The following is a 57,671-nucleotide window of genomic DNA, read 5'->3' as shown; positions in this document are numbered from 1 at the left end:
CGCAAAGAACTACCAAGATATCCAATCGCTAGTCAGTATTGCCGTAAAATTCATTCTGGGCTTTCAACTTTTGATCGCAGCCATTACGTTTGCCGTCGCAAACCCACTTGCACTACTGATGACCAGTGATGTTCAAGTAGAGCAAGTATTAGAAATGCATTTGCTGATTGTTCCTATCAGCTTAGGTTCACTAGGTGTATGTATGTTGATGGTTTCTCTTTGCAATGCATTAGGTAAGTCTTACACCGCGCTCACCATTTCAGCGCTACGCTTGTTTGTCTTTTTCCTTCCTTGCTTATGGGTTGGCGCTCAAATGGGGGGAATCCGAGGTCTACTTTTAGGCGCTTGTATGGGCAACATTCTGGCGGGCATTTCCGCTTACCTAACCTATCGACAAACCATACGTAAACTCGCTGGCGCTCAAGCAAACGCATAACAATACATGGTTAAAATAAAGCCCCTTTGATTGGGGCTTTATCGTCTTGAAATGTTATCGATTTAGGCGAGTTTTAATTCATTGAAGAGCTCAAATAGCTGATTCGATTTATAAGGCTTAGGTAAATAAGCATCCATACCTGCAGCAAAACAGTTGTGAATGTCTTCTTCCAAAACACTCGCGGTGAGCGCAATAATGGTCGTTTTCTCACGCCCGGCTTTCTTTTCCCAACGACGAATTTCTTTCGTCGCGGTCAGTCCATCCATCACCGGCATCATACAATCCATTAAAATTGCATCGAATTCTTCTCCCTTTGTGATGGCTTCCAACGCTTCTTGTCCATTGCTTGTTATCAAATAGTCATATCCTGCTTTATCCAGAAAGAAACTCGCTATTTTCTGATTCATCAAGTTATCCTCCGCGATTAAGATCCTCCTGTGAGAGCGCGACGTTCGATATTCAGACTTTGGAATACCATTAGTGACAGCGTCACTTGAAATGGTTTTTTCTACCTTCGCTAAATCGTCAATGACATGCTTAAATCGATTGCCAAGAAAAGGCAATGTGAGCACAGCATGTACTCTTTCTGCATTGTCGTAGGGAGTGGATAGATGATGCTGACAAATAATCACACGACGAAGATCATACTTGAGTGACAACTCATCTAAGGCTTCATCCGTATTGGAGTCGTCACTATGGCACAGAAATATGACATCAAAGTCATCGTTTATTGCTTTTACTTCATTAACATTATTCGCACCAAAGAGATTGATTTTCGCTAATCGACACTCTTTCAAAAGTTGATCAGCGTAATCGTAATTTGTGCAGATCAAGAGCCCTTTATTTATCACGTCCGAGCGCCAGCCAAACATCGGAATAACGTCAACCTCAATAGAGAATTCAAAGCATGTGCCCACTCCTTTTGTGGATGTCGCTATAAGCTGCCCTCCCATCATGGATACCAGTTGACGACAAATTGCCAATCCCAGCCCCGTTCCACCGAACTGCCTCGACACCCCTTCATCTTCCTGAGTAAAGGGTTCAAAAATCGTCGTTAACTTATCTTGTTCAATGCCTATCCCGGTATCTTCGACTTTAAACATCAGCGTTCCGCGCTCGTTCTCAGGTAACTCGTCATAACTGACATCAACACGTATATGACCGCTTTCGGTAAACTTGACCGCATTCGATACCAGATTCGTGATGACCTGCTTGATGCGATGATCATCAACCATCACTCGAGTTGGAATGTTTTCAGCTAAGTTAATCCCCAGCTCTAGCTGTTTAGATGTGGCTTTGGATTGAAATAAAACCATCGACTGGTACACCACCTCTCGGATATCGGCCTCGACTAGCGACAACTCCAGTCGACCAGATTCGATTTTAGAAAGATCCAAAATATCGTTAAGCAAGGTAAGCAATGTTTGAGATGAAGAGTCAATGTCATCAACGACTTCTTGTTGATGGGAAGATAACTCGCTTTGAGAGAGTATCTCCGTCATGCCCATAATACCGTTTAGGGGGGTACGTATTTCATGCGACATGTTGGCAAGAAATACTGATTTAGCGCGATTAGCAGACACTGCTGACTCTTTAGCATGGAGTATTTCGTCTGTTTGTCTCTGCTTTTCTTCAACCACTCGATTCACTTGCTGAGCGAAAATCGTCAGTTCATCACTGCCATCGACTTTGACTTTCGTCTGTTTCTCTTCATCGTTGATCAGCGCCGTTAAGGTATGAATAATCGCATCTAGTTTGCTATTAACCCGAAACCAAGTGCCAAAGCCAAGCCAGCAAAGCATGACGATAACCAAAATAACGCCAGAGGTAATCATCGCAATATTGGTCTTTTGTTCATGAACTTGTGTTAGGAGCGATTGCTCTGTTTGTTTCGTGAACCCATCAATGAGTACTTGCAAGCGTTGCACACGGAAATCGAGTTCTCTCAAATACGCTTCATAGTCACTACGTGACATGTCCCCTGACATTAATCGCCCACGAGATGCCAAATTTCTCTGATATCTGGGCGACGTAAACAAGCCTAGCAGTTTATCAACTTGATCGTATGACCCTCCTAAATTTAAAAACGCATCCAAATTTTGCTGCTGTCGATCAATAGCCTGAAAAAACAGACTCTGACTCAACCGACTCTTAGGATCTTGAACTAGGCGATGCGTCAACCAGGCTTCTTTCTGTGTCCAAAAAGACAGCTGAGCAAGGTAAGCAATAAAATTCTGCATTCGAATACCGTCCTCACTGCCATACCACTGATGATTTTGTAGCAAAGAGCGCGACATATTTTGAAGCAGTTGAAATGCCCAATCGCCAAGGTCATCCATCTCGTCCAACCTACCGGATAATACCCCTAGCATGGCCTCTTTCAGCTCATCAGCATATTCCGCGGTATTGGGGTTACTGACGAATTTTTGATGCATGGAAGAAATAACACCGTCTTGTTCTTCTATATTAAGTGCGGCTGATGCTTGAAGCGTAGGCTGGCGGCGTGCTTTCTCTATGGAGTATATAAAGTGAGAGGCTTGGGATATCAACTGGAAACCTTGGATATTGATTACCGTTTGATTGAGACGGCTTACGCGCAACGCATTGTCAGAAAACTGCTGAACTGCAAAAACCACTATCACCACCGTGGGTAATAGTGCGAGGAGTGCTAAGCGTGTTTTTATTGATAATCTCAACATCCATCAGCCCAATGGTTGATCTCATCCGATTATTTAATACTAGACTAGTTTCTAGCATTGAAAGGCATATACGACATGGTTACTTTAAAACAACATTCACCTACCAAAACCATGGTCATTCCGCTTATTTCGCCATCGGTCAATGAAATGGTAATTGTGACTCGAATCATACTTTTTGATCTTCAAGCTGAGTACAAACAGTGAAGTTTCACTCATACCTAAGATGCACATCACTTTTCATAAAATTCCAAACCATATGTTCACCTATTTCGTTGCCTTATCGAGACAAATCACACAAAAATGCAAACGAATTAACAGTGACAACAAAACTAATTTGAAAACACACATTATCATCGCGAAAAAAGTGGATGACTTTTTAAATGTCAATACGTGAAAACCACCGCTTTAGTCACATTAATTCACCACTAACACGACCTTAACTAGTGTTTTACACTGGATTTAATTTTCCTAGCAGAATAAGGGCTCCGACCTTAGAATCCGCACACATAACTATTACAACCCGATTACATAACCCACCACACTCTTGCACGCTGCCGAAGAGGCAACAGCAGAGAGTATGGTTAGCCCCCAAAACGTGAAAGGTCTAATACAACAATGAGTCCAGAGAAATATCTCCAAGACTGGCAAACTAGCCAAACGATTGCTGAATCTATTTCCCCTCTAATTGGTAAGCTATATCGTCAAAAAGGAATCGAAGTGGTTCTGTTTGGTAAAACGCTTATCAATGCTACTACTATAGACATTCTCAAAACTCATCGCGTTGCAAGACGTTATACAGGCAGCCCACTCTCACTTGAGCACACGATGCCTATCATTCAAGCGCTATGTGAAATGAGCATTTCTTCGTGTCGTGTCGATGTTGGCCAATTGGCAACTAAGTACTGGAATGAGCATGACGATACTGCATCTCTAAATGATTTCCTTATCACTGCACTCGATGGCGCACGCGATGCAGACTCTTCATTGAAAGCGCGTGATGTAGTTCTTTATGGTTTTGGTCGCATTGGTCGACTACTAACTCGCCTTCTGATCGAGAAAAGTGGCCCAGGTTACCCACTACGACTACGAGCGATTGTGGTTCGTGGCGGTAAAAAAGGCGATTTAGAGAAGCGTGCTAGCTTACTGCGTCGTGACTCAGTCCACGGTCAGTTCAACGGTAGCATCGTGATCGATGAGGAACGTAAAGCTCTGATCGTTAACGGTAACTACATCCAAATCATCTACGCAAACAATCCAAGCGAAGTGGACTACTCTGCTTACGGTATTAACAACGCGCTTGTTGTTGATAACACAGGTGTTTGGCGTGATTCTGAAGGTCTAAGCCAACACTTAGCGTGTCAAGGTGCAGAGAAAGTGCTGCTAACGGCACCAGGTAAAGGTGACATCAAAAACGTTGTATTCGGTGTAAATGAATCAGTTATTCAAGAAGATGACACCATCATCTCTGCAGCGAGCTGTACCACAAACGCAATCACGCCGGTTCTTAAAGCGCTGAATGATAAATATGGTGTCCTTTCTGGTCACATCGAAACCGTGCACTCATACACAAACGACCAAAACTTGATCGACAATTTCCACTCTGGTGACCGCCGTGGACGTAGTGCTTCTCTGAACATGGTTCTAACTTCAACTGGCGCAGCTAAAGCAGTAGCAAAAGCACTGCCAGAGCTAGCTGGTAAGCTAACAGGTAACGCAATTCGCGTACCGACACCAAACGTTTCGATGGCAGTCGCTAACCTAAACTTAGGTGAAGACGTAGACCGTGATTCACTGAACGATTACTTGCGTGAAATGGCGTTGAACTCTGAGCTTTCGGCACAGATTGACTACACCGATTCAACAGAAATTGTATCAACTGACTTAGTTGGTTCTCGCCATGCAGGCGTCGTGGATGGTCAAGCGACTATCGCACAAGACAAACGTTGCGTACTTTACATCTGGTACGACAACGAATTCGGTTACAGCTGCCAAGTTGTGCACTGTATGGAACAAATGATGGGTGTTCGTTACCAAACATTCCCTCGATAGGTGAACTTTGCTCCACAACGTTAACCACATAGCGTAACGGACAATATCTCATATTTGTTCTAAATAATAAGCGCGAAGCGCATTACTAATATTTTTCCCCGTTTATACGCCTGATCACCCTCAGGCGTTTTTTCATTTCGCTCATTTGACACTCTCCGGACAAAGTAAAGACTATGATTCATGTTTTGTTCATGTTCACAGCATTAATCTGAACACATGAATTACAGAGAGGTCATGATTATGAATCGGATTATTGTTACCGCACTAGCACTGATTACGGGCTTTTTTACATTAGTATTTAGCTTGATCATTGCGATTCCGTTGACCATCGCAGCGTTAATTACAGGCAAGCGTATTGAGAAGCGCGTGAAGAAAATGCAGAAAGAAATGCATGAAGAGTATGAATTCAATACTGGTAAAGCCGATGCTATTGAAGGTGAGTTCGAAGAGGTTCGCCGATAAGTAAATAGAATTTATATAAGTTTCTCTCCCCCGACTGCTCCTGAGAAACTTCTTGCTTTCACCCTGTCTTTTACAATGGCAGGGTGCTTTTTTACAAAAAAGGCAGCCATCCGGGCTGCCTTTAATATTTTGTTGTCTTGGCAAATTTATACGGTTACGACCACTCGAAATGCCAATAGCATGAGAACAATCCCTGACAAACGATCAATTAACACTGCTTTAGAACGAATTCTGTCCACCACTTTAGAGCTTGATAACACTAGGGTGATAAAGGTATACCAAAGCCCGTCCACAACAAATGGTGTAGCCACAATGATCATTTGATTGCTCAAATCATTACCTAGCGCTACAAACTGACTAAATAGTGCGATAAAAAACAAGGCAATTTTGGGGCTTAAAATCGAGATAAAAAAACCTTCTCGAGCAGACTGGCTTACCGTTGTTTCTTCGCCTGACTCCAACTTCGCCGCCACACCGCCTTTCGAACGCAGCGCATTGAACCCTAAATATGCAAGATATGCCGCGCCTGCAAGGCTGATCGTCTTGAACAACATCGGGCTTTGCTGCAAAACAACAGCGAGGCCAATCAGCGTAATAAACGCATAAATGCCAATTCCAAAAGCGTGTGCCCAAGCCGTTGCCAAACCATTGATGCGTCCACCAGCCAAGGCATGTTTTGCCACAATCGCTAGGCTAGGCCCAGGTGACATAGCACCGAGTAAACACACGGTAAAAAGTGATAACCAAACTGTTAGTGTCATAAATAACCTCTCTCCATTTGAACTCAATCTATCAATTGAAGAGCTATAATTTGAAATCAAAGTTTCGCATAAAAGTCATGATTTAAAATCATAACCTAATGAATGGAGTATTCCGATATTTTCATCACCGCGTGGATTTGCTCTCGCACCCACTGATGAGCTGGATCATTGTCGTATTTAGGATGCCACATCAGCCAATATTCATGGGTAGGTGTCTCAAAAGGAAGCGCTTTATGAACCAAAGGCCAGTGCTTGGCCAAATTATTTGCAATGTGCTCCGGAACTACCATTAAGTGCTCACTTGAGATCAAACGATTTACCGCCGCAGAGAAAAAAGGCACTTTAAAGGTAACATGACGCATCAGCCCCCTGTCTTTTAGTGCCATATCGGTACTTGAGTCTTTGTCTCCCCCACCCGTCACTTGAATATGCGAATGACTAATGAGGTCCTCTACAGAAATCGAAGCCTTACCAGCTAAAGGGTGAGACGCCTTCATCAAACAAACTGACTTATCAGAACCAATATTGATGCTAGATACACCTTCAGGCTGAGTGGGATACATAGAAGAAGCAAGGTGGATTCCTAACTCGTGAAGCTTATCGATAAAATCTAGCTGCCACAGTCGATACGCCAAATCCAATTGTGGTGCTTGTTCACCCAAGTGAGATGCAATATCGGGCAAAACGTATTGTGCCACGTAATCGCTTGAGGCTATAACCAGCTCGCCTTGCCACAGTTGCGGCTCAAAAGGTTTGTCATCGAGTAAATGGTCAAACTCAGCCAGTAACGCATCAAGCTTTGATTTTAATGCTATTGCTCGCGGGGTTGGTATCAGCTGATTACCTTGACGAATAAGCAGTGGGTCACCACACAGATCGCGCAATTGTGCAAGCTGTCGGCTAACCGCAGACTGAGTAATGTGCAAACGTTCTGCAGTTCGGCTGACATGACACTCTTCTAAAAGTACATGCAAGGACCTAAGTAGATTCAAATTGATGTTGTTTAACATACCGGCTCAAGAAGGTTTAATAAATAATGGCACCCATGATGCTTATTTCACAAACTGGTTGCCAGTCGTATTAAAGAACTCAGCTAAAACGGTATGAGTCATGAGGTGCCTTAGCTCTGGGTAACGTTGAATTTGATCTCTGATTTCGTTCAAACGAGTCATCGTAGGTACTTCGACAAAAACCATCATATCCGTTTCACCACTGATTGCATGGCACCATTTTACGCCATCGATTTTGTATAGTTCGTCGGCATATGATTCGCAATAATACGTGGATGTAGATTTATCGAACTTTAGAGCAAAATAAGCACAAATCGAGTCCCCGCCTGAAGAGGCAATTTCAGCGTGATACCCGAGAATCACTTTGTCATGTTCTAGCTTACGAATACGAGCAGTCACCGCAGAACGAGAAAGGTTCACTTTATCCGCAATTTCAGTCACCGACAGCCGAGCGTTGTGTCGGAGAAGATCCACAATCTTGTGATCAAACTTGTCCATATACTTACCAAGCTTTCCTTATTTTTCTCATTCTATACCGATTCTAACTGCATAAGAAACCAACATTTTGTTGGAAATATTTAAAACAACCGTCATATTGACGGTTCAGTAAATCATTTTGTTATTAAGATTTTGGATATGCTATTTGGTAAGCATGAGATGAGCACCGTTATCCATTCAAATAAAAGAGCGATAACGCATTGAAATCAAATACGCTTCTTATGCACTCAGCGCACTAGCGGGCTCATTAAACTCCAATAAATGAGATAATTAGAAGCCACAAGCGTTTTCGTCATAAGCTCTACAACATTGGATGAATCAATTAGCATGGAACAGCTCAAAAAAGACATTTCACTCACATCCGGTATCGCCCAACTATCCACAACATTAATGGGAACGGGGCTTTTTATGATACCAGCCATTGCAGCAGGCATAGCGGGTCATTTTTCACTATGGGCCTGGATTTTATTATTCATCGCCATTTGTCCTATTGCGCTGACTTTTGCCCAGCTAGGCAAGCGATATCCCAACGCGGGCGGAACCGCATTTTTTGTGCGTAAAGCATTTAACGCCAAGCTGGAAAGTAGTGTAGCTTGGCTATTTGTTAGTGTCATTCCGGTAGGGGTTCCGGCCGCGATTGCACTCGCCGCAGGCTTTCTACAGCAAATATTGCCAGAGCCTATTAGCAATAATCTGTTTGCACAAATTCTAACGGTATTACTTCTTGTGTTCGTCAACTTGATGGGCACTAAGTCATCAGGTCATTTACAAACTCTTATTGCTTTGAGTGTCTTTGCGCTCGTTGGCACATTTTTATGGAAAGGTGACGTTAACAGCGCCGATCTCGTGATGCCAGCTATCACACAAGAGTCAATTTGGCCTATTACCGCAGCGCTTGGCGTGATGTTCTGGTGTTTTGTTGGCATAGAGGCTTTTGCTCATATGGGGGAAGAATTCAAAAACCCTCAAAGAGATTTCCCTATTGCCATTATTGTCGGTTGTTTTGTAGCGGGAGCTACGTACTGGGCTTGCTCTGTTGTTATTTTAAAGTTTGGTGCATATGGTAATGCTCAATTCGATAATGCATCGATTCCATGGTTGAGTGCTCAACTACTTGGCGATGGGGCCAAATGGATAATCAGTTTGATCGGATTCTCCGCTTGTTTCGCGAGCGTTAACTTATACACACAGAGCCTAGCGCGAATGGTCTGGGCTCAAGCTCGGGAACATCGTCCTTACAGCCCACTAGCCAAGATTTCGCGTCGTGGTGTCCCTTTCTCAGCCACCTTATTAGTTGGCGGCGTACTGCTAATATCTTGCGTGATAGGAACGCTATCGCAGCTCGATCTGGAGTTTTTCCTAAAACTAGCAAATAGTGTATTCGTTTTGGTTTACATGTTGGCGATGTTAGCCGCTTATAAATTGCTTCGTGGGTTTGGTAAAGCGCTTGCGGGACTTTCTCTACTGCTTTGTACCGGTGTTTTTATATGTTTAGGCTGGTCAATGTTTTATGCACTTGGCATTTTCACTCTACTTTTACTGCCTTGGAAACAGTGGCGACATAAACGACAAACACGCGCAGTTGAATAGTCACCGCTTCCCATGTCGAAAAATTTGGGCTAAACGTTGGATACCAGCGTCTATGTTCTCTAACGCGATATTACCGTAACCAAGCACGGCACCATGCCAGTGACGTGCTCGGAAACCTGGATGTTCATAATAGCTCAAAGGTCGCAAGATGATCCCTTCATGTTCTGCCAGTTTTGTAAAACGCAGCTCATCCATACCGTTTTGCCATTTCAACGTAATATGAAGCCCCGCCGCTTGGCTAACGACGCAAACACTGTCGCCAAAATGCTGTTGAATGGATAAATGCATCTGTTCATGCTTAGTTTTGTACAGTCGACGCATTTTTCGAATATGACGTAATAACCCACCTTCAGTAATAAAATCTGCCAACGCTTCTTGAGTGTGCGTCGGTGAATCACCACTTAACGCATCTTTAACCACCAAACATTGCTCTACTAAACGTTCAGGAACCACAAGGTAGCCAAGCCGCAATCCGTTAAACATTACTTTACTGAAGGAACCCACATACAACACACGATCATCTCGACCCATTTGAGCGGCTAGCCCCTGTAAGCTGGTGTAGGGACGATGAGCAAACTGAAATTCGCTGTCATAATCATCCTCGATTATCCAACTTGATTGTTCGACCGCCCAGTTGATGATCTTTCCTCTTTGCTCGGTATTGAGTGTGGTACCCATCGGATATTGATTACTTGGTGTGATATACAGCGCATCGGCATCGCTTGAGGTCACAGCTTCCACATCAAAACCTAATTTCTCTCTTACGAACAAAGGCTCAAATTGATAGTTTTGGAACTGAATCAACTTCCGCATTTGCGCGTAACCCGGTTGCTCCATCAAAACCTTATCACCTTGTTTTAGAGCTACCATCGTCGCGATTGACAACGCTTGCTGTGCCCCAGAGGTAATAATAATGCGCTCTGGAGAACAATTCACTGAGCGACTTGATGCGAGGTAGTCAGCTAAAGCACTGCGCAATGCCCAACTGCCCTGAATATCTTGATTCCCCAACAAGCAGGGGCGGGACATGTGGCGAGCAAGTAACTTTTGCCATTGCGCCATCGGAAATGCGTCCAAATCCGGCACACCCGGTGCAAATGCGCGGTTGATGTCAAAGTTGGTTTTCGGTGATGAGTCTCTCTGAACTGAATTAGGTTCAGGCAAGTACTGCTCCGGCAGTTCTACGGCAACATAAAAACCCGAACCTTTTTGGCTGTTCAAGTAACCTTCCGCCACTAACTGCTCGTAAGCAGAAATCACGGTATTCCTACTTAGATTAAGCGCTTGTGAAAGCTTCCGCGTAGAAGGCAACTTCCCATTCTTCACCCACAATCCTTGAACAATTTTCTTGCGAATAGCAAAAAACAACGCTTGCTGACGCGTTCCATCACTGTCTTTTAAATGCAGGTCACCGATATCAATCAAAGACAAACTGGATCCATCCATTAGTTAAAAGTGGCTCTCTTTAAGCTACCAGTTAAACGCTACATTGCAATCAAAGAATGAGGATCAATCGCTCGTAATCGTGAGCAAACAAGGAGAGAAAATGCTATCCAACACCAATAGAACGGAAATTAAGAAAGGCGCACATAAAGCCGTCTCTGATGTTAGCAAACTGCACGCCATCATAGATGAAAGCCTAATCGCTCATATTGCGATAACCAACGAGTCAGGCCCTGTGGTCATCCCTATGCTGGCATGGCGTGTCGATGATTACGTGTATATCCATGGTGCCAACAACAGTCGACTGTTACGCTCACTCAAACAAGGAGTGCAAACGTGCTTAACCTTTACTTTGCTTGATGGTTGGGTATTGGCTCGAAGTGCATTTCACCACAGTGCGCATTATCGTAGCGCCGTGGTCTTTGGCCAGTTTGAGATGGTGGAGAATAACCAAGAAAAAGACAGGTTGCTGAATCACTTTATCGAACAGATCGCTCCAGGGAGAACAAAACAAGTCCGTTTGAGTAATGAAAAAGAGCTCAAAGCCACCATGCTGCTGCGTATCCCACTCACAGAGGCATCTGTGAAAATCAGCAATTTTGGCGTCAACGACGATGCGGAAGACATGGATATTCCTGTTTGGGCAGGTGTCCTACCCTACCGAACCGTCGTAGGTCCACTGCAAGCTTGTGACGATTTGTATGAAGGTATCGCTGAGCCAGACTACCGCAGTGCCTACTCTAATCGTTGGCAGGAATAAGCACCGTAAAACGTGCGCCGCCTAAGTGACTCTCGCCGACGGAAAGCTCCCAACCCAGTTGCCGCGCTGCACTGGTAGCGATAGCAAGCCCTAAACCAAAGCCTTTCACGTCGGCGTTGCGGCTTTTATCTAAACGTGAAAATGGCATAAATACTTCTTCTCGCATCGCTTCAGGTATGCCCGGACCATCGTCCTCAATATCGATGCTCCAGCAATCCGCTACCATTCGAATCGTCACCTCAACGCAGGATTCACCGTAACGCTTGGCGTTTTGCAATAAATTATCGAGGACGAGGTTACCCAAAGTAGGCTGAAAGTGAATCAATTGGTTCGCGAGTTCATTTTCTGCTCTCAACATGGCGGACTCTAAGCCTAGGTAATTCATGCGGCTTTTACACCAAAGAGGCAGTTCCATGGTTTCAACAGAATCGCTCAAAGAATGGTTTTTCACACTCAAGCGAGACAGCATGACAATGTCGGACGTTAAATCCGTCACTACATCAACGTATCGTTCAATATCGTCATGTAACTCTGCCTGCATTTCACCACTCGTGCGCCTAGCTAAATCCGTCGCTAGCTGAATACGACTCAGCGGTGTGCGCACTTCATGAGGAATAGCTTGAGTAAAGATGTGTGTTTGACGTACTCGTCTCTCAATCTCTTCAGACATGCTGTTGAAGCCTTGGGCGAGCTCTTTCACGGGTTGCGAAAATTGCTTTAGATCGACTCGCGTATTCAACTCACCATAACCAAATTGTTGTTGTACAGCCGTTAGTTGTCGAATTTGGCGGTCAAGACGTCGTACAGGTATGTAAACCATAATGCCTAAACTGCACACAACAACCAAAAGCAGAGTAAGTATAAATACAATCTCAGAATCTTCATTCCAATCAACATCTGGGCTAAAGAAATCCGTTTTTTCTTTGAAAACTAAACTCTTCGAGGTGTTAGGTAAAGGGAATACCGCGGCATAGGTACTGCCATCAATAAGATAAACAGGTATCCCTTGTATTCGGTACAGCAGCTTACAATCTCGACAAGGCGGTGATCCGTCCCAGTTTTCAACCAATGTTAAATCAAAGATAAAGAAATCTTGCTTGCCGTTTTCGGTTAACTTCTTATAGAGAGAATCCGGAGTGCCTCGTTGTTCAATGTATTGATCGACAAAATAAGCACCATCACTCAAAAAAACGCCGACTTCTGTTTTGCGCATGTACTCTTCCCCCATAAAGAGAAACAAAGCAACAGTCAGCGCAAGGCCAGTAACTAACCCCACATATAGACGAGTAAACAGGGAAAACATGCGTCATTTACCTGTCAGCATATAGCCGTGGTGACGTATGGTCTTAATGGTAGCAGTATGGATATGAGCCTTAGAGAATTTCTTCCTTAGTGAGGATATACGCATATCAATCGAACGATCAGTAATGCAGTATTCAATGCCTCTGGCAAGACGGCAACATGATTCACGAGATACTGGCTTATCGACATTCAGCATCAGGAGCTCTAGAATTTCAAACTCAGAGCTCGTTAAACCAATATCTTTTTGCAAATAAAATGCTTGGGAGCGACGAAGACAAAGGCTAATGCCATATCGGCTCAGCTTTTCTTCTTCAACGGTATCAACTTGACGACGATAGCGACGTAGCGCCGCTTCAATACGGGCGAGAAGGATATTGCCTTTTATCGGTTTGGTAAGGTAATCATCAGCACCGAACTTAAATAAGCTCACCTCGCTCATTTCATCATCGGTTGCAGTCAAAACAATGATAATCCCATGATAAAATTTACGTGCCTCTTGGCATATTTCTGCGCCATTTTTTCCCGGCAACATCAAATCTAACAGCACTAGGTCCGGATTGAGTCCGTGAATCGTTTCTAATGCATTTTGACCGTTGTCGATAACGGTTACTGTATAGCCTTCGGCTTCGAGGTACATTTTGGTTAATCGAGCAATCTCTGAGTCGTCTTCTACCAGTAAGATTGTATTGCCCACCATGAATCATTTACTCCACCAATATGATGGAGGGAGTATATCGTTCGTCCTATACTGCGCAACCCACTTAAATGATAATTTTAATAAAAAGCGGGCTTACATACGCTTACAAACCATACATATACGATAATCCTAATCATTCCACGCCCCTAAAACCATGCAATAACCTGATGTTTTATTTATTAGCAGAATATAGCTTCACATAAAAAATAAATTTCGGAATAAAAATCTACTACATTTTTAAATATATCGAATGATAGTCCTTACCAAAAAACAATATCGATATATATGACTTGGTTTGCTTATATAGACAGGACTTTATGTTGCTTCTAAGTTTCTTGCTCTAATAAAGTCTACGAGTAACATGAAATGAGATATTCCCAATTAACACCTTTAGCCATATTTTGCGCGATAAGTCTAACTGCTTGCGGCGACAGTGAATCTAATTCGAAACCATCGACAACGACACCTCCAACACCACCAGCGCCAACATTGAGCACTGTCACAATCCCAACTGTCGTTTCTACAGAGCTTCCAGCCAAGTTAAAAGTGGCTGCTGATGCGGGCTTCACCCACTATGTGAAAATCTCCCTTTCTGAAGCAAATAACAATGATGCATTTCACATTGTGGCTGTTGATGACGGTGCGAATAATGAAAAAATCGTTCGTGCAGCCAAAATCATCCAACACCTTCTCACCAACCAACCAGACTCTAAGTACGGCGCTGACAAGTCTCGTATCGCTAAGACATTAGCCGAGCGTGATGCCACACTAATGCTGACCGAAAACGACGAACAGAATGATGAGATGTTAACCAAAATCTTTATCAACGAACTGATTCGCCAAGACAAACTGAACGATGCAGTGACAAACTCGGGCTTAGCACACTCTTTTGATACAAGTTCTCTAGAAAAGTTTGTTGTAAGCATGATGGTACTTAACGAAGATGATATGGATACACTTGTCACATCTATCGTGGCAACATTAGTAAATAGTAAAGAAACACCAAACTGGCTAAGGAACAGCCAATCTTTGATGTATCGAGAACTGACAGTTGAAGGCGATTGCCATTACATGAGTAATTTTGCCGATTACTGTGCCAATCTTGGTAAAAAAGCCGAACGAGACGCCGCTTTTGAGGAAATTTTACACTTGGTCCAAGCGCAAGGTATTGCACCTAACACGGGGACTGCGGCACTGCAAAATGACATTCAAGCTCATGCGTTAAAAATCTATAACGATATTCAAGCGGGCAAACCGACGGTGTGGCGCCCAACTCAGTATGACTGGGACGATTGGAAATCGGACGACTTCGATCCTGAAAGTGTTAAACAAACGGGCCCTTCATATTCTCACGAATACTTTGCTGCCGCTTTTGAAGCTTACATGGGTGTAGCAAAAGCAAACGGACAAGGTTTAGATGGCTACCAAGCGTTAACACGTGAAGAAATGCAAACTCAAGATCCACAAGCCGTTGATTGGATCAGCGGCTTATTCCACGGATACTTGCAATACACCGCGAACATCGACTCTGCGGGCGTCAAACTTTACACAGAAAAGACAAATCCAGGCACAGTGCCTACCTTCCGTATGGCTCCCAACAAAGACGGCTTGATAGAAGCATACACCTACAAATCTCAGTGGCTGACAAGAGTGAAGATCATTGGCGACGACGCAATGAATGTCATCGGTAATGACCAAGACAATACCTTTGAAGGCAACAGCAAAGACAACAACATTTATGGTGAAGGCGGCGTCAACACCTATATCGTGCCACACAAACTGGCAGAATGTACCGTTATCAAAGCAAAGAGCGTTTCTGTTGAGTGCCCGAGTACAGGCACTGACGAGTTGTACGACATTCAAAAGATCCAATTCACCGACCAAATCTTAGATGTAACCGAGTTATAAACGATGAAAAACATGAAGAAACTTACTCTATTCGCTCCCCTACTCCTTGCAGGTTGTGGTGGCCTAGCCGTCATGGATCGTACTGATGCCGTAAAAGCACAACCAGAAATGCAGATCAAAACCGACGGAGATTTTTGGGGATTCGGTGCAGATGGTCATTTTGATTTTGCTGGTAAGTACAAAGGCAACTATTCACGCAGTGCTTCTAACTCAAGTTGGTTTAACCATATCTCTTTCAAAGAAGGGACGATGGGCGCAGAAGTTACTCGTATCGACAACGGGGAAACTTGGCTTCTGAGCTGCTCTGGAGGCGGTATGTCGGTTAACTACATGGGCGTCGATTTTGGTGGGAATGATCCTTACACCTGTGATATCACCCAAGATGGCGTCAAAGTGGGAGAATTTGCTATGGAGCCAAAATCCGCTCTCATCGACATCAGCTTCGAGAAAAAAGAGACTGGCGTAGTGCGTATCGGCAGCACCCACTTTAATGTAGAAACCGTACATACTAGTCCCGACGCCATGATGGCGGTAGACATTCCATTGGGTTATAGCTTTAAGGAAGGCACACAAGAAATTGCCGCTGTACAGACGAACGGTACCATTGCGGTACAAATGCTCCCAGAACTTAGTGAACAAAAAAAGGATGTGATTGCCATCGGCGCTGTTGCAAGTGCACTAAGCTGGCGCCCTAAGAAATAGCCATTACATTAAACAACACCACACAAAAAAAATAATAAAGCCCTCTACCTTGAGGGCTTTTATTGCTTGTTTTCATAAAGACAAGTGAAGCATTACTTTTCTAATCTTCCCGCATACTGCTTGGGCGTTAATCCACGATGTTTCTTAAACATACGATTGAAGCTCGCCACATTGGTGTAACCAAGGCGCATGGCTATGTCATCAATACTCACGCGCTTACTCAATAACCCAGCCGCAACATTACTCAATACATAGCCGGATACCATCGAGAAGTTGAGGCCTAATTTGTGCAAACGACGTTGAAACTGCTGTTCAGATAAATCAAGCAGAGAAGAAACGCGCTCTAACGTTGGCAATCCATAATGACTGCTGTAGTTCACCACTTCATAAATCACTTTCAACTCATCTTCTGGGTCGGGCATATTAAGCAAATCATCCAAATCGGAAAAACTCATCGCTAGACGGCTGTCCTCGCGATGGCTCACTTGGCGGGAAGCTAATCGGTCATCTCCCGGGATCCATATTTCTGTTTTTGGCTGACTCCATTCCACCTCGCAGCCGAAATATTCCCGGTATCGCTCAGTATTTTTTCTCGACCCTGAAATCTTGACGCGCAAAGGCTGATAGTCTTTACCAAGAAATTCGCGTAGCACTTTAATCATAAATACCGCACAGCGGATACTATCGTGCACCTTTACTGACGTTTCTATAAACGGATTGTGGTAAGTCCATTTGATGATTTTGCCCGACTGTTCGCCAGCGAAAAACGCCCCAGATTGTAAGTTACTCGCACCATAATTAACGCGTCGAATCGCGCTGGCTAAATCATTCCCAGAAAATAGCCAGCGTCCCACAGGTCCAAGCTTTTGCAGTTCAATACCTCGGCTGAGACTCAATACCACATCCGGGTCACCACTGGCTTGTTCAACACAACGATACCATTCTGCGACGGCTTTTAGCGGGATCAGTGTCATTGGGTTGCGAAACACCGACGACGGAATCCCCAGTTCATCCGAGCCCAAATTATATTTAGATAACGCGAGGTTATGCATGTTTAGAATGCCCATCGCGCGAATAAATCGAACCGTCTTCATTACCAATCACATCAAATTTAACCCTCTATTGATTTAATCTGTCACAAAGAAAGACCTAAATCAAATCCAGATCACAATACGCCAACCGTTTGATAGAGGAGTGTTTAATGAGTTTACTGAGTGTCCCATTTGTCGGTACAGGCGCAGATACGACGTTACATGTTGTCGCTGCTGTCGTTTTAATCGCGAGTGTCGCGGGCGCGTGTTACGGCTTTTGGAAAATCCATGAATTACCTATCAATAAAGCACACAGCAAAGACCATCATCAGATAGGGCTCATCACTGCGCTGACCTGGATAGGGTTTGTCTGGTACTGGGTATGGGTGCTAGCCGTGATCTTTGCATTCGTTGATATGGAAAAAGCCATCATCAATCTGCGTGATACATGGAAAAGTAAACCGCAAACAGAAACACAGCCACAAGAGGAGGCATAATGTTAGAAGGTTTAGCGGTATGGGCACTCTTCATCTATCTGCTCCGTTTAGTCGGCATGCCTTGGAACAAAGCAACCAAATCGTTCGCTTACCTAGGCGGCTTGGGTTGGTTAATGTTCGTCTGGGTAGGCCTCATCAACTTCACGCCGATGGATCTCTCCGGCGGCTCAGTGGTGCAGTCACCACACATCCAGTTGCGTCCGGATTCAACCAATGTGAAGGGTAAAGTTGACCACATTTACATTAAGCCAAATCAACAAGTTAAAGAAGGTCAGCTTATTTATGAACTTGACCCAACACAATACGAAATCGCATTAAATCAGGCGAGCGTATCCGCCGATTCTGCACGAGTCGCATTAGCTACGGCAAAAGGCGACATCGAGATTGAAGAAGCGAATCATCAAGCATTGGTGCAAGATCTAGAAACATCAAAGAGCCAATTGGAAGCGGCGAACGTTGACTACAAATTGCAGAAAAAGATGCTAGATCGTTATGTTGAGCAAAACCGAGTGGTGCAAAACACCATCACGGAAAGCGACATCGACAAACAATCGAGTGCGGTTGATATGGCACGTCACAACGTGTTAACCCTTGAGTCTCAAATTAAGAAGAAACAAGTCGATATTTCACGTGCAAAACTGGCGATTCATAAAGCAGAGCTCGCAGTTGAAACCAAACAAGCCGAACTGCGCCAAGCTGAAGAGCAAATTGCAAAAGCGCAATGGGATTTGAACAGCACCAAAGTTCATGCCCCAACAGATGGCTTTGTGACCAACTTTATCCTGCGTGAAGGTCAGCGTGTATCGATGATGCCACGTATTAATATGTACACTAACGAGAAGTACGTGCTGATGCGAGTCAACCACCAGGCGATTCGTAACATCAAACCGGGTCAGCCAGCGGAATTCTCTTCGTCCGTTTACCCAGGCAAGATCTTCTCAGCGACCGTCGAAGGCATTGTTGAAGCAACAGGTGAGTCACAAGGTAATCTGCTGGGTTTCGATGATTCTGTTCGCGTGACAACCGGCAAGAACTTACAGAACAAACACCACTTTGTTCGTCTTAAGATTGATGAGCCAGAAGGCTACGACATCCCTGTTGGCTCTGTTGGCCTCGCATGGGTCAGCGGTGAAAAACCGATAGGCTTCATGGCCTTCTTAGATGTGATTCGCGGGATCATCATCCGAATGAAGTCTCAACTGTACTTCTTCTACTCTATCTAAACTCGCAAACCGCCAGTTACGCTGGCGGTTTTCTTTTCATTTGTATCCAAACATATCCTTTTCCCGTATAACAATTAGTTAGTAAATAGCGGAGAAGATTCATGTCGGCAAAGGAAAGAAGCCTACCTACCCATCGCATCTCAAGATTCAGCAAATTCGCCTCACTTGCTACCCGTGTCGCAGGCAATGTGATTGCAGAAGGCACGAAGCAGATAGCCAAAGGCAACAAACCAAAAGCGAAAGACCTCTTGCTGACGCCACAGAACATCGCGCGTTTAACCGACCAACTCGCTCACCTACGTGGCGCTGCAATGAAGCTTGGTCAAATGCTGTCAATGGATGCTGGTGATGTTTTAGAACCTGAACTTGCCGATATTCTTTCCCGTCTTCGTTCCGACGCAGACCCAATGCCTGCAAAACAACTCAACGCAGTAATGGAAAGTTCGCTTGGAACGAATTGGAAAGCTGAGTTTCTGTCATTTAACTTCAAACCAATCGCCAGTGCATCAATAGGACAAGTGCACCAAGCCTACAGCGATGCGGGCGATAACCTAGCCGTCAAAGTGCAATATCCGGGCATACGAAAAAGTATTGATAGCGACGTCGATAATGTCGGTACACTGCTCAAGGTCGTTGGGTTGATTCCCGAGTCTGTCGACTACAAAGGATTGCTCGAAGAAGCGAAAAAGCAACTGCATGATGAAGCCGATTACACCCGAGAAGCGCAATTTGCGATTCGTTACCATGATGCTTTGAAGGAGCATCCTCATCTTGTCGTACCAAAGATTCACACTGAAAGTTGCTCAGACTCCGTTCTCGCCATGGAGTTTATTGACGGCGTACCCATTGAACACATCGAACATTATGATCAAAGTACGCGAGATTTTGTCATGCACAGTTTGCTCGAATTGCTGTTCAGAGAGCTGTTCGAATTCAAGATGGTGCAAACCGATCCTAACTTCGCCAATTACTTGTACATTGAAAGTACTCGCCAAATCGGCTTGTTAGATTTCGGTGCAACTCGCGAATACAGCGAACGATTCAGTGCCGGCTATCGCCAAGCCTTTGCGTCCGTCATGAATAATGACGAACAAGGCTTGAATGACGCGCTTGAGCAAATTGGCTTCTTCAGCCAAACCATCTTACCTGATCAGCGCCAAGCGATTCTCGATTTAGTAAAAATGGCATGTGAACCCATGTTAGTCGATGAGCCATATGATTTTAAAGCCAGTGGCTTAGCGCAAAAACTTCGCGAAGCCGGCACTATTTTGAGCATGGAACAAGAGTACTGGCATACCCCACCTGCCGATGCCCTATTTTTACATCGTAAAATTGGTGGCATGTATTTGCTCGCAGCGAGAATTGGCGCAAAAGTGAACATTCGCCAATTGGTACAGCCATATCTCACTATCAACAGCGAATAGCCTATTGTTTTTCTGTTACTTTCAAGTACCTTGAGCAAGGTTAAGATGCATAGTTGTGCATCTCAATAACATGCCATACTTCCATAAAACGAATTAACTATCGGGGTACTCGGTGAGCAAGTTTCAAGATCTCTCCACTCTAATCCAGCAAATTGGCCAAGCCGAAGAAGCGGATCAAGTCGCAACGCTCAATGAATCTATTGAAGCGGGTCTCGAACCTGGCGCAGTCGCCCTAATTCTGGAAGCCTTTCCAATCGATGATCGTGTTCGCTTATGGCGAGCTTTGCCACTAGAACTGCATATCGACGTGTTAACGGAAATGCGTGCCGACGTACGTTTTTCTATCATCAATGCATTATCTGAAGTCGAGCTAAAACTCACCCTCGCTAAACTTGATAACTTATCGCTGATCGAATGGGCGGATTCGTTGCCTGAGTCGATCATCAACGAAGCGCTCGCGTTAATCGAAAAAGATGAGTTAGAGCTTTACGATCAGGCAAACGAATATGAAGATGAAGAACTCGGCCACTGGGCTGAGCGTAAAATCATCACCCTGCCCTTTAATATTACGATTGGAACGGCTAAGCAGTTAATGGAGCGCTATAGCTACGACACGCCTCAACAGGTCTACCTGATCAACCGTAATAAACAGTATCGAGGGACAGTCAATTACTACGAAATTTTACGTAGTGATCCTGATACTCGCTTGAAAACACTCGTTATTGAAGCGGTGACGGTGCTAGACAGTAAGATGATGCTTCCCGAAGCGGTAGAAGCATTGGAGCACAGCACACTGCCCGCTCTACCTGTGACTGATGCAGACCAAACTCTGATTGGTGAAGTCGATTGGCAATTTGCATTAAGTACGCAACGTGAAATCTACGAAGCGCGCTTAATGGCCGGTACTGGTATGGATGAAGGCGATGACTTATTTGCGCCAGTATTAAAAAGCTCACAAAAACGCGGCGTGTGGCTGGGCATCAATTTGCTGACTGCAATTTTAGCATCTGTCACTATCGGGCTATTTGAAGACGTGATTGCTCAAGTGGTTGCTTTGGCCGTACTAATGCCAATTGTTGCATCGATGGGTGGCATTGCAGGCAGCCAAACCCTGACTCTAATGGTTCGTGCGATGGCGCTTAATCAGATTACCCCAGGTAACCGATTCAAATTCTTAAAAAATGAGTTGGGCATAGGCTCACTGAACGGCATTGCTTGGGCGCTAATCATCGGCGGGTTAGCCGGATTGTGGTTCCAATCGCCAGTTTTAGGCGGAACCATCGCGCTGGCCATTATCGTCAACATTATTACCGCTGCTTTATTTGGTGTGTTGATACCCATTATTTTGGATAAGTTTAAATTGGACCCTGCTTTGGCTGGCTCGGTGATTCTAACAACAGTGACAGATGTGGTTGGTTTCTTCGCCTTTTTGGGAACGGCGAGTTTAGTCATGCTCTAAAAAGTCCACTGTTTATTAATCAATCATTAGCATAATAGAGTCAAATTGCATAACGCAGTTGCAAATTGCAAACAAACTCAAACTTTAAGCAACGCATGTCACAGAAACTACGTATTTTAGGGCATATTAAAGTTGGCACAGTAACTGCATTATATAAATCGACCCTTCTTAAGCCGAGGGTCACCTAGCCAACTGACGTTGTTAGTGAACTTGATTTTGTTCACATGTATATAAGCCAATCGCACTCTTTGCGGTTGGCCTTTTTTTTATGTGGCTATTGCTCTCTTATCCTCTGACCGAGCTCGGTTGTACTTTTCTTGCCCACAACAGATTGTTTACTGTTTATAAAATTCAAATATTCGCCCACTAAACCATTAGAAATACCAGCCTCAACAAAAACAAATCACCTACATAAAATAAAACCAAGAAAACACACCCAAAAAAAGAACAAATAACGTCCAAACCAAAAATCTCATCATGAAATCGTTTTCCTTTCATAGAAATCGACTGAACAATCCAGAGTTATAGATAAATTTAATCCATAAAAACAAATAGTAATTCAAAACATTCATTTCACATAGAAAACCTGTCTATAAATCATAAAAAATACGTAAAAATAAACTTTTCACTTTTAGAACTTAAAAACCAAACAATTGTTATTAAAAGAAAAAACAGACACCAAAAATCAAGCAAACGTTTAAATTGCAATTTTATCATTGACTATTAAATTTACATCACGATAATACGCGCCGTTTGCCTGAAAACCAGGTGCTATAATTTAATATTTCAATGTGCGGAGGTAATAATGGCTGGAGACAATAACTACAGTCTTGGACCAGTTCCCAACACGGCCAGAAAAGGCGTGGCGTCACTAACCATGGTGATGTTAGGACTCACTTTTTTCTCCGCAAGTATGTGGACAGGGGGTTCTCTCGGTACTGGGCTCTCCTTTAATGATTTTTTCCTCGCTGTTCTCATCGGTAACCTAATCCTCGGTATTTACACTTCTTTCCTCGGTTACATCGGCGCTTCTACTGGTCTCTCTACTCACCTTCTTGCTCGTTTCTCTTTTGGTTCTAAAGGATCTTGGCTTCCTTCTGCTCTTCTTGGTGGTACTCAAGTTGGGTGGTTTGGAGTTGGTGTCGCGATGTTTGCGATTCCGGTGCATAAAGCAACGGGCATCGATACCAATACATTGATCCTCGTTTCCGGTTTGCTCATGACCGCGACCGTTTACTTTGGCATCTCAGCACTGATGGTGTTGTCAGCAATTGCCGTTCCTGCCATTGCGCTACTTGGCGGCTACTCTGTCGTAGAGGCAATAAATAGCGTTGGCGGTATTAGCGAACTACAACAAGTTCAACCAACCGAGCCACTCGATTTTTCAATAGCTCTCGCGATGGTTGTCGGCTCTTTTGTCAGTGCTGGTACATTAACGGCAGATTTCGTGCGCTTTGGCAAAAAGCCGCGCAGCGCTGTGATGATCACAATGGTGGCATTTTTCATCGGTAACTCGTTAATGTTTATCTTTGGCGCGGCAGGTGCGTCGGTGACTGGTCAATCAGACATATCTGAAGTGATGATTGCGCAAGGTTTATTGATTCCTGCCATCATCGTACTTGGGTTAAACATTTGGACGACTAACGACAACGCGCTCTACGCATCGGGTCTTGGATTTTCCAACATCACAGGCTTACCAAGTAAATACATCTCGATGGCGAACGGGCTTGTTGGCACACTTTGCGCTCTCTGGCTCTACAATAACTTTGTTGGCTGGCTAACCTTCCTATCGTTGGCAATTCCACCGATTGGCGGCGTGATCATCGCTGACTTCTTCACGAACCGTAAGCGCTACGCAAACTTTGAAGCCGCCCAGTTCCAAAGCGTAAACTGGGCTGGCATTATCGCTGTAGCGATTGGCGTTGGTGTGGGACACTTCCTTCCTGGCGTAGTACCGATTAACGCTGTACTTGGCGGCGCAATTAGCTTCCTGATTCTTAATCCTATTCTCAACAAAAAAGCACTGGCTACACAGCCAGCGTAAGGAACCATCATGACAACACTACTGATCAAAAACGTAACGCTAAAAGGACAAGAAGGTCTACAGCAAATTTTGATTGAAGATGGTCAATTCAAGCGCATTGAAAACAACGATGTGGAGCTTAATCATAACGGTGATACCATCGATGCTGAAGGCGGCATGGCGGTGGCGCCTTTCTGCGAGCCACACATTCACCTAGATACAACGCAAACCGCTGGCGAGCCAAGCTGGAACATCTCTGGCACATTGTTTGAGGGTATTGAACGTTGGGCTGAGCGCAAAGAAATACTGTCGATTGAAGACGTGAAAACGCGCGCAAAACAAACCTTAAAATGGCAGATCGCAAACGGTGTACAACACGTTCGTACCCACGTCGATGTTTCAGACCCTACCCTAATTGCCCTAAAAGCGATGGTAGAAGTGCGTGCAGAGATGAAAGAGTGGGTAGATATCCAAATCGTCGCCTTCCCGCAGGAAGGTATTCTCTCTTACCCAAATGGCAAAGAGCTACTAGAAGAAGCCGTCAAATTAGGTGCGGACGTTATTGGCGCGATTCCACACTTTGAATTCACACGCGAATACGGCATTGAATCGCTGCACTACGTATTCGAGTTAGCGCAAAAATACGACCGTCTGATCGACGTGCATTGTGATGAAATCGATGACGAGCAATCTCGCTTCGTTGAAACGCTGGCAGCATTAGCGCACAAGTTCGATATGGGAAATAAAGTCACGGCCAGTCACACAACAGCGATGGGTTCCTACAACGGCGCATACGCATCTCGCCTGTTCCGTTTATTACGCATGTCCGGTATCAACTTCGTGGCAAATCCATTGGTGAACATTCACTTACAAGGCCGTTTTGATGATTATCCGAAACGTCGTGGCGTAACACGAGTAAAAGAGATGCTGAATGCCAACATCAACGTCTGCTTTGGACACGATGACGTATTCGACCCATGGTATCCACTTGGTACAGCAAACATGCTGCAAGTGCTGCATATGGGTCTGCACGTGTGTCAGGTGATGGGTTACGACCAAATCAACAACTCACTGGATCTGATCAGCACCAATTCAGCACGTACACTTAACATTCAAGACAAGCACGGCATTGAAACAGGTAAGCCAGGTAGTTTACTGATTCTTCCTGCAGAAAATGTTTTTGACGCAGTACGTCGCCAAGTGCCGGTTCGCTACTCGGTTCGTCACGGTAAAGTCATTGCAGAGACACAGCCTGCGACGACTCATATTCATCTTGAACAAGCAGAGCAAGTGACGTTCAAGCGCTAAGGTTCGTAAAAATACCGACTAAAACGAAAAAGGGTCTGACGAAATCATCAGGCCCTTTTGCTATTGGCAAACGTCACTGCTGTTCTGTGTCTTACCACCTTAATAGCCAACCGAACGCACAAAAATGCTATTTAAGATGACCCGAGACTCACTAAGTTGCATAAGGTTCTGATGGCTAAATCTCAATTACACTATCGAACTTGGAAATTCCTCTCTGCGTTCGGCATACTTCTGCCTTCACTTTAGTTGTAGATATAACTCATGACCTTATTAAGCCAGATAGAATCGCAATTTTTGGAATTTATGCAGCAAGAGATGCAAGTCGATGCGGCGCATGACATAAGCCATGTTCAACGGGTCGTAAACACTGCAAAAAAACTGGCTGTAGAAGAAGGCGCCGACTTATCTATTGTGCTTCCCGCCGCCTATTTACATGATTGTTTTACCTATCCGAAAGATCATCCAAACCGCAAGCAGAGCTCAATCATTGCAGCCAAAAAAGCGGTCGCGTTTTTAGAAAGTATCGATTATCCGCAGCAATACCATGATGCCATTGCCCATGCGATAGAAGCACACAGCTTTAGCGCTAATATCAGACCCAACACATTGGAGGCAAAAGTCGTTCAAGATGCCGACCGTCTGGACGCTTTAGGCGCAATTGGCATTACTCGCTGTATACAAGTGAGCACTGAGTTTGATGCGCAACTTTACGATGACAAAGACATCTTTGCTCAACAGCGAGAGCTCGACGATAAACAATTCACTCTGGATCACTTTCAAACCAAGTTATTCAAAATCGCTGAAACCATGAACACGGAGTCAGCGAGACGCGAAGCTCAAAAACGCAAAGCCTTTATGCAAGCGTATATAGAGCAATTACACGACGAGGTGACAGCATAAATGTCAGAAAGCTATACGTTAATTAAAGAGCTTAAACGCCAACTAAAGTTAGCTGGGCTGCATTATGCCGATGTTGCACAACACCTTGATTTAAGTGAAGGAAGCGTCAAACGTTTACTCGCTGAAGGTCAACACATTAGCCTTGAGCGCTTAGAGCGAATTTGCCAATTGATTGGCTTAGAAATGGCGGAACTGTTTAAGCTCGCGGCTGCGCACAATAAAGGTCTAGAGTCGCTAACATTAGAGCAAGAAAAGCAGTTGGTTGACGATAAAGCCCTGCTACTCGTGGCGATCTGTGTTGTAAATGGCTATCAGTTTGAACAAATCGTTCAGCAATACACCTTCAATGAGTTGGAACTGGTGCAAAAGCTGGCTCAGTTGGATCGTATTAACATCATCGACTTGCAGCCAAATAACAAAATTCGTTTGCGTATATCTCCGACATTTAAGTGGCAGATGGGCGGCCCTATTCAACGGTTCTTCCAACAGCAAGTTCAAGACGCCTTTTTCCAAAGCTACTTTTCCGGTGAAGATGAACAGTTGTCCATGGCAACAGGATTGATGAGCGTACCAACCAACAAGAAGCTGCAACAGAAACTGCAAAAGGTCATCGATGAGTTTTATCAGGCTTGCCAAAGTGATAGCTCTCTCGATATGGACGAGAAACACGGCACCTCTCTGATTATTGCGATGCGTCGCTGGACGTTCCCTCTGTTTGAACCATGGGAAAGAAAATCCACTCAGAAGTCTCGAAATTAGTAACTCAATAAACAAATGAAAATGAAAGTAACGAATTTCGTTACTTTTGGTGACATGCAACGTCACTTGAAAGAGAAAGCTGGTTTAATCGTTCATTGAGCATAAAGTGCTCCTATCTCATTCGACTTTGTTTAATCTGGGCCAGCATGTTTTTCTCAAAACGCTTTTTTCCTTACTTTGTGACGCAATGCCTTGGCGCACTCAATGACAACATCTACAAAAACGTTCTGTTATTGATGGTGACTTACAGCCAAATTGATAACCTACCAATATCCGTTAATCTATTTGTTAATTTGGCAGCAGGCTTATTCATCTTACCTTTCTTTCTATTCTCTGCGCATGCTGGTGCCGTCGCTGACAGCATGGACAAAGCCAAATTAATCCGACGTCTAAAGCTCATCGAGCTGGCTATCATGTCTTGCGCTGCAACCGCTATTGCCACCCAAAGTGCCATGCTGATGCTGGTTCTGCTGTTTATGACAGGCACTCAATCGGCCTATTTTGGTCCCGTGAAATACGCCTTGCTACCACAAGCGCTCAAACCAAATGAGCTTGTTAAAGGAAATGCTTGGGTTGAAATGGGCACGTTCCTTTCGATTCTTATAGGTACGCTAAGCGCAGGCCTGCTGCTAGCCATTCCTAATGGTACCTTGATTGCTTCTTGTGTTGTGATTGCCTTGTCTTTGCTTGGGTTCATGAGCAGCGTGAATATTCCAGCGATGCCTAGCCAATCGAATGACAAAGCGAAATTTGAACCGATTTCTGGTTTAAAGGACACGTTAAAAGTGGCAAAAAAACAGAGAGGCATTTGGATGTCTATTCTTGCCATTAGTTGGTTCTGGTTCATGGGTGCGACTTACCTAACTCAATTCCCTAACTTCGCACGCGAACACTTGTTCGCAGATAGCACTGTCGTTTCTTTACTGTTGGCATTGTTTTCCATTGGTATCGCGACAGGCTCTTGGTTGTGTGAAAAACTTTCTTTCAACCACGTTGAGCTTGGTATTTTGCCATTCGGTATCCTTGGTCTGACAGTCTTTGGCGTCGACTTGCTATGGGCAGTCCCAAGTTATCCATCACTTCCGGTGCACTTTTATGATGTGCAAAGCTTCGTTGCTGAATCAAAACATCTGCGCGTCATGATTGACCTGTTCCTTGTTGGTGTAAGCGGCGGTGTCTTTATTGTTCCGCTTTATGCGTTCATCCAATCGCGTTCAAACAAAGGGGAGTGTGCACGTGCCATTGCTGCTAACAACATCATGAATGCGTTGTTTATGGTGGTGTCTGCTTTGGTTTCGATCGTTGTACTCAGCGTACTAGAGCTTTCTATTGTGGAACTGTTTGCCATGATGGCAATAGGTAACTTTTTCGTGGCGATCTATGTCTATCGCCAAGTACCGGAATTTACACAACGCTTTATCAGTTATTTACTCAGCCATTGTATGTATCGTGTGTCCGTAAAGGGGCGCCAACATATTCCTGAACAAGGTGCTGCGTTAATCGTGGCTAACCATGTTAGCTATGTCGATGCATTGATTTTGATGGGAACCTCTACTCGCCCGGTTCGTTTTGTGATGGACAAGTCCATCAGCGAGCTACCTGTTCTTAAATATGTATTCCGTCATGCCGGTGTTATCCCGATCTGTTCTCCACGTAAGTGTGCCGACACTTACCGACGAGCATTTGAACAGATTGAACAAGCACTTAACGACGGTGAGGTTGTCTGTATCTTCCCTGAGGGTCGTTTAACGTCTAACGGTCAATTGGGTGAGTTTCGCCCTGGTGTAGATAAAATCCTTGAACGTAACCCTGTTCCTGTCATCCCTATGGCGTTAAAAGGGCTTTGGGGTTCTTTTTTCAGCCACAAAGGCGGACATGCTCTCACAAAACGACCGACTCGTTTTTGGTCAAAAGTGGATGTTGTTATCGGTGAAGTGTTAAGTCCTGCGTCTTTAAATCGTAATCAATTGCAACAACAAGTACAGGATTTACTGGGCTGAGTCGCTTGCTACAGCAGTCAAACTTTGCAGCAAAACGTAAATATGCACCACAAAGCACAAGTAGTTCTTTGTTAATTAGAGTAGGATATCTACGACGTCATAAATCTAGGAGGTATTATGAAAATCATCATCTTACATGGTCTTTATATGCATGGGCTGGTCATGCAGCCTCTTAGCCAAAAGCTGAGAAAACTCGGATACGAAACGCAAGTACTCAGCTATAACACTGTTGCTATCGATGAGTCTTCACTGTTTGATTCTATTGATCATTCGCTTAATCCACTGACCACAAACGTGCTCGTGGGACACAGCTTGGGAGGCTTGATGATTAAGCGCTATCTCGCCAACAGAAAACCGAGCACTAACTTAATCTCTCATGTTGTCGCTATCGGTTCGCCTCTTAAAGGCGCGTCCATAGTAGGTCGGATTCAAGATCTCGGATTGGGTGCAATTTTAGGCAATTCGCCACACCACGGATTAAACAGACATGATGACGCTTGGGATTTCCCTCAAAAACTCGGCAGTATCGCAGGAACGATGCCGATTGGCGCTCGCCCATTGTTGATCCGTAATGACAACACCATGTCGGACGGTACGGTTACCGTAGAAGAGACAAGACTGGAAGGTATGCAAGATCATATCGAAGTGAAACAAACGCATACGAGCCTGATTTACAACACCTTCGTGCCACAGCAGATTGATCACTTTATTCGCACAGATTATTTCCGTCGATAGCACACTTTTCCATCATACAGATGGAATCGACTTTCCAAGCTATTCAGTTCGCAGTACTATCCTAGCTCCACTTCCTCACAACTTGGATGAAGTGGCACATTTTTAATTGTTCTCAGGGCGGGGCGAAATTCCCCACCGGCGGTATACTTTTTCAAGTGAGCCCGCGAGCGCTCGATTCGTCGAGGTCAGCAGATCTGGTGAGATGCCAGAGCCGACGGTTATAGTCCGGATGAAAGAGAATAAGAATACACCAGCATAGCGAGTCAGATTGCTAAGAGTGCTGGTGCACTTCTTTTTGATCGTATTTTACGACGATCTCTCATACCGCCCTGATTCTGGTGAAATTTAGGAGTTAACCATGAATCAGTCATCACTACTTGCCGAATTCGGCGACCCAATTACTCGCGTTGAAAACGCACTTATCGCTTTAAAAGAAGGTCGTGGCGTACTACTTCTTGATGATGAAGATCGCGAAAACGAAGGCGATATCATTTATTCAGTCGAGCACCTCACTAACGAGCAAATGGCATTGATGATCCGCGAATGTAGCGGCATCGTTTGTTTGTGCTTAACAGATGCTCAAGCAGACAAACTGGAACTGCCTCCAATGGTAGTAAACAACAACAGCGCAAACCAAACCGCATTTACGGTTTCTATTGAAGCGAAAGTTGGTGTAACAACGGGGGTTTCAGCAGCAGACCGAGTGACGACCATTAAAACGGCGGCAAACCCGCATGCGAAACCTGAGGATCTTGCTCGCCCGGGCCACGTATTCCCTCTGCGCGCACGTCCAGGTGGTGTAATGACTCGCCGTGGTCACACAGAAGGTACGATTGACCTGATGCAAATGGCAGGGCTTCAACCCGCTGGCGTACTATGTGAAGTGACCAACCCAGATGGCACGATGGCAAAAGCACCAGAGATCGTTGCGTTTGGTCGCCTGCACAACATGCCAGTGCTGACTATTGAAGACATGGTGATGTACCGCAACCAGTTCGAATTAAAACTGGCATAATTAAATCCCAGCTCTGAAAGAAGCCGCGCATTTGTGCGGCTTTTTTGATCGATCCTCTTTGCACTTGAGTAGTTATACTTATTGAAAACAAAGGGAACAACACCATGAAAGGATTACTGAAACTCGTCGCTCTCGTTGGCTTTCTCTCCATGAATTCGCTTGCTCTTGCATCTGAGTGCCCTGATATTCTTCAAGGTAAGCAAAGGTTGTTAAACTCAACAGAAGAAGTCGATCTATGCGAAAGCTTTAAGGGAAAGACACTACTAGTCGTCAATACAGCAAGCCAGTGCGGCTTCACTCCTCAGTTCGAACAGTTAGAAACCCTCTATCAAACTTACAAAGACCAAAACTTCACCGTTATAGGCTTCCCGAGCAATGACTTCCGACAGGATAGAGGAAGCGAAACAAACACAGCGAAAGTCTGTTATCTCGATTACGGGGTCACCTTTCCAATGATGGCTCGCTCCTCAGTATTAGGCGTAGATGCAAACCCCGTATTCAGCGAGATTACTAACCAAGCTGGCATCAAACCAAAATGGAACTTCTATAAGTTTCTAATTAGCTCCGAAGGCAAAGTTATTGCCACTTTTCCAAGCTCCACATCACCGACAAGTACTACGCTTACCAATATGATAGAGCAACAATTGTAAGGTGACGACCATGACAACACGCTCAACCATGCTACAACTCGGTTACTTAGGCCTGGTTCCATTTGTGTTTAGTTTAGGGCTGATTTTCACTGACATCTCACTGTTCAATTTAAGTGGCCAGCAATTTTTCATCGCATACAGCGCCGTTATATTAAGTTTTTTATCCGGCATCCTTTGGGGTAACGGCATTGAGCATTACTACCACCGCCTTAGCAGAAATATATTAATTCTCAGCAACCTTTTTGTCTTACTTGCTTGGGGCGCATTACTGCAGGGTCACAAACATTACGCGGTCGCTACCCTACTCTTAGCAATTGGGTATCTTGCTATTTGGTATGCAGAAAAACTCGTGAGGAAAGTCGAACAAGACGCCGAGCCCAAGGGATATCAAGGAATGAGGAGCAAGCTGACCTTCAGCGTAATCGTAATGCACGGATTGGCTTTAGTTTCATAGCCTGGTCTGTCCAGTGCTAAGATCACAAAAAAACGTCTTTTTATAAAACAATGTTCATTTCGTGAATGCACACATATTTTGAACACTGTTTTGTTTTATTTATGAATCAATCCACATATAAGTATTTCAAAGCATTCACAAAGGATATGAATATGTTTTTTCGCAAACTTTTGTTTAGCACTGCGATGATCAATGCAACGACAGGTTGCGTGTCTTACCAGGCACAACAAGCCGCCGCTCAAACAGTAAATAATACAGGCGCCGTGCTTACCAATGTGATTAAAACTACGATTGCTCAGCCATGTAATGTTGCAATCACTGCTGCTAGCTTGTTTTATCCGCATGCCATATTTATGACTAGTGTTCCGACTCAAGCATGTACAAGCGTTCTTAGATAATGCGAAAGTGATAAGCATAAAAAATGGCGACTCTATCGTCGCCATTTTTAAGCATCAATGCTATTTATAGTTACAGCGTCAATAAGTAATTAACTAATTGATTGTACTCGTCGTAAGTACGAATTTCGTTGGCCAAAACAATGTATTTATTGTTCACAACCACACCTGGAACCCCTCTTAACGTGCTGGCTGCAAATTGTTTGTCAAAGCCTTTCTGCATTGAGTTTACGGCAAAGCTATTGTAAGCGGCATCAAACTTCTTACCTTCTACGCCATTATCAACGAAGAGCTGTTTCAGCTCAGCGTCATCTTTTGGCGCTTGTCGCTTTTGATGAATTTGGGCAAACATGGCAGGAATCATTGTATCTTCAACCCCGAGCGATACCATCGTCGCGTAGGACTTGGCCATCGGAATCGCCATATCTCCGCCCATGAACCCCACATGTACCTTTTCAAACTTTGCCTCTTTTGGCAGAGCAGGTTTTAAACGCTCAATAAGCGACTCAAACTTGTAGCAATGTGGGCAATAAAAAGAAAAGAATTCCGTCACAACAGGTTTCGATGCTTTCTTAACATCCAGAACTTTGTAGTGCTTCCCTTCTTCAAATTGCGCTGCGTGAGCGGTAAAAGTCAGTAAAAGTGCACTACATAAGGCAAGTAGTTTTTTCATTGTTTATTTCCTTGTGGCATTCAAATGCCAAATCATTTCATTTGGTAAAAAGGGGGAAACCCCAAGTAATTTGAGATGAGGAATTAAACAATCGGAGGACGATAAAGCTTGGTGATCACTGTCACTACTTTTTCGACTAAAGGCCTATCAATCAATGCAAGGCTGTAAGGAAGAAGCAGTAAGTCGTTTTGAGATAAGTTGGCGGGAATTTTGACCATGCAGGAAGAGCTACAACTCGTGTGAGACTGTTGCACCTTATTGATAGTTGACCCATCGTGATGTGACTCTACGCAGTCGTCATTGACGCCAAGTTGTTTGTGCAGAGCAGCCTGTTGAACAATAATATCGCGTACTTCAATTGTTTTCACCGGGGCTGAAGCCTTCGCCATAGGAGCGACACTGCTCAAAAGCATAGCGGCTAAACAAACTATCGCGGTCAACAATGTGCGGTTAAACTTCAACATAGCTACATCAACAAAAATGGTGATTTAAGATAATACATGATAACGGTTTGACTTCAAGATACGGACTCTGAGTTCCGCCTCGCCTAAAAACTTGGTACGTTAACGGTTCCTTACCCTTGAGGCTTCTCAATACCGCTCCCCTCTCACAAGAACTCATAGCGATTAAGCTATTCATCATTTAGATAGTTCTTCACCTGATACCAGCGACAATTCGATAAAACTTGAAATCGTTATGAAACACGAGTAATAGTTAGAACAGTTTTTGTACGAACAAGGAAAGATCAATGCTTAAAAAGAGATTCTTTAAGACAAAAGATGAAGTTGAAGTCACGTTCGAGCTAGATAAAGACCAGTGGGACTCCATTCATATTGCTGGGGATTTTAACAACTGGCAGCCAGAACCGATGAAATTAATGAAGAAAAGCCGTCAATTTAAATTTAAAACGCGCTTACCTAAAGAGCAGAATGTTCAGTTCCGCTACTTGCTCAATGATGCAAAGTGGGAAAACGACCCTCAAGCCGACGCTTATGTTCCCAATGCTTTTGGCAGCGACAACAGTGTCGTGTGCACCACCGAATAAAACGTAAGTTCACTCTAATATTCCATATTAAGGCGCAACAGTTGCGCCTTTTTTAGACTTTTCAAAATGTGATTAATGATTAAGTTTGAATCATTACTTGGGGTATTTATCGAATCAACTCATCCGATAACCTTATTCTGAGAAAGCTTTATTTGAAATAATTCGTAAATTTGTTTAAGTTCCAGTGATATTAAATATTGTATACATCACTCAAATGAACGCACAACAAGTCAAACCATCTTTAATCATCGTGGAAGACGATCCCAAATTACAAGCTATGCTGGGAGAGTATTTTGTTGAACAAGGTTTCCAGGTCAAATGTATCGACAACGGGACAGACGCACCGGAAGCGATTATTGACACACAGCCAGACGTGGTTTTGTTAGATTTGATGCTACCTGGACAAGACGGCCTGAGCGTATGTCGTCAAATCCGTGAATGCTACAAAGGCAAAGTGTTGATGCTGACAGCGAGTGATGACGACTTCGATCACGTCGCCGCATTAGAAATTGGCGCCGATGACTTTGTTACCAAGCCTATCAAACCTCGCGTGCTGCTGGCACGCATTCGCATGCTATTGAGAAGAAAAGAGGCAGCCTCTACCGAGTCCGAAAACGGTCTACAAATTGGAGTGCTGTTTTTAAACCGATTACGTAAATCATGCGTCATGAACCAGGAAGAAATTGCGCTGACTGACGGTGAGTTCGATTTATTATGGGTTCTCGCAACACACGCAGAAAAAACACTCTCACGTGAGTGGTTAACGAAAACACTACGTGGTATTGAGTACGACGGTACAGATCGCACCATTGACAACCGTATTGTGACATTGAGAAAAAAATTAGGCGATGCTTCTTGCTCTCCACAAAAAATCATTACGGTTCGCGGCAAAGGCTACCTATTTATGCCTGATGCATGGAATGAATAATGAGACGGATTTATCTGGAAAGCTTTGTCGGTCTTATCATTCTATTTATGGTGAGTTTGTGGGGTTACGAATTCTTAGTCTATGAGATCAACACAGATTACGATTACCTGCTACAAGAGCAAGAAGGTCAAGCTTTCCACGATCTTATCTATCCTATCTACGAAGAGCACGGACTAGAATACACTCAACAACAGCTTGAGCAATTTGCCACGTCCAGCCATCGCTTGTTGATTCCTCACACGCTCGAAGAACTTCCAGAGGACATCAGAAAAGCATTTGAAAGTGACACCTCTGTTAACGTTGCTTACGACGAAGAAAGGGATATATGGTTCCGCCTAGATGCGGACACCCCTATTTTCAAAATGATCGATGATCCGGATAGCTCAGTTATTCAGGCGATTAACTTTGATGACAACATTGTATGGTTATTCTTTTTAGCCGGATTTGCTCTGTATTGCATACTGCTGATCTGGTTTTTGAGTCGTCGAATTCGTGAGTTAGAAAGAGTCACGGTAGAGTTTGCTTCAGGCAACTTCAAAGCACGAGCAAGCACCTCAAGTGCCAAGTCCGTTGGAACGCTGAACAAAAGCTTTAATACGATGGCTGACAAAGTTTCTCGCCTGATCACTAGCAATAAAATGCTGACCAATGCAGTTGCGCATGAATTACGCACTCCTATTTTTCGTTTGCAGTGGCAAGCTGACTTGTTATCGGACTCTACATTAACCGAACAACAGAAAAAGCATGTACGTAGTATCGTCGAGGACATTGACGAGATGGAAGATATGGTTGAAGAGCTGCTTTATTACGCCAAAATGGAACGCCCAGATACGGCGTTGCAAACAGAAAACGTAGCACTCGCCAAGTTAGTTAGTGAGTTAAAACAGAGATGGCAAAAAGAGACCAAGTTATCTATCTCACTCAATGAAACAAACTCTGAAAACGCACGCGCATTCGCTGATCCAAAACTGCTAAAACGTGCCTTGGATAATCTGCTACGCAATGCAATGCGATACGCAAATACTCAAATTATGGTTGAGATAAAAAGTGATCAGCAAAGCTGCTTAATCCATGTACATGATGATGGTATAGGTATAGAAGAGCAGCATTGGCCTCACCTTTTTGAAGCATTTTATAGCGCGGATGAGTCCCGAAACAAAAACACGAGTGGATTTGGGCTCGGTTTGGCGATCGTCAGGCAAATAATGGAACTTCAACATGGTGAGGTTTCGATTTCTCATAGCCCACTTGGTGGTGCTTGCTTCACACTTCGTCTCCCAAAATCAGACAGTTAAGCTAACGTCTTTCCCCCTTTACAGAAGACGACACTTCAATACACTCCAGCGACAGAGCCCAACAATAAAACAGTGTACATTTAATCCATAAATTCACAGAACAAATGGATAATACTCATGTACAAACCTTTTATTCTGGTTATGACGCTTGCCTCTACTCTTACCGCTTGTACTTATAATCAAAAGCCTGTTGTCGACATGACCAATGTTGATCCTGCTAAATATGAACAAGATTTTCTTTATTGCCAAGGGTATGCGGATAACGTAGACAAAGCGGAAGCTGCTAAATCTGAAACCGCTAATGGTGCAGTTACAGGTGCACTAATTGGGGCGGCAGCTGGAGCACTAGAAAGCGGGATAGGAGGGGCTGCTGTAGGTGCCGCTGCAGGCGGTGCTGTAGGAGCAGGGGCCGGAGCGTTGAGTGGAAGCAATGACTCCACCAAGACACAATCTCTCGTACTGCGAAAATGCCTTCAGAATAAAGGCTATACCGTCTACGACCTTGATTAATTCAACTCTTTTTTCTTATTCAAACCCTATATCGTTGTGTGATGAACGCCATTCACAAATGTTTCACGCAAGAACGATTAGTCTCTTTTCATCGTTTGGATAGATGCACAATTTAAATTATTAAGCTGTAGTAAGGTCATATTTTGAAGCCAGGTAAAACAGGTCTACGCCGTGTCATGGATGCGACCGGCTATTCATTTCAGGGATTGAAAGCCGCATGGAAATACGAAGCCGCCTTCAGACAAGAATTGATTCTAGCCTTAGTGCTTTCCGTCTGTGCTTTTTTCCTTCCAGTCACCACATTTGAAAGAGTACTGATGATCAGTAGCCTGTTATTGGTCCTGATCGTCGAACTTATTAATTCCGCCATAGAAGCGGTTGTCGACCGTGTTAGCGATGACTGGCACGAGCTCAGTGGTAGAGCCAAAGATATCGGCTCGGCTGCAGTATTTGTTGCGCTCACTCTTGCCCTTTTTATTTGGGCTTCGTTCTTGCTCTGATTTTGATTCAAGACATTTACTTATGAAGACACATAATTTGCAACAGAAAGGTATCTCGTACGTTACCTTTACTTTCTTGTTGGCACTCTATTTCGCGCTGGTTGTAAACATTCCTATTTACAAAGAGCTGAATGGTATTTTTTCAAGCCTAGATAATGTCAAAATTGGTTTTATTATTACGATACCCATTTTCTTTCTTGCCGCGCTCAATTTCCTTTTTAACTTATTTAGTTGGCCTTGGGTTGGAAAGCCATTCTTTATTATTTTGCTCATAATTTCGAGTATGGTGAGCTACGCAAGTTACAACTATGGCACGCTTTTCGATTCTGGAATGATTGCTAATATTGCTGAAACCGATTCGAGCGAGGCAAGCTCTTACCTGAGTACTTATTCTGTAATCTGGACGCTACTTATGGGGGGCGTCCCTGCGATGATTGTCTATAAGGTCAAGTTGCAATCTCAGCGCCACCAATTGCTGTATTTTTCTCTCACGAAGTTGGTGTCGATGTTGTCATCTCTTGCAGTAATTGCTGTTATTGCCAGTGTTTACTACCAAGACTATGCATCTGTCGGTCGCAATAACAGCTATCTGAAAAAAATCATTATTCCCACTCAATTCGTTTACAGCGCGACTGGGTATGTAAAGGAGAAATACTTCACCACGCCAGAACCGTACCGCGAGATTGGAATCGATGCAAAGCAGTCAGATAGCGCAGTAAAGCAAGCACAGAACAAGCCGACACTACTGGTGTTTGTTGTCGGAGAAACCGCTCGAACGCAGAACTACCAACTCAATGGCTATAAGCGAGAGACAAACCCTTACACCAGTAAGCTGGATGTGATTTCATTTCAAGAGGTTGCGTCTTGTGGCACTGCAACTGCAGTATCTGTGCCTTGCATGTTTTCTCAGCTCACGCGAAGCAAGTTTGAACGGACCAAGGCAGATAACCAAGATAATGCTCTCGACATCATGCAGCGCGCTGGAGTTGACCTAATCTGGAAAGAAAATGATGGCGGAGACAAAGAAGTCGCCCACAAGATCAAGAAAATTGAAGTGAACCGAAAGCAAGCAAGTCCTCTGTGTAACGGTCAAACCTGTTACGATATGGCGCTGTTAGATCACTTTGATCAAGAAGTTGCGGATATGCACGGCAATCGCGTTGTCGCCATGCATCTTATAGGAAGCCATGGTCCTACCTACTTCCAGCGTTATCCTAGAGACAAAGCGTTTTTCAAACCAGACTGCCCACGTGCAGATATAGAAAACTGTAGCGTCGAACAAATCGTGAATACGTACGACAATACGATACGCTACACTGATCTTGTGTTGGCAGAAACCATCAACAAACTCAAAGCATTAGAGTCTCAATATAATACCGCTCTCATCTACGTATCGGATCATGGTGAATCATTAGGCGAAAACGGATTGTTCTTACATGGCATGCCTTACGGCCTTGCACCAGACTTCCAAAAACGTGTTCCTTTGCTCATGTGGCTATCTTCCGGCTTTAAGCAAGTGAAACAAATCAACACCGACTGTTTGTCGAATGAAGCGCAAAAGGCAGGACAGTACTCACATGATAACGTGTTCCACTCTTTATTAGGCATTATGGATGTACAAACCCAAGCCTACGACGGCAAGTTAGATATATTCAAAGACTGCCGCACGACTTCCTAAGTGGACCAATAAAGCCTGACTCAAAATGTGAGTCAGGCTCTTTTCTAACAAGGCATTTAAACTCATCAGCTTGCCAAGCGTTATACTACAACCTGCCATCCATACATCGAAATAAGGACTAGGATGAAAATTGGTATTATTGGTTTAGGCGATATTGCTCAGAAAGCATACCTTCCCGTTATCACTCAGCTTCCAAATATCGAACTTGTATTTTGTACCCGCAACGCAAATGCACTTGAGAGTCTGGCTACGCAATATCGAATCTCAGAGACCTGTCAAGACTACCAGCAGCTTCTGCACTTTGGCGTAGATGCTGTCATGATTCATGCGGCAACAAGCGTACATCCTCAAATCGCAGCATTCTTTTTGCAGAATGGAATCCCAACCTTTGTCGACAAACCATTAGCGGACAATGCTGATGACGTGGAAAAACTGTACGATATTGCCGAAAAAGAAAAACAACCACTTTATGTGGGCTTCAACCGACGTCATATTCCGCTTTACAACCAACACATGCCAGAAGTACAGCAAGGCAACATTTCTGACCTAAAATCGCTACGCTGGGAAAAGAACCGCCACCAACTACCAGGCGATATTCGTACCTTTATATTTGATGATTTTATTCACCCATTAGACAGTATTAACGTGACAGCCAAAAACGATTTAAAAGAGGCTTACATAACGCATCAGCTTGAGGGTGACCAATTGGCGCGTTTAGATATTCAGTGGCAACACGGAGATACTTTACTCCACGCTTCGATGAATCGTCACTTCGGTGTGACTGTGGAGCGCGTTCAAGCTTGTTATGCTAACAAAGCAGTGGAATTCGACTCTTTCGTTGAAGGGAAACGATGGCAAGCGAACCAAGAGCAAAAAATCAATTTGAAAGATTGGACGCCAATGCTGACGAGCAAAGGTTTTCATGCGATGTTGTTCGACTGGTTTAGCGTCGTTGAATCTGGAAAAATCGCTAGTGAAGTAGTGAAACGCAACATTGCTAGCCATCAGTTAGCAGAGCAAATTTGTCAATATATCGAGAAAGTTACCTCTAGGTAGCTTAATTCTTGGCTATGTGCTTAATCGAGTATTACGCTCTATACTAAAACAAACGTAGCTTCAGAGAGTCATTCATTCTCTGTTAATACTTATGCGGCTATTCTATCAAGCAAGTGAATGAGGGAACGGATCACGTTTATTAACGGAGTGGTTCTAGTTTTACATTACTATACCCTCAGGAACCTGCATCGTCATATTCAAGAGTAAAGGAAATAGAATGAGAACACTCGGTAACATCATTTGGTTTGTATTTGGTGGCGTATTTATGGGGTTGCTATGGTGGTTTTTCGGTATCTTAGCCTTTATTAGCATCATCGGAATACCTTGGGGGCGTGCGTGTATCGTTATGGGTAATTTTTCCTTTTTCCCATTCGGAAAAGAAGCCATTTCACGCGATGAATTGACCAATGAAATGGACATTGGTACGAGCCCTCTAGGCGTTATCGGCAACGTCCTTTGGTTTGTCTTTGCAGGTCTTTGGTTAGCAATCGGTCACGTACTTTCCGCCGCAGCGTGTTTTGTAACCATCATTGGTATTCCGTTTGCACTCCAACACCTGAAGCTTGCGGTTATTTCACTCGCACCAATTGGTAAAACGGTTGTGTCGTCAGAAGAAGCTGCAATGGCTCGGTACAATATCAACCGCTAACAAACAGCCAATATACTTTCTATCCTCTGGGCAATCGTGCTCAGAGGGCAACTCCCGTCAAAAGTAAGCCTATTATCGCTATCGCATATTCAATAATGGTTGATTGTATATCCATACCGTCACCTTTAAGTTGAAGTTCACCCTAGCTCTGTACTACTTTACTTTTTTATTAATCAATGGATTAGCTTAACCCTCCAAGCTCACCCACGCTCAAAAATCAGTATTATTTCCGCTCATCTAAATTGAGTTCATTTACGAAAAGTCGAACTATAAGCATAGTTGATATTAATGATTTTTGACGATAAATAACTCACACCAATCCAGCGATAGTTCCAGCGTTTACTTTTTCTCAGTAAACGCAAGCCGTTACGAAAGCGGGTTTCTTCCCGATCAAAGCCACCACTTCGCATCACTATCGCTTTTCTTTAAAGGCAACAAATATTCGTTGTTATCTTGAGTAAATTATTTTGTTTGTCGCATTTAAGTTCAATCAATATTATTCGCGACATCAGAGAAATAGACCATTGAGCTCCTTAGCATTTATCACAGACATAGAACGTAAAGCCCCTTTTTTGCTCGTTTTTCTTTTTACAAATGTTCTAACTCAACGTCTATTCAGACAGGAATACACCGTGGATAAATATCAAGCTGCTTATGCCAAACGTCTAGAGAAGTTAAAGGGTAATCAATCTCCAAAAACGATAGCCCGTCTTTCGGCTTGGGAGGCATTTCTTAACAAAGAGTACGAACTCCAAGACTTAGAATACCAACTATCAGACGCAGCACACCTACACTATGAACAATCTCATGTGAAAAATGATATTTCTTTTAAGGCGTTCAAGCGGGCGTTCTATAACGAATCCATCAAAATCTACAACCTAACCGATGGCGCCTCTATACAGAAAGTATTCACTCCGCTGCTCGCATTAACGACAGTTTGGGTGCTATTTATCTGCTTTTTTGACAAGTGATCATCACTTTTATTAGAACAATAAACTTAGGGCGCTTGCATCATGATTCAAAACGATAACCAGACGCACAACGCCCCACTTAAATATAAAAAAGGAGTTTGATCTTGTATGTCTAAGATGACACTTCTTTTAATTACAACAACGATCAGTATCGGAATTACAGGCGCCGCTTTCTGTGTGGGAGTGACATATTTATTCAGTGCGCTTTCACTAAATGAGCTGCTCAATAACCTGTAACTCCCTAGGCTTAATATAAAAAGGGCATCCATCGATGCCCTTTTCTTTTACTTAAGGAGATGCCCTAGCACTTAGGACCACTTGGGTATAAAACCGTTATGCGTTAAGCTGCATTCTATTCATCCAATAGGTAAAGAACGGAACACAGTGATGGAACAAGTAGGAGAGCGTGCGTTGATTGTCGAAGGTGGTGCGATGCGAGGTGTATTTTCTTGCGGCATACTCGATCATTTTCTCGCTAACGATTTCTCTCCATTTGATAGCTTTTGGGGCGTATCGGCGGGCGCAAGTAACTTGGCGGCGTATTTAGCTAAAATGCCCGGGCGCAACTTAAAAATCTATCTCGATTACAGTTTAAGGAAAGAATTCATCTCACCATCTCAGATTCTACGTGGTGGTGATATGATGAACTTAGATTGGATGTGGGACGTCACTCTCGAAGAGCTTGGCATCGACAAGTCCACACTAAAAGCGGATTCGAGACCTTTCTTTTTAGGCGTAACACGTCAAGACAATGGCCAAGCCGAGTACCATACTCCTAATGTCGACGAGCTCGCAGAAACAATGAAAGCCAGCAGCGCACTTCCCGTACTTTACCGAAATGGTGTCTTACTGAACGGTACCCGATACGTTGATGGTGGGGTTTCTGATGCACTTCCTGTCGCAGAAGCAATAAAGCGAGGAGCCAAAAAGATTATGGTTTTACGCAGTCAACCCTCCAGCTATCAAAAGCCGAAAGGAAAGTTCAGCGCACTAACCAAACGGATGTTGAAAGAAACGCCAGGATTAATTGAGCCGATGTTGACGCGTGAAGTTCGCTACAATCAAACTTTAGCACTGATCGACAATCCACCATTGGGAGTCGAAATCATCCAAGTTTGTCCTCCTGAATCATTTAAATTAAAACGATTGAGTCGCTCGCCAGCACCATTGCGTCAAGCTTATGAGTTAGGTATTGAAGCAGGAAAAGAAGCCATCATGCGATGGAATCAGAAGTAGAAAAAAGCCACGTGGATTAGACGTGGCTAACGCAAATTCGATGGCAGTGGATTATCGTATTTGCTTCTGGTCGAGCCCAATGGTCAGGCTCAAAACTGTTGATAACTGCGCTACTCACAGAAAAGGGAATTAGGATATTGATGCTAGTAGGTTTCAAACAATCCTGAATTGTAATCTTGGATTGCTTGTTCTATTTCTTCCATGCTATTCATTACAAAAGGGCCATAGTGAACCACTGGTTCATTGATTGGTTCGCCAATAAAAATCAGAGCACCACTCTCCTTTTCGGCTTTTAATTCAACCCATTCACCTTTCGATAGAATCGCCATTTCGCCTTGATTGATCTCACGATCTTTTACCTGAATACGACCTTTATAAACGTAGAGCATCATGTTGTGGTATTGCTCCGTGGTCAAATTCAAAGCGTGACCAACCATCGCTCTCCAATCGGCCACCGTGGCAGCAACACCTGTTTCTGTTAGAGGCCCCTGAATACGTTCGTTGTCTATAGTCAGATGACCAGCAATCAAGCGTACAACGCCCGAGCTTTGAGTTTCGAATTCCGTTATCGTTTCAGGTTGAAAGTCATGATATTGAGCCGGTGACATCTTATTTTTCGCAGGCTGGTTTATCCAAATTTGGAAACCATGCAATTCACCTTCCTGCATAATAGGCATCTCACTATGAATGACGCCTCTTCCTGCCGCCATCCATTGAGCGCCACCAGAACGAAGCTCACCAACATTATCCATGTGGTCACGATGCTGGAAATGACCTTTCAACATATAAGTAAGCGTCTCGATGCCGCGATGCGGATGAGGAGGAAAGCCACCCACATAATCAGCACGGTCGTCAGACTTAAGTTCATCCATCATCAAAAATGGAGAAAAGCTCGCATGATTAAACCCTGCTACTCGACGAATTTTCACTCCGTCACCATCAGCAGTGGGTTGTGATTGAATAAGCTGACGAATTTCTCTGAATGTGCTCATACTATTTCTCCTCGTTTACCTTTGTGGCCGCTTGCAAACCGCATGTTCAGCCATGGCTATCGATATGGTTCTATTTTAGATTGAAGAAAAATAATCATGAGCCTTGCTATTTGAGCTACTTATTCAAATTTTTCGAACAGCCCACTTATCCAAGCTGTCGACATATATTTAAAAATAAGTGTAGCTATTTCCTAAACAAGGTGTATAGTAGGCCTTGGCTCTTAGAAGAGAGCTGTTAATGCAACATTTAGTTTAAGTTTCCTCTCAGTAAAATCTTGAATCCCCCAATTCAGACACCTGCGTACAACTTCCTCTTGATTGAACATTCAATAGCTTAGAAAAGATCCACAAAACAAATTCAAATTTTAATGTTTAATTCAAAGGTATTTTTATGTCTAAAGTAAACGGCTCAGTAAAATGGTTTAACGAAACTAAAGGCTTTGGCTTCCTATCTCAAGACAACGGTGGTCAAGATGTATTCGTACACTTCAACGCTATCGTTTCTGACGGTTTCAAAACACTGACTGAAGGTCAGAAAGTAAGCTTCAACGTAGAGCAAGGTAAAAAAGGTCCTCAAGCGACTGAAGTAACTCCTCTATAAGACTGCTTTTCTTGGTGTAGCATGCCCATGCTGCACCAAATCTCTCTCCTTCAAAAATATTCTCACTTTAATCACTCAGCCTAATATCAGGCATTGCTTTGTGCTACCTAAAATAAATAGGATAGTACTGCTTAATTTATTATTTATAGGAAAAATCATGTCCTCAAAAAGAACAGGCCGTCAAAGGCATTGGTATCAATTACTTAACAAAGACAAAATCACTAAGAAACAGGAGAATAAATGTTAGAAATTGAATTTAATCTAGAACAACCTCACACCTCTTGGAACGCTAAAATACATCAATTAAATGGTGATATTTTACGAAGGCACGTATTACCTAAGCTTCATTCTCATAGCTACATGATCGATTTTGAATATTGTGAGAAAACGCAATCTGGAACTATTCTCTGTGATTCAGGTTCAAAGTTAGGAAGTTTTACTGTTAACTAATTCAGTTTTCATGCATTAATGAATGATGCAACTAATTTGGAAGGTATCCAATGGCTAGAAAAAGTAAGAAGCAAGCAGAAAAAGACAAGAAAGAGTCTGAGCAAAACGCGGCGGCGGTAAAACAAAAAACGCGACGCCGTATAGAAGACATTATGGAACAAAGAGAATTTGACAAGTTATTTGATCTATAAGCTATCCTTGACTCTCTCAATTCTCTCTCTGCTCCATCGTTGTGCAAGGTACCGCCACCTACCTTTGCTCAAACGAAGCCTCACTCTTTTTCCTCACTTCTAACAACACGATAAGCCTCGTGCACGCCCAAAAACCAATTTGCTCCTCTATACCCAAGTGACTTATACGGTTGCCAGTTACTTTTCTTAGAAAAACCCTTCGACTACTGACAACTAGGTTATTTGCGTATAGCCAAATTGAGAATTTTGCGTATAATCGCCTCGTTTGCTTCGTATAACCCCAATGATATGGTTTGGGGGTCTCTACCAGTTCCCGCAAAGTGCTGATTACGAAGAGTTGAGATCATCGTGGGTCTTACTCTTTGTGATAGCGTTCGATTTATTCCTATCTATACCTATTCTTAGAGTAACTGCATCCACAATACACATAAGGTGGAATATGAACGCATTTATTCAAGGTCTTCCAAAAGTAGAGCTGCACTTACATATCGAAGGTTCACTTGAACCAGAACTCTTATTCAAATTAGCGAAACGAAACGGCATCGAGATCCCTTACTCTTCTCCGAGTGAACTGCGCAGCGCGTATCAGTTCGAAGACTTACAGTCATTCCTTGACCTTTATTACCAAGGGGCGGATGTTTTGCGTAAAGAGCAAGACTTTTACGATCTCACTTGGGAATACTTACTGCACTGTAAAGCGGATAACGTTATTCATACCGAAATCTTTTTTGACCCGCAAACGCATACAGAGCGCGGTATTGACTTTGACACCGTTATCCACGGGATCGCCCGCGCCCTACAAGATGGGCACGAGAAGCTCGGCATTACTTCACAAATCATTGCGTGTTTCCTCCGTCACCTTTCAGAAGAAAGCGCCATGAAGACTCTGCAAGCCGTTCTGAAATACCGTGATAAGATCATCGGTGTCGGTCTAGATTCTTCAGAACAAGGCCATCCACCAGCTAAGTTCAAACGAGTATTTAAACAAGCGGTAGAAGCAGGCTTACTGACTGTTGCTCATGCAGGTGAAGAAGGCCCGGCACAAAACATTACCGATGCAATTGAAATGCTTCACGTCAGCCGCGTGGATCATGGTGTTCGCTGTGTTGAGGATGAAGCATTAGTCGAGTCGTTAATTGAAAGCAAAATGCCACTGACGGTATGTCCATTATCGAACCTTAAATTGTGTGTATTTGACGATATGAACGATCACAATATTGTCGAGCTACTGCGCAAAGGGGTCGCTGTGACAATTAATTCGGACGATCCGGTATACTTTGGTGGTTACATGACAGATAACTTTTTAGCCGTCAACAACGCACACCCAATGAGTAAGAATGAACTAGCTCAATTCACAATGAATGCGATTGATGCTAGCTTCATCGATAATGAGTTGAAAGCGAAGTATCGCCATCTCGTTAGTCAATACGTAAGTCAGCATGAAGCGTTGTAATAAAGCCATCAGTGCTACATCTTGGGTCAAACACTTAGGTGCTAAAACCTTACAAAAGCTCTGTGGTTAACCGCATTTATAAGCGCTAGACTGAGAAAGCTAAACTAGCACACAAAAAGGAATAAAATCATGATTCAACAAGGCCAAGCTCTACCAGTTGCGACTCTAAGCGAATTGACTGTCGATGGTATGGTTAACCACGACGTGACTGAGCTGTTTGCAAACAAGAAAGTCGTACTCTTCGCTGTACCTGGCGCATTCACCCCAACGTGCTCGGAAGCTCACCTACCAGGCTATGTGGTATTAGCCGACGAGTTGAAGGCAAAAGGTGTTGATTTAATTGCGTGTGTTTCTGTAAACGATGCATTTGTGATGCAAGCTTGGGGCGAAGCTCAAAACGCTTCAGAAATCCTGATGTTGGGTGATGGCGACGCAAGCTTTACTAAAGCATTAGGTCTTGAAATGGATACCGGCGGCTTTGGTGGTATTCGCTCACAACGCTACGCCATGATCATTGAAAACGGCATTGTGACCAAACTTAACGTTGAAGAACCAAAAGAGTTTGAAGCAAGCAAAGCAGAAACGATTTTAGCGGCGCTTTAAACTAAGAATAACTGTCGCCCCACAAGCTAGTGGGGCGTTCATCTTTTAATGTTTCTCTCACTGTCTTCTTCGAATCCACATTATCAGTAACATAGCGAACAAGTAAGCCTGCTCGGTGGCTCCTCCACTATTGCTTTCATCATTACAACCAAATTCTGTTTCTTCTCCTCCAATATTGATCTGACTCGGATTATCACATTGGCTAGTGTCAGTTACTTCCTCTTCATCACTTGGGCTATCGCTATCTTCGTCTTCTTGAGCTTCATCATCAGAGCTTAATAAAAAATCAGGCTTGGTAACTATATCCTCTGGAGGTTCTGTAGACGTAGTAAATGAATCGATCCAATCTCTAAAGTGAGAAACATTGGTATACCAAGTAGGCAGAGTGATTGAACTACAAACCGTATTTATTATGGGGCTAGCACTAATAATTCCAACTTGATAAAAGCTATTATCATCAATGCTATATATTAACAATGGGCCTCCTGTATCCCCCCCACATGCTCCATTTCCATAAATGTTGTCCCCTCTCGTAATGCTCTTCGTAGGCAATGAACATAACTTTGTGGGATCAACCGGGGATTCAATGTAGATAGGTAGATCTTCCGCAGACTCTAAACGGTTGTAGCAAAGAGAAACTGGGTAATAAGAGACATCAGTTTCTCTAAATTTTGTATTACTTTCACCTATATCTGGGTCGTTATCTCCTCCAGTCCCCCACCCCGCGACCTTGAGGTTCGGCTCTGGCTCTCCAGAGTCCCAATCACTCTCAGGATTTACCAAATCTAACAGCATCTGATCACTATCAGAGTTGCCCAATAATAAGGAACTGACCATTTCATCTGGAAATTCCCTCTCTACATATAGCAGTGCTAAATCATTTTGAAAAGCGGTCGAATCAACTACCGTCAAACCTGATTCGTCAGAGGTTACTGAGTTAATAGGATAATAATCGGGATGAATAACGACATGAGTAACTTTATATATATCTGGTAGCTCAACTCTTTCCAAGTCAGACTTCCCTACAGTCACCGATATTTCTTTTGGTTTTGCTACATCGAAATTGGTGAAGGCATCTTTGTTTTCGTTACCGTCCTCATAACTTGCATCCGAAGCAACTAGGCAATGTGCAGCGGTCAGCACCCAGCGACTGCTGATTATAGTGCCGCCACAAGAGTGGTCTTCGGCGAAAATACTAGCCCTTACTGATGCCATAAAGGAATAGTGAGTTTCGTACTCATCTTGAGTTGGTACGGTATAATTGTCTTCAACAACAATTGCATACGCTGGTATACAAGTGATCAATAAGCTGATTAAAAATCTCCATCTGTTCAACATACTACCCCCTCCCCCTAAGTTTATTGAAACAGAGATAAATGCATGCTGAGCTTCAATTGCACTCACATGCATAGATAAGTGTTCTTAGAGAGTGTAGGTGCTCATTCAACTATTGACTTAATTTCTACCTAAAGTTGAAAATTATGTGATTGCATTCCAATAAATAAGACCCTTAAACGAGGCCCCCTACTTGATTAGATCCTGTTGTAGGGGGCCTAGAGAAGAGCTAAAGGGCTAACGCATTCTCACAACACTCGTTTGTTGCTTACGCTGCATTTCCGCAAAAGTCAGCACAAATGGGGATGATTGCTTTACGCGGCTCGGCAGTGAAGAAAGCGCATTGTAGGCATCCTGTTTCGTTTTAAAATCGCCAACAGTTACCGTATACCAACGCGTGCCTCGGCTGTTTTTCCAGTTAACCCAAACCGGATGCTTAGGATCGATATAACGAATGTAATCTTTCACATCTTTTTCTTGCTTTAGCGCGAGTACCTGCATCGTGTAATGGTTTGGGTTTAAATAACCATACGCATCCTGAGAGGTCATTACTCCAACACATTGGCCACTATCGACCTGCTGCTGGTAAGGCATAGCGCAGCCCATGAGCGATAAAATCAATGTCAAAGATAAAATCTTGTGCACGTGTCACTCCATTTTTGTTCTAGTTTCTTTTCTCTAGCACTCAAAAACACAAAAACGCTTCTAATTAGGCGAAAATAGACCCATACGAGAAGGTTCGATGTTTTAGCGCAACGAGTATTCCAAAAAAGTAAGGCGACCACGTTGGCCGCCTTAGTAAATTGATTTAATAGAACAATAACAAGATAGAGTGATAATGGCAGAAGTTAGCTGTTTTTTAGAGCCAACTCGCGACCAATTGCTTAAACCAGTCTAAAATTCGCTTGAATAAGCTGCCTTCTTCCACCGATTCCAACGCTACAAGTTCGGCTTCATTCACAACTTTACCTTCGACTTTGTAAAGCACTTTACCAACCACTTGTTGCTCAGAAATTGGCGCTACCAAATCGCCATTATATTCAACTTCAGCTTGTAGCTTTTTCACATCCCCTTTTGGTAAAGTGAGATAAACGTCATTGGCAACGCCTACTTTAAGCTCATCTTGTTCTCCCATCCAAATTCGAGCGTTCGCAACTTCCGTTCCTGCCTCGGTTGGCATTACCGTATCGTAAAAGCGGAAGCCATAACTTAACAATTGCTTGCTTTCGGATTCACGGATATTCTCACTTTTCGCTCCCATTACAACAGCAATCAAACGCATATCACCTTGAGTCGCTGAAGTCGCTAGACTATAACCAGCACCGCTCGTATAACCAGTTTTCATGCCATCAACATTCATACTGCGATCACGAAGCAAGCCATTGCGGTTATATTGCGTAATACCGTTGTAGGTAAACGAGGTTTCGCTATACAGTGGGTAGATGTCAGGTAAGTCACGAATAATAGCTTGACCCAACTTGGCAATGTCATAAGGTGTTGAATATAAACCGTCACTGTCTAGACCATGAGGGTTGGTGAAAGCCGTGTTAGTTAATTCAAGCTTAGCAGCCCAACTATTCATCAAGCTTACAAACCCTGATTCACTACCTGCGACATGTTCAGCAATGGCCACACTAGCATCATTACCTGATTGAACAACCAGGCCACGGTATAAGTCAGATAGAGAAACGGAAGTATTGACTTCAATAAACATCTTTGAGGAATCTGGGAAGTTTTTTGCCCAAGCATTTCGGCTAATGACGACCTCATCATCCAAAGTAATATTACCTGCGTTAATTTCTTGACCAGCCACATAAGCCGTCATTAACTTCGTTAAGCTCGCAGGATTTAGCCGTTTATGTGCATCACGTTCAACCAGCACTTTCCCAGTGTGAAAGTCCATCAAAACATAGCCACGAGAACTGAGTTCCGGTGCATTTGGCACAACCGTTGGTGCTGCATAAGCCAACGAAGATACAGCAGCGAACCCTGTAATTAACACTGTGTTTAATATAGTACTTTTTCTCATCATGACATCTTATCTTAGTAGCATTTAAGGCTTACAAACGGTACCCGAATGAATTCAAAGCGCAGGGTTACCTAGGTAAAGAGCGAGTATATTGAAACGGCGCTCAGTTACAGCCACCTTGTTACGATTAGTTACTTTTGCTCAATGTTTGTCGAGAATAATGAGAGGTAGGTAGAGCTTTCGTCTAGAAAGATGAGACAAGAGGCGAGAAATCATGCCGTTATGCTATGTAATTAGTGTTAAGAGAAAAAACCGTACAAGCCAGATCTAAAACTAAGCTTGTACGGGAACAGATAGCTAAAAATTTTATCACTATCTAACTAGGGGCAACTAAGAAAATCTACAATTCAACTAATAATCCGAACTAATAATCCGAACTAATAATTTACTAATCAATACTTCATCTCGGTCATAACAACATAATAATTTATTGTCAGAATTTCAGATAAAAATAAAAATAAAATTTATATATAACCTAAATATTATCTATTACTAAACAGGAGAAAAGTATAATTTCCCTTTCTTAAAACTAAGGGAGGCTTTTTTCGATGCCTTTGAGTTTGTATCGTCATCAGTAAACTGAGTGTAACAATGAGGGATAAGGCATCCGGCTTTAGCACGAAAAGATAAGCCACTGTTATTTAAGTTCACTCTCTGCTTTTTTATCACTAAAGACTTTAAATTTCGGTTACCTTCAGTTTGTATAGCAATTCTTTCACGTACCCCAACCCAGTACGAATCAAACGACGACATTATACATATCCTCTTTCATGGTATAAGCAGTTGTAATTAAACATTGCTCAAAGCTAGATGTAGAATTCAGTAAATTATTTAAATTTTATTTATCTATAAATTTTGATTTAAATAGATTAACCCGCACATTCCACACAAAATAAAAGGTTATGTCAAAGATTAATTATCATTAAGTTTATTTATATTAGATATAAAATTAAGTTATAAATTTAAGGTTATCTAAAGTATAAATTTTTAGAATGTCATCAGCTAATAGTTAATAGAAATGCAGAGGGCTTGTTGAGTATGAAAACGACAAATAGAAGCAAAGAACCATCTATAGATTGAATAATCTTCAACGGGGTTACAATTCAAATAAAAGTAGCGCATCTAGTAAGATGCGCTATGGATTTGATCAGTTTTGGAGTATGAGTTCGGATGAAAACAAACTTACTTGAAGTGACTGAGCCAAGTTTGCTTATGGTTTAAGCTTCAATACCTTATCAATATCTTCTGCGCTGTGACGTTCAGGTAACTGCTCCCACTCTTCTCCCCATGAGCGATTCACAATACGACCACGCTGGACAGCTTCTCGCTCATCAATCGCTTTCGCCCAACGCACAACGTTTTTATAGCTTTCTACGTCTAAGAATTCAGCCGCATCGTAAGCACGACCCAGTACAAGGTTGCCGTACCATGGCCATGTTGCGATATCAGCGATACTGTAATCATCGCCACCTAGGAATTCATTGTTTGCGAGGCGCTTGTCTAATACATCTAACTGACGTTTTGCTTCCATTGTAAAACGGTTGATTGGGTACTCGAACTTCTCTGGTGCGTACGCGTAGAAGTGACCAAAACCACCGCCTAGGTATGGCGCAGAACCTTGCAGCCAGAACAACCAGTTCATCACTTCAGCACGCTTTGCGCCCTCTTTTGGTAGAAAGTGACCAAACTTCTCTGCTAGGTAGAATAGGATGTTACCTGATTCAAACACGTTCACTGGCTCAGAACCTGAACGGTCAACTAGGGCCGGAATTTTCGAGTTCGGGTTCACAGCAACAAAACCAGAACCAAACTGGTCGCCGTCACCAATCTTGATCAGGTATGCATCATATTCTGCTTCTTTTACGCCTGCCGCCAGAAGCTCTTCAAACATGATCGTTACTTTCTGGCCGTTTGGAGTCCCCATGGAATAAAGTTGGAATGGGTGTTCCCCAACAGGCAATTCTTGCTCATGACGAGCGCCTGAGTCCGGGCGGTTAATGCTCGCCCACTGGCCACCGTTTTCGTTATCGTTTGTCCAAACTTTTGGTGGAATGTATTCGTTAGCCATTGTTATCCCTTATTGTGTTTGAATGCATTATCAAACTGGCAAACTCAGTGCGCCAGCAAGCATGATGAAGTAACCCACCGCATTCGATAAATGGGCATACCCAAGATATTAGGCCGGAATCTTCAAATAAAAGTCCTGACCTTTCACTTAATTAGAACCTTTGGTTATGGGATTTTCTTTCACGCTATAAGGAAAAACGTTGTGTTAATGTGAGTTAGGTTCGAGATGCTAACAATAATGAGTAAGCCCAACTCGGCGGCGCACCTCTGTTTGGTGATTTAGAACAACCGCTTAACTTTACAGTCACTAAGAGCGAAGTAGTGTTAGATACTTTGGTTCAGAAGACTTACGTACGTGAAAGATAGTTAGGTTAGATAGTTAAAAAGAAAAACGCCCTTCACTGAGTCAATGAAGGGCGTTTTAATATCTTTGTAATCGAAACCGTTACTTAGCTGATTCAAACAAACCAGTGATGCCTTTCAAAGGGAAAAGCCTTGCTTGCTCCAACCCTTTCAACGTTACCTTATTGAGGTCATCAATAAAGAAACGACTGGTCATCGTGTGTTTGCCACCATTAATAAAAATCTCGATGACAGAGTTGTCGATATATATATCAATCGTCTGCTTAGCGTCCAATCTTGGTGCTTTTCGAATGCCACCAAATTCTTCTGCGTACAAATGAGACATGTAACGACGGTCCAGCATAAACTCGTGCTCTGTCGCACTAAAGACGATGTTGTCACCTTTGAGGTTACTCAGCTCAAGTTCAAAGCCATCGCCCTCAAGGTCTAATTGGATCAAACAATTGGTGCTTTCCAGTGTATGGGATTGTGCAAAGACCACCTCTTCTTTTCTCAAACTCTTCAGCTCAGGGAGTGGAGTTTGAACAAGAAAACCATCTTTCAACGTTAGTTCTCTAGGAAGAGACAACATTCCTGCCCACTGGTGTGTGACCGATGGCGTGTCGATTTCTGGCAACCCTATCCATGCAATAAGAATGCGACGCCCACTCTCATCTAAATAGGTTTGTGGGGCGTAGAAATCAAACCCATAATCTGGCTGTAAAATATCTTGGTGGTTTTCTAAAGTCATCGACTCTAGGTTCAACTGATCACCCACGATATACGCGACAGAATAGATGTTTTTGAAATCATAAGGATTACTACTGCTCACGCCCTGTGGCGAAAACAACATCACCGACTGACCATTAATCTCAAAGAAATCAGGACACTCCCACATGTACCCAAGGTCAGAAAACTTGGTCTTGATAGGACCTTTATGCTGCCACGTTTTCAAATCTTTGCTTTGATAGAGCGCCATTGAGCCATGCTCGGTTTTGGTTTGAGCACCCACCACCATCAAATAGTCGTCGCCTTTCTTCCAAACTTTTGGGTCACGAAAGTGCTCCGTGTAATGTTCGTTCTCAATGACTACACCGTGCTTTTCAATGCTGCCGTCTGAATCCATGGTGGCAAAACACTGTGTTGGGATTCGATTCCAGTTTTGGTCACGCTTGTTGCCAGTAAAAAATAGCAAAACCTGGTTGTTTTCCACCAAAGCGCCGCCCGAATAGACACCATGTGAATCGTAGTCTTGGTCAGGATGAAGACCCACGCCATGATCAGTAAAATGGATGAAGTCTTTAGTAGAAAGGTGATACCAATACTTCATTCCATGGACTGGTCCCACAGGCGTCCACTGGTAAAAGATGTGGTGCTCACCATTGAAATAGCACAGCCCATTTGGGTCATTTAACAGCCCAAATTTAGGGGCGATATGAAAACTAGGAAAGCCTTTATCTTGCTGACGTGAAAGTGTCATTTCTTCGATATCACACTGAGGGATTTGCTCAAGTCGGCGATATCTTTGCTCTACAGTCCAACGGTTGTTTAAGCTCATAATTTTTCTCAACTGAAATTGGATCTGAAGATCATTGCCCAATAAATCGCAGCAATTCTGTCTGGGTCGGAAGCGCGGTCATTGCGCCTTTTTGCGTCGTCGCTAATGCACCACAGCCATTTGCCCATTGAATCGCAGAGCTAACAACAGGATGATTTTTCCAATCGGCATGCCGAGACAGACATGCAAGTAGCCCTCCGACAAAAGCATCACCCGCACCTGTGGTATCAATCGGACTAACGACTTGACCAGTGATCAGCTCACTCTGGCTTTCAAAGACGCGCCAAACGCCTTTCGCACCTTGTGTCACCAAGACCAAAGCAATATTCAAAGCGGCTATTTGTTGTAAACCCTGTGCTATCGAAGTTGAGTCAGTTAAGAACAAAAGCTCTTCTTCAGAGAACTTAACCACGTCAGCCATCGCTACAGCCTTCATCACGACAGCTTGGATTTCTGATTGATCTTGCCACACTTCATCACGCAAGTTAGGGTCAAAGCTAATGAAACCACCAGCGGCTTTTGCTCTTTTGATCGCCTCAAATGTGCTGCTTCGACTTGGCTCATTTGCCAGTGAAATCGAGCAAACATGTAGCCAGTCACCTTGCTTAAAGTTTGGGATGTCTTCAACAGACATAAACTGATCAGCGCTCGGTTTTACCATAAATGTAAAGCTGCGTTCACCTTGTTCGTCTAAATCCACCACCACTGTTGATGTTCTTTGCTCAGGGTCTTTAACGAGAAACTCCGTGCTCACGCCCTCTTGATCGAGCGTTGATTGCATGAAGCGACCAAATGGGTCATCACCCACACGTCCAAAAAACGCACTCTTACCAGATAGACGAGCAATTGCTACGGCGACATTCGCTGGTGCACCACCGGGACATTTGAGTAAAGAAGTCTCAGATTCCGGTATTAGATCGACAACAGCATCACCAGTTACCCACACTTGATTCATCTTGCTTACCTTAAAATTAAAGCCCTGATAGTCCAACGTGTTGAACACCTTCACTACCAAGTAAAAATTGAAAAAGGCTAGCCAAGCCATTAGTGCTTGGCTAGCACCCCAAACATTTAGGAAAAGAAGTGGATTTTGGGGGACTCCACCCTTAAGGAGTTCAGATTAAGCCGCTGCTTTTTTACCGACTTTAGCGCGGTCACGCATTCCAAGAACAATGGTGAGAACAAATGCGGTCAAGAACGCGATCACCATACCCGCAATGTAGTAACCAATCTTATCCGGCGTGATGGAAATGATGCCTGGAAGACCAGCTGCCCCTAATGCCTGAGCTTTCACATTAAACATTGTGATGAACGCACTTGATAACGCCGCAGCGCAAACTGCCGCAATAAATGGGTAACGTAGTTTTAAGTTAACACCAAACATGGCTGGTTCTGTAATACCCAGCAAACCCGTGACACCCGATGGGATCGCAATACCTTTCATCTTCTTATCTTTACTCATTACGCCCACCGCCAACGCTGCAGCACCTTGAGAAACGTTAGACATCGCCGCAATAGGAAAGATAAAGGTGCCGCCTGTCGTCGCAATATCCGCAAGAAGTTGCGTTTCAATCGCAATGAAGCTGTGATGCATACCGGTAATAACAAACGGAGCATAGATAAGACCAAATACCGCACCACCAACAAAGCCAGCTGTGTTGTATAGCCAGTTCAGACCATCACCCAATAGGAAACCGATATCACGCGTGAACGGACCGACGACAGTAAACGTCAGCAAACCCGCTATGAAAATCGCCAGTAATGGCGTTAAAAGGTTGTCTAAAACAGAAGGTATGACTTTACGTAAGCCTAGCTCAACCTTCGCAAGAATGAATGCCGATACCAAAACCGGTAACACTGAACCTTGGTAACCCACTTTTTGGATTTCAAAACCAAGAATATTCCAAACCGGAATGTTGCCAGACACAGATGCGCCGCCGAATCCCCAACCATTCAGCAAGTCAGGGTGAACCATCAACATACCTAGCGCTGCCCCTAAATATGGGTTACCGCCAAACTTCTTACTGGCTGAAAATGCCAGCAGAATAGGCAGGTAAACAAACGGAGCGTTCGCAAACGTGTTGATCATGTTCGCCAAGTCTGTCAGTCCTGGGTTGGCATCAATCAAAGATTTGCCATCAATAAACAAGCCTTGAGCAGTCAATAGGTTATAGATACCCATCAACAAACCGCCAGCGACGATTGCTGGAATGATTGGGACGAAAATATCAGACAGCCCTTTCACCGCGCGCTGAACGATGTTTTGTTTCTCTGCGCCAGCAGACGCAACGTCGTTGGTGGACATTTCACTCATCCCCGTCAACTTCGCCATTTCTGCATAAACTTGGTTTACGATGCCTGATCCAAAAATGATTTGGTACTGACCCGCAACTTTGAACTGCCCTTTTACCCCTTCAAGGCTATCAATCGCTTGTTCATCTATTTTTTGCTCATCTGCAACGGCAAGGCGTAAGCGTGTCGCACAATGCGCAAGTGCGGTGATGTTGCTTTTACCACCTAATAGAGTTAACAACTCTTTTGCTACTGCCGGATAATTCATTTCATACCCCATTGGATTATTATCTGAGCTTGCGAAATTTTCGGGAACGTTTGCAAAACAGATTTTTGCTCAATAAAACCAAATGATCAAAGATAAAGCAGAGAGAATGTGAGAATGATCGTCAAATTCTCTCCCTAAGAGCAGTATAGGAGGTTAGAATCGCTACTTATCAAAGAGCTTTTCATCTTCTCTTTGCAAACAATCCCAAAAACGAAAAACAGAATGGATAGGAACAATGGCGAGTCTGCATGATGTCGCCCGTCTGGCTGGCGTATCAAAATCAACAGTGTCACGGGTTATAAACAATGAGTATGGCGTAAAAGAAGCGACAAAACAGAAGGTCCGCCAAGCAGTAGCGGAGTGTGGCTATGTGCCGAACCAAGTCGCTAAAGATCTAAAATCTCAAAAGACCAATCTGGTTGGTGTCATTGTTCCTCGGGTTTCCTCTCATGCCACATCCCAAGGTGTCGATGGATTAACCGATGTCCTTGAAAAAGCTGGGAAACATGTCTTACTTGCTAGCACTCACCAAGCGCACGAAAAAGAACTGGAATACATTCAGATCTTTAACCAAAAACGGGTTGAAGGGATCATTCTTTACGCCACCCACCTCGATTCCAAGCTGGTAAAAGCAATTCAAAACTCAGCCGTCCCAGTTGTGCTCGTCGGTCAAGATGGTTCCATGTTTAATATTCCAAGCATCATTCATGATGACGCACGAGTAGGGTTTGAAGCGGGAAATAGACTGGTTGCAAAAGG

General features: G+C 43.6%; 55 protein-coding genes, 1 pseudogene and 2 riboswitches (2 of these 58 cut by a window edge). Of the genes and pseudogenes, 38 read left to right on the top strand and 18 right to left on the bottom strand.

What is annotated here, in order from left to right; translation table 11 throughout:
• Positions 1-436, top strand: partial view of an MATE family efflux transporter gene (locus tag ACWPOD_RS01585; RefSeq protein WP_167427331.1) — the 3' end only. 902 nt of this gene lie to the left of the window's left edge; the window shows 436 of its 1,338 coding nt (coding positions 903-1,338); its start codon lies beyond the left edge, outside the window; it ends in the stop codon at positions 434-436.
• A 62-nt stretch (positions 437-498) separates the two neighbouring features.
• Here ACWPOD_RS01585 and ACWPOD_RS01580 read toward each other — a convergent pair whose 3' ends face one another.
• Positions 499-3,135, bottom strand: coding sequence for a hybrid sensor histidine kinase/response regulator (locus ACWPOD_RS01580; RefSeq protein ID WP_182037199.1), 2,637 nt, complete (start codon positions 3,133-3,135; stop codon positions 499-501).
• A gap of 615 nt (positions 3,136-3,750) precedes the next feature.
• Between ACWPOD_RS01580 and ACWPOD_RS01575 the strand changes: the two genes are divergently transcribed.
• Positions 3,751-5,184 carry a glyceraldehyde-3-phosphate dehydrogenase gene (locus ACWPOD_RS01575; RefSeq protein ID WP_006741169.1) on the top strand — a complete coding sequence of 478 codons (1,434 nt, stop codon included), beginning with the start codon at positions 3,751-3,753 and terminating at the stop codon, positions 5,182-5,184.
• Between the two features lie 240 nt (positions 5,185-5,424).
• Entirely contained in the window at positions 5,425-5,646 is a 222-nt protein-coding gene (locus ACWPOD_RS01570; protein WP_005397748.1) for a hypothetical protein, read from the top strand.
• Between the two features lie 146 nt (positions 5,647-5,792).
• On the opposite strand, the gene ACWPOD_RS01565 is transcribed toward ACWPOD_RS01570, so the two are convergent.
• From ACWPOD_RS01565 to ACWPOD_RS01555, 3 genes are all read right to left on the bottom strand, one after another.
• Positions 5,793-6,407, bottom strand: a complete 615-nt coding sequence (locus ACWPOD_RS01565; protein ID WP_167427330.1) for a LysE family translocator — start codon at positions 6,405-6,407, stop codon at positions 5,793-5,795.
• Positions 6,408-6,502: 95 nt separating this feature from the next.
• Positions 6,503-7,417: a LysR family transcriptional regulator gene (locus ACWPOD_RS01560; RefSeq protein WP_167427329.1), complete on the bottom strand. Its 915-nt coding sequence runs from the start codon at positions 7,415-7,417 to the stop codon at positions 6,503-6,505.
• Between the two features lie 42 nt (positions 7,418-7,459).
• Positions 7,460-7,915: an Lrp/AsnC family transcriptional regulator gene (locus tag ACWPOD_RS01555; protein WP_005396378.1), complete on the bottom strand. Its 456-nt coding sequence runs from the start codon at positions 7,913-7,915 to the stop codon at positions 7,460-7,462.
• A gap of 327 nt (positions 7,916-8,242) precedes the next feature.
• Here ACWPOD_RS01555 and yjeH point away from each other — a divergent pair, with 327 nt between their 5' ends.
• Positions 8,243-9,505 carry an L-methionine/branched-chain amino acid transporter gene (gene yjeH, locus ACWPOD_RS01550; protein ID WP_006741172.1) on the top strand — a complete coding sequence of 421 codons (1,263 nt, stop codon included), beginning with the start codon at positions 8,243-8,245 and terminating at the stop codon, positions 9,503-9,505.
• Here yjeH and pdxR read toward each other — a convergent pair whose 3' ends face one another.
• On the bottom strand, positions 9,506-10,951 hold the full coding sequence (gene pdxR / locus ACWPOD_RS01545) for a MocR-like pyridoxine biosynthesis transcription factor PdxR (protein ID WP_167427328.1): 1,446 nt from the start codon (positions 10,949-10,951) through the stop codon (positions 9,506-9,508).
• A 100-nt stretch (positions 10,952-11,051) separates the two neighbouring features.
• Here pdxR and ACWPOD_RS01540 point away from each other — a divergent pair, with 100 nt between their 5' ends.
• Entirely contained in the window at positions 11,052-11,708 is a 657-nt protein-coding gene (locus tag ACWPOD_RS01540) for a pyridoxamine 5'-phosphate oxidase family protein (RefSeq protein WP_456231469.1), read from the top strand.
• Here ACWPOD_RS01540 and ACWPOD_RS01535 read toward each other — a convergent pair.
• Positions 11,689-13,011: an ATP-binding protein gene (locus tag ACWPOD_RS01535; RefSeq protein ID WP_456231468.1), complete on the bottom strand. Its 1,323-nt coding sequence runs from the start codon at positions 13,009-13,011 to the stop codon at positions 11,689-11,691. The two genes, ACWPOD_RS01540 and ACWPOD_RS01535, sit on opposite strands and share 20 nt — an antisense overlap.
• A 3-nt stretch (positions 13,012-13,014) precedes the next feature.
• A complete protein-coding gene (locus tag ACWPOD_RS01530; protein ID WP_025546713.1) occupies positions 13,015-13,707 on the bottom strand; it encodes a response regulator transcription factor in 693 nt (230 codons plus the stop codon).
• Positions 13,708-14,073: 366 nt separating this feature from the next.
• Between ACWPOD_RS01530 and ACWPOD_RS01525 the strand changes: the two genes are divergently transcribed.
• Together ACWPOD_RS01525 and ACWPOD_RS01520 are read left to right on the top strand one after the other, a co-directional pair.
• Positions 14,074-15,615, top strand: coding sequence for a hypothetical protein (locus tag ACWPOD_RS01525; protein ID WP_456231467.1), 1,542 nt, complete (start codon positions 14,074-14,076; stop codon positions 15,613-15,615).
• Positions 15,616-15,627: 12 nt separating this feature from the next.
• Complete coding sequence (locus ACWPOD_RS01520; protein WP_268844556.1) at positions 15,628-16,317, top strand: VV20781 family protein; 690 nt, start codon at positions 15,628-15,630, stop codon at positions 16,315-16,317.
• Between the two features lie 92 nt (positions 16,318-16,409).
• Here the strand turns inward: ACWPOD_RS01520 and ACWPOD_RS01515 are convergent, their stop codons facing one another.
• A complete protein-coding gene (locus tag ACWPOD_RS01515) occupies positions 16,410-17,411 on the bottom strand; it encodes an AraC family transcriptional regulator ligand-binding domain-containing protein (protein ID WP_456231466.1) in 1,002 nt (333 codons plus the stop codon).
• Between the two features lie 107 nt (positions 17,412-17,518).
• On the opposite strand from ACWPOD_RS01515, the gene ACWPOD_RS01510 reads away from it, so the two are divergent.
• The 14 genes from ACWPOD_RS01510 to ACWPOD_RS01445 all read left to right on the top strand — a co-directional run bounded on the left by ACWPOD_RS01510 (position 17,519) and on the right by ACWPOD_RS01445 (position 32,193).
• A complete protein-coding gene (locus tag ACWPOD_RS01510; RefSeq protein ID WP_456231465.1) occupies positions 17,519-17,845 on the top strand; it encodes an MFS transporter in 327 nt (108 codons plus the stop codon).
• The gene (locus ACWPOD_RS01505) at positions 17,845-19,068 is read left to right on the top strand and encodes an HlyD family secretion protein (protein ID WP_258680220.1); all 1,224 of its coding nucleotides are present in this window, start codon (positions 17,845-17,847) and stop codon (positions 19,066-19,068) included. Before ACWPOD_RS01510 ends, ACWPOD_RS01505 begins: the two co-directional genes overlap by 1 nt.
• Before the next feature lie 101 nt (positions 19,069-19,169).
• Positions 19,170-20,492: an ABC1 kinase family protein gene (locus ACWPOD_RS01500; protein WP_456231464.1), complete on the top strand. Its 1,323-nt coding sequence runs from the start codon at positions 19,170-19,172 to the stop codon at positions 20,490-20,492.
• Positions 20,493-20,604: 112 nt separating this feature from the next.
• Positions 20,605-21,951 (top strand): magnesium transporter, encoded by a 1,347-nt coding sequence (locus ACWPOD_RS01495; protein ID WP_005396363.1) that lies wholly within the window; start codon positions 20,605-20,607, stop codon positions 21,949-21,951.
• An 805-nt stretch (positions 21,952-22,756) separates the two neighbouring features.
• Entirely contained in the window at positions 22,757-23,995 is a 1,239-nt protein-coding gene (gene codB / locus ACWPOD_RS01490) for a cytosine permease (RefSeq protein WP_456231463.1), read from the top strand.
• A 9-nt stretch (positions 23,996-24,004) separates the two neighbouring features.
• On the top strand, positions 24,005-25,282 hold the full coding sequence (locus tag ACWPOD_RS01485; protein ID WP_456231462.1) for a cytosine deaminase: 1,278 nt from the start codon (positions 24,005-24,007) through the stop codon (positions 25,280-25,282).
• Between the two features lie 261 nt (positions 25,283-25,543).
• Positions 25,544-26,182, top strand: a complete 639-nt coding sequence (locus ACWPOD_RS01480; protein ID WP_046875861.1) for an HD domain-containing protein — start codon at positions 25,544-25,546, stop codon at positions 26,180-26,182.
• Positions 26,183-26,941: a helix-turn-helix domain-containing protein gene (locus tag ACWPOD_RS01475; protein ID WP_456231461.1), complete on the top strand. Its 759-nt coding sequence runs from the start codon at positions 26,183-26,185 to the stop codon at positions 26,939-26,941.
• Positions 26,942-27,087: 146 nt separating this feature from the next.
• On the top strand, positions 27,088-28,941 hold the full coding sequence (locus ACWPOD_RS01470) for an MFS transporter (RefSeq protein ID WP_456231460.1): 1,854 nt from the start codon (positions 27,088-27,090) through the stop codon (positions 28,939-28,941).
• Between the two features lie 117 nt (positions 28,942-29,058).
• A complete protein-coding gene (locus tag ACWPOD_RS01465) occupies positions 29,059-29,676 on the top strand; it encodes a lipase family protein (RefSeq protein ID WP_134645480.1) in 618 nt (205 codons plus the stop codon).
• Between the two features lie 104 nt (positions 29,677-29,780).
• Positions 29,781-29,921, top strand: a riboswitch (FMN riboswitch).
• 113 nt (positions 29,922-30,034) lie between these two features.
• Positions 30,035-30,691 carry a 3,4-dihydroxy-2-butanone-4-phosphate synthase gene (ribB, locus tag ACWPOD_RS01460; protein WP_006741191.1) on the top strand — a complete coding sequence of 219 codons (657 nt, stop codon included), beginning with the start codon at positions 30,035-30,037 and terminating at the stop codon, positions 30,689-30,691.
• A 104-nt stretch (positions 30,692-30,795) separates the two neighbouring features.
• The gene (locus tag ACWPOD_RS01455) at positions 30,796-31,341 is read left to right on the top strand and encodes a glutathione peroxidase (protein WP_167427317.1); all 546 of its coding nucleotides are present in this window, start codon (positions 30,796-30,798) and stop codon (positions 31,339-31,341) included.
• 10 nt (positions 31,342-31,351) lie between these two features.
• Complete coding sequence (locus ACWPOD_RS01450) at positions 31,352-31,795, top strand: DUF3429 domain-containing protein (protein ID WP_167427316.1); 444 nt, start codon at positions 31,352-31,354, stop codon at positions 31,793-31,795.
• Positions 31,796-31,947: 152 nt separating this feature from the next.
• Positions 31,948-32,193: a hypothetical protein gene (locus ACWPOD_RS01445; RefSeq protein ID WP_005373664.1), complete on the top strand. Its 246-nt coding sequence runs from the start codon at positions 31,948-31,950 to the stop codon at positions 32,191-32,193.
• Positions 32,194-32,263: 70 nt separating this feature from the next.
• Here the strand turns inward: ACWPOD_RS01445 and ACWPOD_RS01440 are convergent, their stop codons facing one another.
• Both ACWPOD_RS01440 and ACWPOD_RS01435 read right to left on the bottom strand, forming a co-directional pair.
• Positions 32,264-32,863, bottom strand: coding sequence for a thiol:disulfide interchange protein DsbA/DsbL (locus ACWPOD_RS01440; protein WP_104972344.1), 600 nt, complete (start codon positions 32,861-32,863; stop codon positions 32,264-32,266).
• Positions 32,864-32,946: 83 nt separating this feature from the next.
• A complete protein-coding gene (locus ACWPOD_RS01435) occupies positions 32,947-33,327 on the bottom strand; it encodes a hypothetical protein (protein ID WP_167427315.1) in 381 nt (126 codons plus the stop codon).
• Between the two features lie 284 nt (positions 33,328-33,611).
• Here ACWPOD_RS01435 and ACWPOD_RS01430 point away from each other — a divergent pair, with 284 nt between their 5' ends.
• From ACWPOD_RS01430 to ACWPOD_RS01385, 10 genes are all read left to right on the top strand, one after another.
• Positions 33,612-33,908 carry an isoamylase early set domain-containing protein gene (locus ACWPOD_RS01430; RefSeq protein WP_167427314.1) on the top strand — a complete coding sequence of 99 codons (297 nt, stop codon included), beginning with the start codon at positions 33,612-33,614 and terminating at the stop codon, positions 33,906-33,908.
• A 214-nt stretch (positions 33,909-34,122) separates the two neighbouring features.
• Positions 34,123-34,836 carry a response regulator gene (locus ACWPOD_RS01425; protein WP_456231459.1) on the top strand — a complete coding sequence of 238 codons (714 nt, stop codon included), beginning with the start codon at positions 34,123-34,125 and terminating at the stop codon, positions 34,834-34,836.
• A complete protein-coding gene (locus ACWPOD_RS01420; RefSeq protein ID WP_006741195.1) occupies positions 34,836-36,131 on the top strand; it encodes an ATP-binding protein in 1,296 nt (431 codons plus the stop codon). Before ACWPOD_RS01425 ends, ACWPOD_RS01420 begins: the two co-directional genes overlap by 1 nt.
• Positions 36,132-36,248: 117 nt before the next feature.
• Positions 36,249-36,641, top strand: a complete 393-nt coding sequence (locus tag ACWPOD_RS01415) for a glycine zipper family protein (protein ID WP_167427313.1) — start codon at positions 36,249-36,251, stop codon at positions 36,639-36,641.
• Positions 36,642-36,784: 143 nt separating this feature from the next.
• Positions 36,785-37,141 (top strand): diacylglycerol kinase, encoded by a 357-nt coding sequence (locus ACWPOD_RS01410; protein ID WP_150916971.1) that lies wholly within the window; start codon positions 36,785-36,787, stop codon positions 37,139-37,141.
• A 22-nt stretch (positions 37,142-37,163) separates the two neighbouring features.
• Positions 37,164-38,819 carry a phosphoethanolamine transferase gene (locus ACWPOD_RS01405; protein WP_301609553.1) on the top strand — a complete coding sequence of 552 codons (1,656 nt, stop codon included), beginning with the start codon at positions 37,164-37,166 and terminating at the stop codon, positions 38,817-38,819.
• A 123-nt stretch (positions 38,820-38,942) separates the two neighbouring features.
• A complete protein-coding gene (locus tag ACWPOD_RS01400) occupies positions 38,943-39,875 on the top strand; it encodes a Gfo/Idh/MocA family protein (protein ID WP_456231458.1) in 933 nt (310 codons plus the stop codon).
• A 217-nt stretch (positions 39,876-40,092) separates the two neighbouring features.
• Positions 40,093-40,524 carry a YccF domain-containing protein gene (locus tag ACWPOD_RS01395; RefSeq protein ID WP_005373685.1) on the top strand — a complete coding sequence of 144 codons (432 nt, stop codon included), beginning with the start codon at positions 40,093-40,095 and terminating at the stop codon, positions 40,522-40,524.
• Between the two features lie 632 nt (positions 40,525-41,156).
• Positions 41,157-41,495 carry a hypothetical protein gene (locus ACWPOD_RS01390; protein ID WP_006741201.1) on the top strand — a complete coding sequence of 113 codons (339 nt, stop codon included), beginning with the start codon at positions 41,157-41,159 and terminating at the stop codon, positions 41,493-41,495.
• A gap of 387 nt (positions 41,496-41,882) precedes the next feature.
• A complete protein-coding gene (locus tag ACWPOD_RS01385; protein ID WP_456231457.1) occupies positions 41,883-42,731 on the top strand; it encodes a patatin-like phospholipase family protein in 849 nt (282 codons plus the stop codon).
• Positions 42,732-42,874: 143 nt separating this feature from the next.
• Here ACWPOD_RS01385 and ACWPOD_RS01380 read toward each other — a convergent pair whose 3' ends face one another.
• Positions 42,875-43,723 carry a pirin family protein gene (locus ACWPOD_RS01380; RefSeq protein ID WP_258627052.1) on the bottom strand — a complete coding sequence of 283 codons (849 nt, stop codon included), beginning with the start codon at positions 43,721-43,723 and terminating at the stop codon, positions 42,875-42,877.
• Positions 43,724-44,114: 391 nt separating this feature from the next.
• On the opposite strand from ACWPOD_RS01380, the gene cspE reads away from it, so the two are divergent.
• From cspE to ACWPOD_RS01355, 5 genes are all read left to right on the top strand, one after another.
• A complete protein-coding gene (cspE, locus tag ACWPOD_RS01375) occupies positions 44,115-44,324 on the top strand; it encodes a transcription antiterminator/RNA stability regulator CspE (RefSeq protein WP_005396336.1) in 210 nt (69 codons plus the stop codon).
• A 240-nt stretch (positions 44,325-44,564) separates the two neighbouring features.
• Positions 44,565-44,774, top strand: a complete 210-nt coding sequence (locus tag ACWPOD_RS01370; RefSeq protein ID WP_053807947.1) for a hypothetical protein — start codon at positions 44,565-44,567, stop codon at positions 44,772-44,774.
• Between the two features lie 50 nt (positions 44,775-44,824).
• Positions 44,825-44,965, top strand: a complete 141-nt coding sequence (locus tag ACWPOD_RS01365) for a PA3496 family putative envelope integrity protein (RefSeq protein ID WP_005396335.1) — start codon at positions 44,825-44,827, stop codon at positions 44,963-44,965.
• A gap of 250 nt (positions 44,966-45,215) precedes the next feature.
• Positions 45,216-45,315, top strand: a riboswitch (purine riboswitch).
• An 89-nt stretch (positions 45,316-45,404) separates the two neighbouring features.
• Complete coding sequence (locus ACWPOD_RS01360; protein ID WP_456231456.1) at positions 45,405-46,418, top strand: adenosine deaminase; 1,014 nt, start codon at positions 45,405-45,407, stop codon at positions 46,416-46,418.
• Positions 46,419-46,547: 129 nt separating this feature from the next.
• Positions 46,548-47,021, top strand: a complete 474-nt coding sequence (locus ACWPOD_RS01355; protein WP_456231455.1) for a redoxin family protein — start codon at positions 46,548-46,550, stop codon at positions 47,019-47,021.
• A gap of 57 nt (positions 47,022-47,078) precedes the next feature.
• Here ACWPOD_RS01355 and ACWPOD_RS01350 read toward each other — a convergent pair whose 3' ends face one another.
• The 4 genes from ACWPOD_RS01350 to yghU all read right to left on the bottom strand — a co-directional run bounded on the left by ACWPOD_RS01350 (position 47,079) and on the right by yghU (position 52,453).
• Complete coding sequence (locus ACWPOD_RS01350) at positions 47,079-48,359, bottom strand: S1 family peptidase (protein WP_456231454.1); 1,281 nt, start codon at positions 48,357-48,359, stop codon at positions 47,079-47,081.
• A 234-nt stretch (positions 48,360-48,593) separates the two neighbouring features.
• The gene (locus tag ACWPOD_RS01345) at positions 48,594-49,001 is read right to left on the bottom strand and encodes an SPOR domain-containing protein (RefSeq protein WP_006741205.1); all 408 of its coding nucleotides are present in this window, start codon (positions 48,999-49,001) and stop codon (positions 48,594-48,596) included.
• Positions 49,002-49,215: 214 nt separating this feature from the next.
• Positions 49,216-50,385 (bottom strand): D-alanyl-D-alanine carboxypeptidase family protein, encoded by a 1,170-nt coding sequence (locus tag ACWPOD_RS01340; RefSeq protein WP_134646426.1) that lies wholly within the window; start codon positions 50,383-50,385, stop codon positions 49,216-49,218.
• A 1,210-nt stretch (positions 50,386-51,595) separates the two neighbouring features.
• Complete coding sequence (gene yghU / locus ACWPOD_RS01335; protein WP_053807951.1) at positions 51,596-52,453, bottom strand: glutathione-dependent disulfide-bond oxidoreductase; 858 nt, start codon at positions 52,451-52,453, stop codon at positions 51,596-51,598.
• A gap of 254 nt (positions 52,454-52,707) precedes the next feature.
• On the opposite strand from yghU, the pseudogene ACWPOD_RS01330 reads away from it, so the two are divergent.
• Positions 52,708-52,818, top strand: a pseudogene (locus tag ACWPOD_RS01330) (dihydrofolate reductase family protein); the annotation flags it as partial.
• 79 nt (positions 52,819-52,897) lie between these two features.
• Here the strand turns inward: ACWPOD_RS01330 and ACWPOD_RS01325 are convergent.
• The 3 genes from ACWPOD_RS01325 to ACWPOD_RS01315 all read right to left on the bottom strand — a co-directional run bounded on the left by ACWPOD_RS01325 (position 52,898) and on the right by ACWPOD_RS01315 (position 56,912).
• Entirely contained in the window at positions 52,898-54,352 is a 1,455-nt protein-coding gene (locus tag ACWPOD_RS01325) for a sucrose-6-phosphate hydrolase (protein WP_109168940.1), read from the bottom strand.
• Positions 54,353-54,383: 31 nt separating this feature from the next.
• Entirely contained in the window at positions 54,384-55,307 is a 924-nt protein-coding gene (locus tag ACWPOD_RS01320; RefSeq protein ID WP_237284880.1) for an aminoimidazole riboside kinase, read from the bottom strand.
• A 165-nt stretch (positions 55,308-55,472) separates the two neighbouring features.
• Positions 55,473-56,912: a sucrose-specific PTS transporter subunit IIBC gene (locus ACWPOD_RS01315; protein WP_258494065.1), complete on the bottom strand. Its 1,440-nt coding sequence runs from the start codon at positions 56,910-56,912 to the stop codon at positions 55,473-55,475.
• 235 nt (positions 56,913-57,147) lie between these two features.
• Between ACWPOD_RS01315 and ACWPOD_RS01310 the strand changes: the two genes are divergently transcribed.
• Positions 57,148-57,671, top strand: partial view of a LacI family DNA-binding transcriptional regulator gene (locus ACWPOD_RS01310; RefSeq protein WP_203347615.1) — the 5' portion only. 463 nt of this gene lie beyond the right edge of the window; only the first 524 of its 987 coding nucleotides appear in the window; the start codon lies at positions 57,148-57,150; its stop codon lies beyond the right edge, outside the window.

This window comes from Vibrio sp. JZG120 (assembly GCF_053890955.1).
This window is presented reverse-complemented; position numbering and strand designations above follow the sequence as displayed.

Coding starts and splice junctions, on each gene's coding strand:
- ACWPOD_RS01515 (WP_456231466.1), bottom strand. CDS start 17,411: ATGAAGACGGTTCGATTTATTCGCGCGATGGGCATTCTAAACATGCAT.
- ACWPOD_RS01555 (WP_005396378.1), bottom strand. CDS start 7,915: ATGGACAAGTTTGATCACAAGATTGTGGATCTTCTCCGACACAACGCT.
- ACWPOD_RS01510 (WP_456231465.1), top strand. CDS start 17,519: ATGAGTTTACTGAGTGTCCCATTTGTCGGTACAGGCGCAGATACGACG.
- ACWPOD_RS01580 (WP_182037199.1), bottom strand. CDS start 3,135: ATGTTGAGATTATCAATAAAAACACGCTTAGCACTCCTCGCACTATTA.
- ACWPOD_RS01505 (WP_258680220.1), top strand. CDS start 17,845: ATGTTAGAAGGTTTAGCGGTATGGGCACTCTTCATCTATCTGCTCCGT.
- pdxR (WP_167427328.1), bottom strand. CDS start 10,951: ATGGATGGATCCAGTTTGTCTTTGATTGATATCGGTGACCTGCATTTA.
- ACWPOD_RS01405 (WP_301609553.1), top strand. CDS start 37,164: ATGAAGACACATAATTTGCAACAGAAAGGTATCTCGTACGTTACCTTT.
- ACWPOD_RS01485 (WP_456231462.1), top strand. CDS start 24,005: ATGACAACACTACTGATCAAAAACGTAACGCTAAAAGGACAAGAAGGT.
- ACWPOD_RS01440 (WP_104972344.1), bottom strand. CDS start 32,863: ATGAAAAAACTACTTGCCTTATGTAGTGCACTTTTACTGACTTTTACC.
- ACWPOD_RS01395 (WP_005373685.1), top strand. CDS start 40,093: ATGAGAACACTCGGTAACATCATTTGGTTTGTATTTGGTGGCGTATTT.
- ACWPOD_RS01520 (WP_268844556.1), top strand. CDS start 15,628: ATGAAGAAACTTACTCTATTCGCTCCCCTACTCCTTGCAGGTTGTGGT.
- ACWPOD_RS01530 (WP_025546713.1), bottom strand. CDS start 13,707: ATGGTGGGCAATACAATCTTACTGGTAGAAGACGACTCAGAGATTGCT.
- ACWPOD_RS01525 (WP_456231467.1), top strand. CDS start 14,074: ATGAGATATTCCCAATTAACACCTTTAGCCATATTTTGCGCGATAAGT.
- ACWPOD_RS01500 (WP_456231464.1), top strand. CDS start 19,170: ATGTCGGCAAAGGAAAGAAGCCTACCTACCCATCGCATCTCAAGATTC.
- ACWPOD_RS01450 (WP_167427316.1), top strand. CDS start 31,352: ATGACAACACGCTCAACCATGCTACAACTCGGTTACTTAGGCCTGGTT.
- ACWPOD_RS01415 (WP_167427313.1), top strand. CDS start 36,249: ATGTACAAACCTTTTATTCTGGTTATGACGCTTGCCTCTACTCTTACC.
- codB (WP_456231463.1), top strand. CDS start 22,757: ATGGCTGGAGACAATAACTACAGTCTTGGACCAGTTCCCAACACGGCC.
- ACWPOD_RS01565 (WP_167427330.1), bottom strand. CDS start 6,407: ATGACACTAACAGTTTGGTTATCACTTTTTACCGTGTGTTTACTCGGT.
- ACWPOD_RS01385 (WP_456231457.1), top strand. CDS start 41,883: ATGGAACAAGTAGGAGAGCGTGCGTTGATTGTCGAAGGTGGTGCGATG.
- ACWPOD_RS01325 (WP_109168940.1), bottom strand. CDS start 54,352: ATGAGCTTAAACAACCGTTGGACTGTAGAGCAAAGATATCGCCGACTT.
- cspE (WP_005396336.1), top strand. CDS start 44,115: ATGTCTAAAGTAAACGGCTCAGTAAAATGGTTTAACGAAACTAAAGGC.
- yjeH (WP_006741172.1), top strand. CDS start 8,243: ATGGAACAGCTCAAAAAAGACATTTCACTCACATCCGGTATCGCCCAA.
- ACWPOD_RS01435 (WP_167427315.1), bottom strand. CDS start 33,327: ATGTTGAAGTTTAACCGCACATTGTTGACCGCGATAGTTTGTTTAGCC.
- ACWPOD_RS01455 (WP_167427317.1), top strand. CDS start 30,796: ATGAAAGGATTACTGAAACTCGTCGCTCTCGTTGGCTTTCTCTCCATG.
- ACWPOD_RS01575 (WP_006741169.1), top strand. CDS start 3,751: ATGAGTCCAGAGAAATATCTCCAAGACTGGCAAACTAGCCAAACGATT.
- ACWPOD_RS01560 (WP_167427329.1), bottom strand. CDS start 7,417: ATGTTAAACAACATCAATTTGAATCTACTTAGGTCCTTGCATGTACTT.
- ACWPOD_RS01475 (WP_456231461.1), top strand. CDS start 26,183: ATGTCAGAAAGCTATACGTTAATTAAAGAGCTTAAACGCCAACTAAAG.
- ACWPOD_RS01465 (WP_134645480.1), top strand. CDS start 29,059: ATGAAAATCATCATCTTACATGGTCTTTATATGCATGGGCTGGTCATG.
- ACWPOD_RS01540 (WP_456231469.1), top strand. CDS start 11,052: ATGCTATCCAACACCAATAGAACGGAAATTAAGAAAGGCGCACATAAA.
- ACWPOD_RS01365 (WP_005396335.1), top strand. CDS start 44,825: ATGGCTAGAAAAAGTAAGAAGCAAGCAGAAAAAGACAAGAAAGAGTCT.
- yghU (WP_053807951.1), bottom strand. CDS start 52,453: ATGGCTAACGAATACATTCCACCAAAAGTTTGGACAAACGATAACGAA.
- ACWPOD_RS01425 (WP_456231459.1), top strand. CDS start 34,123: ATGAACGCACAACAAGTCAAACCATCTTTAATCATCGTGGAAGACGAT.
- ACWPOD_RS01570 (WP_005397748.1), top strand. CDS start 5,425: ATGAATCGGATTATTGTTACCGCACTAGCACTGATTACGGGCTTTTTT.
- ACWPOD_RS01315 (WP_258494065.1), bottom strand. CDS start 56,912: ATGAATTATCCGGCAGTAGCAAAAGAGTTGTTAACTCTATTAGGTGGT.
- ACWPOD_RS01535 (WP_456231468.1), bottom strand. CDS start 13,011: ATGTTTTCCCTGTTTACTCGTCTATATGTGGGGTTAGTTACTGGCCTT.
- ACWPOD_RS01355 (WP_456231455.1), top strand. CDS start 46,548: ATGATTCAACAAGGCCAAGCTCTACCAGTTGCGACTCTAAGCGAATTG.
- ACWPOD_RS01340 (WP_134646426.1), bottom strand. CDS start 50,385: ATGAGAAAAAGTACTATATTAAACACAGTGTTAATTACAGGGTTCGCT.
- ACWPOD_RS01320 (WP_237284880.1), bottom strand. CDS start 55,307: ATGAATCAAGTGTGGGTAACTGGTGATGCTGTTGTCGATCTAATACCG.
- ACWPOD_RS01360 (WP_456231456.1), top strand. CDS start 45,405: ATGAACGCATTTATTCAAGGTCTTCCAAAAGTAGAGCTGCACTTACAT.
- ACWPOD_RS01470 (WP_456231460.1), top strand. CDS start 27,088: ATGTTTTTCTCAAAACGCTTTTTTCCTTACTTTGTGACGCAATGCCTT.
- ACWPOD_RS01400 (WP_456231458.1), top strand. CDS start 38,943: ATGAAAATTGGTATTATTGGTTTAGGCGATATTGCTCAGAAAGCATAC.
- ACWPOD_RS01430 (WP_167427314.1), top strand. CDS start 33,612: ATGCTTAAAAAGAGATTCTTTAAGACAAAAGATGAAGTTGAAGTCACG.
- ACWPOD_RS01445 (WP_005373664.1), top strand. CDS start 31,948: ATGTTTTTTCGCAAACTTTTGTTTAGCACTGCGATGATCAATGCAACG.
- ACWPOD_RS01420 (WP_006741195.1), top strand. CDS start 34,836: ATGAGACGGATTTATCTGGAAAGCTTTGTCGGTCTTATCATTCTATTT.
- ACWPOD_RS01370 (WP_053807947.1), top strand. CDS start 44,565: ATGTTAGAAATTGAATTTAATCTAGAACAACCTCACACCTCTTGGAAC.
- ACWPOD_RS01380 (WP_258627052.1), bottom strand. CDS start 43,723: ATGAGCACATTCAGAGAAATTCGTCAGCTTATTCAATCACAACCCACT.
- ACWPOD_RS01350 (WP_456231454.1), bottom strand. CDS start 48,359: ATGTTGAACAGATGGAGATTTTTAATCAGCTTATTGATCACTTGTATA.
- ACWPOD_RS01480 (WP_046875861.1), top strand. CDS start 25,544: ATGACCTTATTAAGCCAGATAGAATCGCAATTTTTGGAATTTATGCAG.
- ribB (WP_006741191.1), top strand. CDS start 30,035: ATGAATCAGTCATCACTACTTGCCGAATTCGGCGACCCAATTACTCGC.